Source organism: Oculatella sp. LEGE 06141 (assembly GCF_015207605.1).
Lineage (GTDB): Bacteria > Cyanobacteriota > Cyanobacteriia > Elainellales > Elainellaceae > Oculatella.
Genome location: NZ_JADEWO010000001.1, coordinates 229,379 through 287,049 on the forward strand (window position 1 = coordinate 229,379; position 57,671 = coordinate 287,049).

45 protein-coding genes are annotated in these 57,671 nt (G+C 50.7%); 21 read left to right on the forward strand and 24 right to left on the reverse strand.

The window, feature by feature from the left end:
- Positions 1-212: 212 nt before the first annotated feature.
- On the forward strand, positions 213-359 hold the full coding sequence (locus tag IQ268_RS32010; RefSeq protein WP_228034969.1) for a hypothetical protein: 147 nt from the start codon (positions 213-215) through the stop codon (positions 357-359).
- On the opposite strand, the gene IQ268_RS01090 is transcribed toward IQ268_RS32010, so the two are convergent.
- Entirely contained in the window at positions 356-931 is a 576-nt protein-coding gene (locus IQ268_RS01090) for a hypothetical protein (RefSeq protein ID WP_193874644.1), read from the reverse strand. The two genes, IQ268_RS32010 and IQ268_RS01090, sit on opposite strands and share 4 nt — an antisense overlap.
- Positions 932-1,043: 112 nt before the next feature.
- Between IQ268_RS01090 and acs the strand changes: the two genes are divergently transcribed.
- Positions 1,044-3,017 (forward strand): acetate--CoA ligase, encoded by a 1,974-nt coding sequence (acs, locus tag IQ268_RS01095; protein WP_193874646.1) that lies wholly within the window; start codon positions 1,044-1,046, stop codon positions 3,015-3,017.
- A gap of 238 nt (positions 3,018-3,255) precedes the next feature.
- Positions 3,256-3,633 carry a hypothetical protein gene (locus tag IQ268_RS01100; RefSeq protein WP_193874648.1) on the forward strand — a complete coding sequence of 126 codons (378 nt, stop codon included), beginning with the start codon at positions 3,256-3,258 and terminating at the stop codon, positions 3,631-3,633.
- A 65-nt stretch (positions 3,634-3,698) separates the two neighbouring features.
- On the opposite strand, the gene IQ268_RS01105 is transcribed toward IQ268_RS01100, so the two are convergent.
- The 4 genes from IQ268_RS01105 to IQ268_RS01120 form a co-directional block, all read right to left on the reverse strand.
- Entirely contained in the window at positions 3,699-3,968 is a 270-nt protein-coding gene (locus tag IQ268_RS01105) for a hypothetical protein (protein ID WP_228034970.1), read from the reverse strand.
- A gap of 459 nt (positions 3,969-4,427) precedes the next feature.
- Positions 4,428-5,186: a hypothetical protein gene (locus IQ268_RS01110; protein WP_193874650.1), complete on the reverse strand. Its 759-nt coding sequence runs from the start codon at positions 5,184-5,186 to the stop codon at positions 4,428-4,430.
- Between the two features lie 87 nt (positions 5,187-5,273).
- On the reverse strand, positions 5,274-7,043 hold the full coding sequence (locus IQ268_RS01115) for a hypothetical protein (RefSeq protein ID WP_193874652.1): 1,770 nt from the start codon (positions 7,041-7,043) through the stop codon (positions 5,274-5,276).
- A gap of 338 nt (positions 7,044-7,381) precedes the next feature.
- A complete protein-coding gene (locus IQ268_RS01120) occupies positions 7,382-9,283 on the reverse strand; it encodes a S9 family peptidase (RefSeq protein ID WP_193874654.1) in 1,902 nt (633 codons plus the stop codon).
- Between the two features lie 144 nt (positions 9,284-9,427).
- Here IQ268_RS01120 and IQ268_RS01125 point away from each other — a divergent pair, with 144 nt between their 5' ends.
- Complete coding sequence (locus IQ268_RS01125; RefSeq protein WP_193874655.1) at positions 9,428-10,195, forward strand: proteasome-type protease; 768 nt, start codon at positions 9,428-9,430, stop codon at positions 10,193-10,195.
- Positions 10,196-10,391: 196 nt separating this feature from the next.
- On the opposite strand, the gene ppc is transcribed toward IQ268_RS01125, so the two are convergent.
- Positions 10,392-13,541: a phosphoenolpyruvate carboxylase gene (gene ppc / locus IQ268_RS01130; RefSeq protein ID WP_193874657.1), complete on the reverse strand. Its 3,150-nt coding sequence runs from the start codon at positions 13,539-13,541 to the stop codon at positions 10,392-10,394.
- A gap of 304 nt (positions 13,542-13,845) precedes the next feature.
- Here ppc and IQ268_RS01135 point away from each other — a divergent pair, with 304 nt between their 5' ends.
- The gene (locus IQ268_RS01135; RefSeq protein WP_193874659.1) at positions 13,846-15,141 is read left to right on the forward strand and encodes a recombinase family protein; all 1,296 of its coding nucleotides are present in this window, start codon (positions 13,846-13,848) and stop codon (positions 15,139-15,141) included.
- 9 nt (positions 15,142-15,150) lie between these two features.
- On the opposite strand, the gene IQ268_RS01140 is transcribed toward IQ268_RS01135, so the two are convergent.
- From IQ268_RS01140 to IQ268_RS01150, 3 genes are all read right to left on the reverse strand, one after another.
- Complete coding sequence (locus IQ268_RS01140) at positions 15,151-17,502, reverse strand: CHASE2 domain-containing protein (protein ID WP_193874661.1); 2,352 nt, start codon at positions 17,500-17,502, stop codon at positions 15,151-15,153.
- Between the two features lie 328 nt (positions 17,503-17,830).
- Complete coding sequence (locus IQ268_RS01145) at positions 17,831-18,355, reverse strand: DUF2141 domain-containing protein (RefSeq protein WP_193874663.1); 525 nt, start codon at positions 18,353-18,355, stop codon at positions 17,831-17,833.
- An 11-nt stretch (positions 18,356-18,366) separates the two neighbouring features.
- The gene (locus IQ268_RS01150) at positions 18,367-18,945 is read right to left on the reverse strand and encodes a hypothetical protein (RefSeq protein ID WP_193874665.1); all 579 of its coding nucleotides are present in this window, start codon (positions 18,943-18,945) and stop codon (positions 18,367-18,369) included.
- 293 nt (positions 18,946-19,238) lie between these two features.
- On the opposite strand from IQ268_RS01150, the gene IQ268_RS01155 reads away from it, so the two are divergent.
- The 3 genes from IQ268_RS01155 (at position 19,239) to IQ268_RS01165 (ending at position 20,674) form a co-directional block, all read left to right on the forward strand.
- Positions 19,239-19,673 carry a thioesterase family protein gene (locus tag IQ268_RS01155; RefSeq protein ID WP_193874667.1) on the forward strand — a complete coding sequence of 145 codons (435 nt, stop codon included), beginning with the start codon at positions 19,239-19,241 and terminating at the stop codon, positions 19,671-19,673.
- Between the two features lie 135 nt (positions 19,674-19,808).
- The gene (locus IQ268_RS01160; RefSeq protein ID WP_193874669.1) at positions 19,809-19,949 is read left to right on the forward strand and encodes a hypothetical protein; all 141 of its coding nucleotides are present in this window, start codon (positions 19,809-19,811) and stop codon (positions 19,947-19,949) included.
- A gap of 2 nt (positions 19,950-19,951) precedes the next feature.
- Positions 19,952-20,674 carry a hypothetical protein gene (locus IQ268_RS01165; protein ID WP_228034971.1) on the forward strand — a complete coding sequence of 241 codons (723 nt, stop codon included), beginning with the start codon at positions 19,952-19,954 and terminating at the stop codon, positions 20,672-20,674.
- Positions 20,675-20,691: 17 nt separating this feature from the next.
- On the opposite strand, the gene IQ268_RS01170 is transcribed toward IQ268_RS01165, so the two are convergent.
- On the reverse strand, positions 20,692-22,194 hold the full coding sequence (locus IQ268_RS01170) for a glutamine synthetase (protein ID WP_193874671.1): 1,503 nt from the start codon (positions 22,192-22,194) through the stop codon (positions 20,692-20,694).
- A gap of 161 nt (positions 22,195-22,355) precedes the next feature.
- Between IQ268_RS01170 and IQ268_RS01175 the strand changes: the two genes are divergently transcribed.
- Positions 22,356-22,916: a GNAT family N-acetyltransferase gene (locus tag IQ268_RS01175; RefSeq protein ID WP_193874673.1), complete on the forward strand. Its 561-nt coding sequence runs from the start codon at positions 22,356-22,358 to the stop codon at positions 22,914-22,916.
- A gap of 49 nt (positions 22,917-22,965) precedes the next feature.
- Here IQ268_RS01175 and IQ268_RS01180 read toward each other — a convergent pair whose 3' ends face one another.
- The 3 genes from IQ268_RS01180 to IQ268_RS01190 form a co-directional block, all read right to left on the reverse strand.
- A complete protein-coding gene (locus IQ268_RS01180; RefSeq protein WP_193874675.1) occupies positions 22,966-23,673 on the reverse strand; it encodes an ABC transporter substrate-binding protein in 708 nt (235 codons plus the stop codon).
- Positions 23,674-23,718: 45 nt separating this feature from the next.
- Positions 23,719-24,636, reverse strand: a complete 918-nt coding sequence (locus IQ268_RS01185; RefSeq protein ID WP_193874677.1) for a lipid kinase — start codon at positions 24,634-24,636, stop codon at positions 23,719-23,721.
- A 196-nt stretch (positions 24,637-24,832) separates the two neighbouring features.
- Entirely contained in the window at positions 24,833-27,562 is a 2,730-nt protein-coding gene (locus IQ268_RS01190) for a cation-transporting P-type ATPase (protein WP_193874679.1), read from the reverse strand.
- A gap of 660 nt (positions 27,563-28,222) precedes the next feature.
- Between IQ268_RS01190 and IQ268_RS01195 the strand changes: the two genes are divergently transcribed.
- The 3 genes from IQ268_RS01195 (at position 28,223) to IQ268_RS01205 (ending at position 30,933) form a co-directional block, all read left to right on the forward strand.
- Positions 28,223-28,723, forward strand: a complete 501-nt coding sequence (locus tag IQ268_RS01195) for an Hsp20/alpha crystallin family protein (protein WP_193874681.1) — start codon at positions 28,223-28,225, stop codon at positions 28,721-28,723.
- Between the two features lie 391 nt (positions 28,724-29,114).
- Complete coding sequence (locus tag IQ268_RS01200) at positions 29,115-29,507, forward strand: response regulator (protein ID WP_193874683.1); 393 nt, start codon at positions 29,115-29,117, stop codon at positions 29,505-29,507.
- Positions 29,508-29,697: 190 nt separating this feature from the next.
- Entirely contained in the window at positions 29,698-30,933 is a 1,236-nt protein-coding gene (locus IQ268_RS01205) for an LL-diaminopimelate aminotransferase (protein WP_193874685.1), read from the forward strand.
- Between the two features lie 74 nt (positions 30,934-31,007).
- On the opposite strand, the gene IQ268_RS01210 is transcribed toward IQ268_RS01205, so the two are convergent.
- Both IQ268_RS01210 and IQ268_RS01215 read right to left on the reverse strand, forming a co-directional pair.
- The gene (locus tag IQ268_RS01210) at positions 31,008-32,330 is read right to left on the reverse strand and encodes a pitrilysin family protein (protein ID WP_193874687.1); all 1,323 of its coding nucleotides are present in this window, start codon (positions 32,328-32,330) and stop codon (positions 31,008-31,010) included.
- 55 nt (positions 32,331-32,385) lie between these two features.
- Entirely contained in the window at positions 32,386-33,636 is a 1,251-nt protein-coding gene (locus tag IQ268_RS01215; protein WP_193874851.1) for a pitrilysin family protein, read from the reverse strand.
- 242 nt (positions 33,637-33,878) lie between these two features.
- On the opposite strand from IQ268_RS01215, the gene IQ268_RS01220 reads away from it, so the two are divergent.
- The 6 genes from IQ268_RS01220 (at position 33,879) to IQ268_RS01245 (ending at position 41,044) form a co-directional block, all read left to right on the forward strand.
- A complete protein-coding gene (locus IQ268_RS01220; RefSeq protein ID WP_193874689.1) occupies positions 33,879-34,451 on the forward strand; it encodes a methyltransferase domain-containing protein in 573 nt (190 codons plus the stop codon).
- A 15-nt stretch (positions 34,452-34,466) separates the two neighbouring features.
- Entirely contained in the window at positions 34,467-35,909 is a 1,443-nt protein-coding gene (locus tag IQ268_RS01225; protein ID WP_193874690.1) for a tetratricopeptide repeat protein, read from the forward strand.
- 232 nt (positions 35,910-36,141) lie between these two features.
- A complete protein-coding gene (locus IQ268_RS01230; RefSeq protein ID WP_193874692.1) occupies positions 36,142-37,473 on the forward strand; it encodes a class I SAM-dependent methyltransferase in 1,332 nt (443 codons plus the stop codon).
- A gap of 117 nt (positions 37,474-37,590) precedes the next feature.
- A complete protein-coding gene (locus tag IQ268_RS32665; RefSeq protein ID WP_193874694.1) occupies positions 37,591-38,121 on the forward strand; it encodes a type IV pilin-like G/H family protein in 531 nt (176 codons plus the stop codon).
- A gap of 137 nt (positions 38,122-38,258) precedes the next feature.
- Complete coding sequence (locus tag IQ268_RS01240; RefSeq protein ID WP_193874696.1) at positions 38,259-40,481, forward strand: tetratricopeptide repeat protein; 2,223 nt, start codon at positions 38,259-38,261, stop codon at positions 40,479-40,481.
- A gap of 35 nt (positions 40,482-40,516) precedes the next feature.
- Positions 40,517-41,044: a methyltransferase domain-containing protein gene (locus IQ268_RS01245; RefSeq protein WP_193874698.1), complete on the forward strand. Its 528-nt coding sequence runs from the start codon at positions 40,517-40,519 to the stop codon at positions 41,042-41,044.
- 219 nt (positions 41,045-41,263) lie between these two features.
- On the opposite strand, the gene IQ268_RS32015 is transcribed toward IQ268_RS01245, so the two are convergent.
- The 3 genes from IQ268_RS32015 to IQ268_RS01270 all read right to left on the reverse strand — a co-directional run bounded on the left by IQ268_RS32015 (position 41,264) and on the right by IQ268_RS01270 (position 48,125).
- Positions 41,264-46,597 (reverse strand): TylF/MycF/NovP-related O-methyltransferase, encoded by a 5,334-nt coding sequence (locus IQ268_RS32015; protein ID WP_228034974.1) that lies wholly within the window; start codon positions 46,595-46,597, stop codon positions 41,264-41,266.
- 101 nt (positions 46,598-46,698) lie between these two features.
- Entirely contained in the window at positions 46,699-47,676 is a 978-nt protein-coding gene (locus tag IQ268_RS01265) for an FkbM family methyltransferase (protein ID WP_193874700.1), read from the reverse strand.
- Positions 47,677-47,738: 62 nt separating this feature from the next.
- Complete coding sequence (locus IQ268_RS01270) at positions 47,739-48,125, reverse strand: tetratricopeptide repeat protein (RefSeq protein ID WP_193874703.1); 387 nt, start codon at positions 48,123-48,125, stop codon at positions 47,739-47,741.
- A 189-nt stretch (positions 48,126-48,314) separates the two neighbouring features.
- On the opposite strand from IQ268_RS01270, the gene IQ268_RS01275 reads away from it, so the two are divergent.
- Positions 48,315-49,112: a hypothetical protein gene (locus IQ268_RS01275; protein WP_193874705.1), complete on the forward strand. Its 798-nt coding sequence runs from the start codon at positions 48,315-48,317 to the stop codon at positions 49,110-49,112.
- Here IQ268_RS01275 and IQ268_RS01280 read toward each other — a convergent pair.
- Together IQ268_RS01280 and IQ268_RS01285 are read right to left on the reverse strand one after the other, a co-directional pair.
- Positions 49,109-49,522, reverse strand: a complete 414-nt coding sequence (locus tag IQ268_RS01280) for a hypothetical protein (RefSeq protein WP_193874707.1) — start codon at positions 49,520-49,522, stop codon at positions 49,109-49,111. The genes IQ268_RS01275 and IQ268_RS01280 overlap by 4 nt on opposite strands.
- A 5-nt stretch (positions 49,523-49,527) precedes the next feature.
- Positions 49,528-50,343, reverse strand: coding sequence for an FAD-binding domain-containing protein (locus tag IQ268_RS01285; RefSeq protein ID WP_193874709.1), 816 nt, complete (start codon positions 50,341-50,343; stop codon positions 49,528-49,530).
- Positions 50,344-50,398: 55 nt separating this feature from the next.
- Between IQ268_RS01285 and IQ268_RS01290 the strand changes: the two genes are divergently transcribed.
- Both IQ268_RS01290 and ftsH3 read left to right on the forward strand, forming a co-directional pair.
- Positions 50,399-51,214 carry an aminotransferase class IV gene (locus IQ268_RS01290; RefSeq protein ID WP_193874711.1) on the forward strand — a complete coding sequence of 272 codons (816 nt, stop codon included), beginning with the start codon at positions 50,399-50,401 and terminating at the stop codon, positions 51,212-51,214.
- Positions 51,215-51,294: 80 nt separating this feature from the next.
- Positions 51,295-53,133, forward strand: coding sequence for an ATP-dependent zinc metalloprotease FtsH3 (ftsH3, locus tag IQ268_RS01295; RefSeq protein WP_193874713.1), 1,839 nt, complete (start codon positions 51,295-51,297; stop codon positions 53,131-53,133).
- A gap of 218 nt (positions 53,134-53,351) precedes the next feature.
- Here the strand turns inward: ftsH3 and IQ268_RS01300 are convergent, their stop codons facing one another.
- The 4 genes from IQ268_RS01300 to IQ268_RS01315 all read right to left on the reverse strand — a co-directional run bounded on the left by IQ268_RS01300 (position 53,352) and on the right by IQ268_RS01315 (position 57,632).
- On the reverse strand, positions 53,352-53,855 hold the full coding sequence (locus IQ268_RS01300; RefSeq protein ID WP_193874715.1) for a PRC-barrel domain-containing protein: 504 nt from the start codon (positions 53,853-53,855) through the stop codon (positions 53,352-53,354).
- Between the two features lie 166 nt (positions 53,856-54,021).
- Positions 54,022-55,089, reverse strand: a complete 1,068-nt coding sequence (locus tag IQ268_RS01305; RefSeq protein WP_193874717.1) for a DUF2382 domain-containing protein — start codon at positions 55,087-55,089, stop codon at positions 54,022-54,024.
- 78 nt (positions 55,090-55,167) lie between these two features.
- On the reverse strand, positions 55,168-56,421 hold the full coding sequence (locus IQ268_RS01310) for a DUF2382 domain-containing protein (RefSeq protein ID WP_193874719.1): 1,254 nt from the start codon (positions 56,419-56,421) through the stop codon (positions 55,168-55,170).
- A gap of 173 nt (positions 56,422-56,594) precedes the next feature.
- Positions 56,595-57,632 carry a DUF2382 domain-containing protein gene (locus IQ268_RS01315; RefSeq protein WP_193874721.1) on the reverse strand — a complete coding sequence of 346 codons (1,038 nt, stop codon included), beginning with the start codon at positions 57,630-57,632 and terminating at the stop codon, positions 56,595-56,597.
- Between the last annotated feature and the right edge of the window lie 39 nt (positions 57,633-57,671).

Consider the following 57,671-nt stretch of genomic DNA (forward strand, 5'->3'; position numbering starts at 1 on the left):
AAACAGAATTGATTCGGGAATCCCCCAATTTTGGGGGATTAGGGGGCGGTTCGAGTTGGAGCTTAGCACTTTTAAGACATCCTCTGAGGCGGAAGTAAGCGATACGATTTCTGCTCCGTCATTGGTCATTCGTCTAAGGAGTGTCCTTTGACCTACCAAAAACATCAGCGAGTTGAGTGTTTTCGCCGCAACGATCGCAATGATAGGAAATTTTGGTCACGACAACGCCATCCAGCAGGTTAGCAAGGTCAACCCGCTGGGTGTCCATTATTGGATTGGAACGGACGCTGTTTACGAAAGGTGACGTTGAGAAACGGATCGCCCATAAGCTGGGCGATCGTTTTGACGCTACGGCTTAGTTGCCCTCAACAATCCAGGGAGTTGCAGCACCACCCCAAACCGGGTGGCCTCCCATACTGCCTGCCTGGACGATTTGTTGTCTGGCTGTTTCGGCATGGGTTTGGGTCGGCAGGGCATGAACAAGCGAGATCACCCAGTCTTTCCTGGCTGGGGTTTGTTCCGAGTTGTATTCTAAATCTCGGCTACCTGCCCATGAACAACGGCTTTCCATCTGCCATCCCCGATTGGCCGCCAGTGACGCAATGTTGCTGTATTTGACACCTGGCATGTGGGGAATGGCGATCGCGTACTCCCCCGATGCTGGCCGAGCGCACGCCTGAGGCGGCAAAAAGCTGACAGTGAGCAACCCAACGATCGCCACTAGTAAGCCCAGAATGGTACCTCGCACGAGACGCGAGGACAACATCTTCGTCATGTCGCTGTGTTCTGCTTTAGAGTTCATTATTAGTCGTACCTCCTGATTGTTCAGTGTGGTGCAGGTCTGACCGTTTGACCTCTGCCACATGAGCGAAACCGGGGAACGGGCGATCGCCACTTGTGCCGCGAGACTAACCTGACGCAGAACAGGCAAAAGCTTAAAGAAACCCTAACTTAGGCAGGAAGGGGTGGGCAAAAAAAAGTATGGTTTGGAAAGAAGCGTATAGCAATCACATCGTTCCCACGTCAGGAACCCTAAACGTCTTATGGTCTCAGAAGCAACAATTGAATCTATTCTTCAAGAAAAGCGTTTATTCGATCCTCCGGCTGAGTTTTCGCAACAGGCTCATATTAAAAGTCAGGCAGAGTATGAGCAGCTTTTTGAACGTGCCAAGGCTGACCCAGAGAAGTTTTGGGCAGAACTGGCCGAGCAAGAACTGGATTGGTTTCAACCGTGGGATACAGTGCTGGATTGGCAACCCCCGTTTGCCCAGTGGTTCGTCAACGGCAAAATCAATATTTCCTATAACTGTCTCGATCGCCATCTCACCACCTGGCGACGCAACAAGGCGGCTCTGATCTGGGAAGGAGAACCCGGAGACTCGCGGACGCTAACCTATGCTCAGCTTCACCGTGAAGTGTGTCAGGCGGCTAATGTCCTGAAACAGTTGGGCGTGAAGAAAGGCGATGTCGTGGGGATTTATATGCCCATGATTCCAGAAGCAGCGATCGCCATGTTAGCCTGTGCCCGGATTGGTGCCCCGCATACGGTTGTCTTTGGTGGCTTTAGTGCCGAAGCGTTACGCGATCGCTTAGTGGATGGCAAAGCCAAACTGGTCATTACCGCAGATGGTGGCTGGCGGAAGGATGCGATCGTTCCCTTAAAAGAACAGGTAGATAAAGCGATCGCCAATGAGGCCGCTCCCAGTGTCGAGAATGTTCTGGTGGTTCGTCGGACGGCACAAGAAATTGCGATGCAGTCGGGGCGCGATCATTGGTGGCATGAGTGCTTAAAGCAGGCATCGGCGGATTGTCCGGCTGAGCCAATGGACAGTGAAGATATGCTGTTCATTCTGTACACCTCTGGCAGTACGGGCAAGCCCAAGGGTGTGGTTCACACCACAGGCGGTTACAACCTGTACACCCACATCACCACCAAGTGGGTGTTTGATTTGAGGGATACGGATGTTTACTGGTGTACGGCTGATGTGGGCTGGATTACAGGCCACAGCTACATCGTTTATGGGCCGCTATCCAATGGTGCCACTACGCTGATGTATGAAGGGGCACCCCGTCCGTCGAATCCGGGCTGCTTTTGGGATGTCATTGAAAAGTATGGTGTAACGGTTTTCTATACGGCACCTACGGCCATTCGAGCCTTTATCAAGATGGGAGATCAGTTGCCCAAGGCCAGAAATTTATCGTCGCTGCGGCTGTTGGGGACGGTGGGTGAGCCAATTAATCCGGAATCGTGGGTGTGGTATCAGCAGGTGATTGGGGGCGGACGGTGCCCGGTGGTGGATACCTGGTGGCAAACGGAAACGGGAGGCCACATGATTACACCGCTTCCGGGGGCAGTGCCGACCAAGCCCGGTTCGGCGACCCGTCCGTTTCCCGGTATTTTGGCCGATGTTGTGGATCTGGAGGGCAATGCGGTTGAAGACAATCAGGGTGGATATTTAGCGGTTCGCTATCCCTGGCCGGGAATGATGCGAACGGTGTTTGGCGACCCCGATCGCTTCCGCCGCACCTATTGGGAACACATTCCGCCCAAAGACGGAAAATATGTTTACTTCGCTGGAGATGGGGCACGCAAAGACAAGGAAGGCTATTTCTGGATTATGGGTCGGGTGGATGATGTGATCAATGTGGCTGGACATCGACTCGGCACGATGGAAATCGAGTCGGCGTTGGTGTCTCATCCGGCGGTTGCAGAAGCAGCGGTGGTGGGTAAACCGGATGAAGTGAAGGGCAGTGATGTGGTTGCTTTTGTCACATTAGAAGGCACTTACACGCCGAGTGATGACCTGATTAAGGAGTTGAAGAAGCACGTTTCACAGGAGATCGGCGCGATCGCCCGTCCGGGTGAAATTCGCTTCAGTGATGCGTTGCCTAAAACTCGTTCTGGCAAGATTATGCGGCGATTGTTGCGATCGCTGGCGGCTGGGGAGGAAGTAACGGGTGATACCTCAACGCTAGAAGACATGGGTGTGTTAGATAAACTGCGCCAGGGCGGTTGAGGTTAAGTCGCTTCGTTGAGTCCCATTCATTGACAGTGCCTTCATTAGATAGTGCATTTATCAGACGTGCAACCCTTTGGCAGAGACGCGATCGATCGCGTCTCTTTCTTTTTGGGTACTGACTGTTGACTCGTCACAACGTCTCAGGGAGGAGCAGGATGGCCTTTATATCGTCAGATTGATGTTGGGTTGTGGTTAACGTTGAACACTGTTGTCAGTGTTAATTAGAGGATTTGATATGAGTCGAGTTACTTCTTGGTTGCCAAAGATGCACCTGCGTCAACTCCTGGCTACTGTTTTGCTGGGACTTACATTGCTTACTGGCGTTGCCTTTGGGACGTTTGGCTATGGCTCACCAGCACACGCTACATCCCTAACGCCCGAAGCCCGGAGTTATCAGGTCAACCAGGGTGAAACTCCGTCTAGAACGGCGAAGGAGAGCGGCGAAGGCTTGGGCGAGTCGATTAAAGATGCGGCTGACAACGTGCGCGAGAAGCTCAATTTGGATCAACCGTTGCCCCACAGCACAAAGGCTTTCTTTAAGCAGGTTCAAGGTGAAGATGTGACGGTTGAAGAGGGAGCGCCATCCTGGAAAGGGGCAGACAAGGTAGATTAAGTAGCTATATGTTTTGCAGGGCGATCGCGTTTCGGCAATGAGACGCGATCGCCGTTTTTGGCAGGTTATGTCAGGCGAATCGATCGCATTAACAGGCTCATTACATCTCCTTCGTTGGGAGTCACAATAAGTTGCTGATTCGGAATAGTAATCAGCGGACTCCACAATCCGGCTTCGGCATAGCGCAGGTTATGCAAAAGGTGAATGGTTCTGCGAATGGCGATCGGGGAACCAATGAGCAGATGCTTCAGCGGTTCTCGGTGGTGGGGTGACGGTGGCAGGCAGTCGCCTTCAGGATCGTGGATGTCAACGGGCTGTAGTTGAACGGATGTCATGGGTTTTCACTCCGGTAATTGAAACGGCGAGGAAAACCCAAAAATTTAGCCACCCCGTTGCCAATGCTCACAGCAAATCGGGGTGGCCTGGAAGAGTTAAAATGCTTCCTTAGCCCACCAACTGCTGATTCCAGTTTGGCTGGGTTAGCGGCTCGGAGTTGCTGTCACAACTTCGGGTCGCGCCGACTAAATTTTCGGGTCGAACCATGAGCGTTATTCCGCAGAATAACGTCAATATCTGACGCTATCGCATCTGTTTGGGAGAGTCAATATCCTGAATTGAGAATTTAGGGGATGTTTGAGAAGCATCCAATGTCTCCTGTAAGGGCGTAGCATTCGGGCAATACTTCTGGGGCTATCACAAAGGCTGTCTGCCGAATGCTGCGCCCCTACGGGTGTCGGGTTACAAATTAGGCTTCTAAAACATCCTCTTAAGGGGGAAGCGATCGCCGCCAACAACTAGCGAGGCGACAGGCAGACATATCTCGAATCAACCGATGGGAGAGTGGCTCTAACGTTGGGGATGTGGCGTAAAATCAGTGCCTTTGCCGCATATCGGGTTTCATCCGGCAACGAAGCCAACCAGCGATCGATATCAATATGCATCCAGTGCTGATTGCCATCATGATAGGCTGCAAAGCTGAGAAACCGCTGCATCGCTTCCGCACCTACAATGGCGGCAACCTCCTTCATCATGAAATAAGTGGTGCCATAGAACGGCTCTTGGCCTTGCTGAAAATATTGCAACCAACCACTCCAATCCATGCCGTTTTGGGTAATGAGTTGCTCGGCAAACAGGGTTGATTGGCCTTCTACATAACAGTCGAAAAAGCGGGCATTGAGCAGATGCGAGATTTCGTGGGAAAGCTGCCCCCAAAAGGCAAAATCACTCGGTTGGCGGCTGAGGTAAATTGCGATTTGCCCCTGGCTGGCATCTTCCAGAGTTGTAAACGGTGAGGTTGCCGATCGCACAAACACGGTTCTCAACGGAAAGCGCGGCAGTCCATATTGGGCGATCGCAGCTTCCCGCCCCTCTTGAACAAACGCCTCTACTCCAGCGGCCTGGAACTCAGAAATAACAGCGATCGGTTCAACCGGCGGCAAGTGGGTGCTTGGAGGAGCCTGATTCACACAGCTAACGGCTAGCAGAATGCTAAAACAGCACAACACAATGGCTCTACGCAACCGATGCGGCAACATGCCTCGCCCTCTTAACATTGAGCATTAACCATATCGATTGCCCAATCTTATGAAGCCCAAGACATAACGAAAGCGATCGCCCAGGAACTCTGGCGACTAAAACCACTATCGAGCGCTTGATGAGTCAGGCGGCAGCGTATAGCGTTGGCTTGCAGGAACCCACTGCATCTGATCTTGATGGTTTTTAACCCAATTCCAAAGATCATCTTGCTCGGTATTAGTGCCCGTTGGAGCGCTAGAGAAAACCTCCGCGCGGATCTCCGGCGAAAAGAGCGGCAGTACCTTATTAATCCAATCGTCCTGCGTATAGTAACCAGAACTCATCCAGCTCACAAAACCGCTGACATCGCCTTGTTTCAGTTCTGTGATGGACTCTTTCTCCAGGTCGATCAACTCATACACTCTGCGTTCTGTTCTCCACCGCAGTTGGTTGCTAGAAACCCAGTACCGGAGTGTCTCTTGCTCTTCGTCTGTGCCGGTTGGAACAGTAGAAAAAGCGTCTTTAGCCCCCGGAAATAGTGGAAAAATATCTCCTAACCAGATCTCTGGTTCGTAATAGGAGGAATATGCCCAGTCCAGGTAGGAGTCCATCTTTCCTTCCCTCAGACGCCGGATGGATAGGTCCTGGCTCAGCGGCTCGTATTTAGCAATATCCGGGTTCCAAACTGCATCTTCAAGCTGCGAGTTTAACTGATCCTGCATATAGCGCTGATCCGCCTCGGTAATTGCATCATTTGGTTTTCTACCATCTTCGGTTGCAAAGCTTGGAAATAAAGGAAGAACTTCCTCAAGCCAGACGTTATACGGATAGTAGTAGCCGTAAGAATATTCAAAGAGATCCTTTGTTCCAGAGCGAAGAAGCGTAAGAGAAAAGTATTTCTGAATGTCCTGAAGTTTTTCTAAACTAAGCCTCACCGTTCGAGGTTGATTGGCTGATTTACTATCAGTCGCTTCTGATGCTTCTATTGCAGTATCTAAAATCTCTCTGGCTTTTTGTTGCTCTGAACTGGAAGCATCTTTCATCCCCGCTTTTATCAATTTCTTCACATCTTCCAGCGGTAACAATAATTCTTTATTTGCAATAGAACTGCTGTAGGACTCTTGCCACTGGTCGGGATTGAGCATGAAGAAAATGACAGCCGATGTAAACACATCTGGATTGGTACTGCCCAATGCATCGTGCATCATCTTGCTGGCAATGTCCTTATCCAGTTGGGTGTCAATATTTCTGGTGGCCAATGCCTGAACCATATTTTCCCAAAAGGGGCCTCGGTTCTCTTCTGGTTTAACCACTTCATTCAAAACCCGCAAAACGGTTTCTGAAGGGTACTGAAGCAGCGCTTCAAATGACTTGCTGCGTACTTCTGAAGTATGGGCTACACTTTTGCAGCTTTTGAACAGAACCTCTAGCAAACCTAGATCTCTAGTTCTAGCCGCATAGTCGATCGCCAGCAACCGTTCTTGTTTTACATCTGGAGTGTCGGGATCAATAAAACTGAGGAGCAATTGAGTGTACTTCTCGTTTTCTTCCCTCAGTTCCTGAATCGATCGCCTTGCCCAGGCACCTTCATCACCCTGGTTAGACACCTGGAGCAAAAAGAGGAGGTTATCATGGCGTGCCCGTTCTGAATCTTCTAATAGCGTTGGAATTTTCTCGGCAATTTCCTCTTCAATTCCTTTGGTAATTTCACTTTGAATCGTGTTTTGTAAGAAGAAGAAAATTCCTGAATTTAATACAATTGTTCCAACTGTAATGACTCCCAAAACCTTGCCGTACACATGTTCTTTGACATTCAGTTCTAATGCCTTGCGATACACATGCGGTTCAAATTTGTCTTCTGTAAATGCAATTTGCTGTGTTTCAATATCACTCAATCGCGTTCTCGTTCTCCGAGCCAGCCTCGTCAGTCTCCGCTGTAGCCTTGCAACATCGCTCGGTCGAGTTGGATGGCCTCTCATTGCCTTAAATACTTTGCCTACACTCTGTCTTAGTTCTTTAAGGGAGTTAGAGAGTTCGTTCATATTTACTTCCGAGGTAGGTATTTACTTTAAAAGTACCCACGGAGTCGTGTCAGTCAATTCAGGCTCCCTCCTTTGGGGGAGAGTTTTGCTAAATCTTTACACTCATTTAACGGGTTGCTTCAGTCTTGTTTCTACCTGGCAGAAAGGGAAGTGTGTTGACCACACACCTCCCTGGTTTGTGTCACTAATTGCTAGTTCAACACAGCCGAATGTCCGGCAATGTCGCCGACGGGTTCAGCCCGACCGCCAATGTACTTGGCGAGAAACTCTTCTGCGATCGCATAAAAATGCAGTCGGTTTTCAGGACGGGCAAATCCGTGGCCTTCATCGGTGTAAAGCGCATATTCAACGGGCTTACCTGCCTGTTTCATTGCCGCTACAATTTGGTCACTTTCGGCCTGCTTAACGCGCGGGTCGTTCGCTCCTTGACCAATCAACAACGGCTTTTGGATGCGATCGATGAAAAAGAGGGGCGATCGCGACTTCAAAAACTCTTCCTCGGTTTCGAGATGGCCCACCCGATGATAGAACTGCGCTTTTAGCGGCTCCCAGTACGGCGGAATGCTGTTGAGCAAGGTAATGATGTTGCTGGGGCCAACGATATCCACACCTGCCGCAAATACATCAGGCGTGAAGGTTAAACCTACCAGCGTGGCATATCCACCATAGGAACCTCCCATAATGGCCACCTTGCTTGGATCGGAAATACCTTTTTCTGTGAGCCAGTTAACGGCATCCAGCAGGTCATCGTGCATTTTAGCCGCCCATTCCCGATTTCCGGCATTCACAAACGCTTTGCCGTACCCTGTCGAGCCTCGGAAATTGACTTGCAGCACAGCATAGCCCCGGTTTGCCAACCATTGCGCTTCGGGATCGTAGCCCCAGGTGTCTCGTGCCCAGGGGCCACCGTGCACCAGCAAAACCGTCGGCAGGTTCTCAGCCGGAATGCCCACCGGAGTGGTTAAATAGCCGTGAATCGTCAACCCATCCCGCGCCGTGTAAGAGACAGGTTCCATTGAGGCCAGCGAAACGTTCTCCAATTCGGGTTGATTGCTAAAGAGGAGGGTGCTGTTTTTGGAGGTGCGATCGTAGACGTAGTAGTATACGGGGCCATCATCGGTGGTAAAAGCCACCAACCAGCGATCGTCTGCTAGCGTTCGTCCACCCACACCAAACTCACCGGGGCGAATATGGGCGATCGTCTCAAAATCGGCGGCAATGCTTTGATCTAGTACCTGCCACTCCAATTTGTCGCGGTAAAAGGCAACGGCTTGCGGCTCATCGGTGACGGGATGCGTCAAAATACTGCCGACATCATACTGGTCATCTTCCGCAACCAGCGTTTCTTGACGGGTGGCTAAATCGAGCGCCAGCAGCCGTTGTGCATTGGCATCATGGCTGCCAACGATGTAAAGCGTTTTGCCATCTTCAGAAAAACTGACGGCATAGCCTTCATCATCTGGCCCCCAATGGCGCAGCACTTCCCAGTCTTGCTCGGGCGTATCGCGGTAGAGCAGATCGGAACCACCGTCAGGCGTTGCAGCGATCGCCACCCGAATTTGAAAGGCTTGATCGGCTGTCCAGGCGACGATATTGCCGGGGTTCTCTGTATCAAACTCAACCGCACCGTTTTTGAGGTTAATGCGGTAAACATCAAACTTTTGCGGGTCGTTGAGGTTGAGCGCCACCAGCAACTCATCCGGGACATTAGGATCGAGGTCAATTGGCTCTGCTTTAACCCCCTGAAACGGGGTCAAATCGCGGACAATATTGGACTGAACATCAACCGAGTAGCAATGGAAATTCTCGTCTCCATCGGCATCCTGCATGTAAATTAAGTGACTGCCATCGTATGTCCAGAAATACATCCGAACGCCCCGCTTTTGGTCGGCGGTAATTTGGCGATCGTCTTCTGCTCCTACCGTTCGCAGCCAGACCTGTAATACATTTTTCTCGTCTGGCGCAATATAAGCTAAATACTTACCGTCTGGCGATAGCTGAGGCCGTGCCCGTTCTGGATTGCCAAATAGCACCTCGCGCGGAATCAGCGGCGGCAATTGGGCGATCGTAGGATTGGCAGTTTCCGTTTGCATAATGGCTTTAATTTCAATTTAGTCGTCTATTTGACACTTTAACGAATCTGCTCATTGAACCATCTAGACAGAGAGCGATAATCGTTGTACGGATTGCACAACCTTCGTTTCCTCCCGTCTCCTACTCCCTACTTCCTCTTGCCCATGACCTACTGCCTTGGCATTATGACGCGCGGCGGTCTTGTTGTTGCCGCTGATTCTCGCACCAATGCGGGTGTTGACTACATTTCGCGTTACCAAAAGTTGTTCGATTTTTCCCATCCGGGGCAGCGGGTCATTTTTCTATGTACGGCGGGTAATTTATCGATCACGCAAGCGGTGCTGTATTCGCTACGGCAGGATTTGAAGCTGAATGAAACTGCAAATCTGCACACCTTACCCACGCTGTATGATATTGCTCGCTACATTGGCGGCAAAGTGCGGCAAACCCAGGAGCAAGAACGACCCTGGCTGGAGCGCGATCGCATTGATTATGCCTGCACGTTGCTCTTGGGTGGGCAAGTGCAAGGAGAACTACCTGAACTGTATATGATTTACAGCCAGGGAAATTTTATTCAAGCAACCCCAGAAACGCCCTTTCTGCAAATTGGGGAAACGAAGTACGGTAAACCGATTCTCGATCGCACCCTCACGTTTGAAACGCCGTTAGACTCGGCAGCCAAATGTGCGCTGCTATCGATCGATTCCACAATGAAATCCAATATTTCAGTGGGGCCGCCCGTGGATCTAATGATGTATGAAGCCAACAGTTTTGTGGTGCGGCATCGTTTGCAGTTGCGATTGGGCGATCCCTATCTGGCAAAAATGCGAAAGCTCTGGGAAATCTCGCTACGGCAAGCGTTCGACCAAATGCCGGATCTGGAATGGCACCATCATCCAGAAGACACTCAGGATGAGATTTTGACCGATTGATTGGGCTGTCTCCAACGGCCTGCTTGACTGACAAACCTCAAAAACCCTCACCCAAACTCCTCTTTCAGCGCAGGGATGGGCAGGGCGTTGCTGAATTGTGAGTTTGTAGGGAGAGTGGATTGGAATGACATCCAGTGACCTGGCAGCAGGTTCAATCCCCGTCCCTACCTCCATTCAGCAACGCCGCACTACCCGATCAACCGGTATTCCGCATTCCGGCAGCAATACCGTTGATGGTGAGCAAGGCACCCCGCAACAGTTCGCCCCGGCTATAGCGCGATCGAATCACACCCGAAGCCGCATGGCTCTTATGTTGCCGCAACCGCTTTAACAGCGAGACTTGCAAAAAGCCCAATGGCACGATCGTGCCGTTGCGGAGTTGTACCGATCGCTGCAACTCTGGATCGCCATCCAATAAGCGCTTGTGGCCTGTAATCGTTAGCACCAAATCGCGGGTAAGGTAATACTCTTGAGCAATTTGCTCAAACACATGGTGGAAGCGTTCCCGATCCTCAGGTGAACCCAACTCGCGCACATAGTGGTGGGCAATCTGTAAATCGACCTTCGCCAGGGTCATCTCACACTTAGAGATCACCATTTTGAAGAAAGGCCACTTGTAGTAGAAATAGCGCAGCAGCTTCAGGTTCTCGTCTGGCTCTTGCTCCAGGAAGGCTTGAATTGCTGTGCCAACCCCATACCAGGAGGGCAACAGGAAGCGAGTTTGCGTCCAGCTAAAGACCCAGGGAATCGCCCGCAGGCTGGAAATATCCTTTTTGCCGCTCTGCCGTCGCGCCGGACGCGAACTGATTTGAAGCTGGCTGATCTCTTCGATCGGCGTAATCTGCATGAAAAAGTCGATGAAGTCCGGCTGTTCGTAGATTAGGGAGCGGTAGTGACTGCGCGATCGCGTCGCCAACTCTTCCATAATTTCGTGCCAGGGCTGAATATCATCAAACCCATTCCGCAGCAGGCTGGCTTGCAGCACTGCCGTGGTAATGGTTTCCAGGTTATACAGCGCCAGTTCTGGCAGGTTATATTTTGAGGCCAGCACCTCTCCCTGTTCCGTAATTTTGATGCGCCCATCGATGCTGCTTCCCGGTTGCGCCAAAATCGCCTCGTAGGCAGGCCCCCCCCCGCGCCCAACCGAACCGCCGCGCCCATGAAAAATGCGTAGCGCAATATTGTAGCGATCGGCCACCTGCTGTAACGCCTGCTGTGCCTTGTGAATTTCCCAATTACTGCTGAGGAAGCCAGAATCTTTGTTGCTATCGGAATAACCCAGCATCACTTCCTGCAACGACGGAGGCAGGGCGATCGGAGTTGGAGCAACACCCTCTGCAACGGCATTCGCTTCGGCTTGAGCCGTCTGAATTTGAGCATAGCCCCCCGCCAAATACGCTCGATAAAGCGGCAGATCAAACAGATGCGTCATCACCGGAGGAGCGCGCAACAAGTCTTCCACCGTTTCAAACAGCGGCACAACGTGAAGACTGCTAGTGCCAGTAGCCGGGTCATAGAGTCCAGCCTCTTTGGCCAAAAGCAACACTTCTAATAGGTCGCTGCCATGATGGCTCATGCTAATTACGTAGGTCTGGCAAATTTCTGCCCCAAACTCCTGGTGCAGCTTACGCACCATGCGAAAGGTTTGAATCGTTTCGCATGTCTTTTCAGAAAACGGCAGTTCCGTAGGCAGCAAGGGGCGACGAGTCTTCAGTTCAGTCAGCAGCCACTCTAATCGCTCTTCTTCCGACAGGTCGTTATAAGGACGCGGCAAAATTTGCAGATACTCTGCCACTTCATTGAGCGTGTCGGAGTGGCGGGAGCTTTCCTGCCGAATATCCAGATGCGCCAAATTAAAGCCGTAGATTTCCACCTGGCAAATCAAATTTTCCAGATCCAGACAGCTTAATCCTGTTTCTTTGAGATTGTGGTTGATTAACTGCAACTCTGCCAAAAATTCGGCACCCGACCGATAAATCGCGGCTGGGTTAATTTCGGGCACCTCGGTTTGCAGGTAATCGCCGTTATAGAGCTTGAGGCTGCGATCGCGCGTATTTTCCAACCGCTTCTGGATGTAGGCCAGCTTCAGGCGATACGGTTCCTGACGGTAGCGAATCGCTAGCTGCTCGTACACCTCTGGCAACTGCGTCTGATCTTGCTCTAGCGATTCCAGCAAGTCTGGCAGCACATCGCTCCAGTGCAGCGACAAACTCAGCAGATCGGTCAACCGCTTCACCGACTGCGTGTATTTCTTTAACACCAGATTGCGCTGATAGCAGGCGGTTTTCCAGGTAATTTGCGGTGTCACCGACGGATTACCATCGCGATCGGAACCGACCCAGGAGCCAAACTTGCAGAAGTTGTAACTGGGCGGACGCAGACGTGGAAACGTCGTTTGCAGCGCACGGCTCAGCCGATGATAGAGCTGTGGAATCACATCAAACAGCACTTCTTCAAAGTAGTGCAGGGTGTAGTCTACCTCGTCCAAAACGGTTGGTTTAAACTGATGCAGCTCATCGGTGCGCCACCAGAGCCGAATTTCTTCCGTTAGCTGGTCGCGCAGCCCTTCCGCTTCCCAGGATGAAGCCAGCCCGGTAGACTGCAACCCTTGCTCTACCAAATCCATTTGCAGCAAAATTTTGGCAATCCGGCGCTGCTTGTCGCGAATCGTGTGGCGCACAATCTCAGTCGGGTGAGCCGTAAACACTAGCCGCACGTCTAAATTATCAATCAGCTCTTGAACGTGCTTGGGCGGTACGTTGAGGTAATGCAGTTTAGGGAAAAGAGCATGAAAGGTATTGGCACCGCGTGGCGGCACGATGGTTTCATGCAGGCTTTTCTCTAACATATCCGCCTGAAGCCCAGCCCCTTGAGCTTCCAGGTCGGAAAACACAATCGAGGGCGTGTTGGCAAAGACCGAGTTAGCCTTGCCATGATCATCGTCCGAGCGACGTTCGTAGGCGGCTCGATATTGCTGCTGCTGCCCTCGCTGTTCATAGTGCTGTTCCACAATGTTGATTAGCTGAAAATAAAGGGCAAAGGCACGAGCCGCCCGAATCGCTTCATTGAGGTCTAGCTTTTCAACCACTCCAAGCACTCCAGCTTCAATTGACTCTGGAGCCTGGCCGTCTGGGGAAGACATCGATCGCAACTGCCGCAACAAATCGACGAGTTGCTGACCACACTCTTGCTGCAAGACAGATTCCCACAAGTCCTCCACAATGCGGAGACGGTGACGCAAAAATAAGTCAGAAGAAGCCGTGATAAGTTCGTCTTGAGGAGTTTTCGACTCTGTCACAGTACTAGAACGATAAGCGTCGTCCGGCGATTGGAGCGTTGAACTCATGGTCTGTCCTGGCAATAATATTTGACAATTTTATGGGTTTTACTAGGCCAATTCTAGTTTTTTGTGAGCTTCGGCAGATTATCGCCCTGTAGCAGGATGTTGCCGGAAGCCAAACGGGAAAGAAGGCATAAACAGAACGGTTGAGACATCTATAGAACGATAGATTAAGGTGTTAAAAGGGGTGAACGCAATCGGGCGGTAAACGAATGACTTTCAAGGGTTGCTTAGCCACGTTCAGCAGCACGCTGTTGGTTTATCCCGGTTGGAACGGACAACCAGATTTTGCCGTGGTCTTTTCGATCAGATGACGATCTTTGCTTACTCCTACAGCGATCCGCTGTTTGAAACTGTGCCGGATGCATCAGTCTGGGGCAGGGAAGTAGATCGGGTGTATCAGGACTTGGGCGATCGCCAGCAACTAGAGCAGTTGTTGCGCGATTGCCAGGATGGAAAACCCATCTATCTGCTGGTGAGACGGCTAGACGAATTGGGAGATTCGGTTCAGGCCGTGGGGGACTGTTTGGCAACCCTGGAATCGCTTGGGGTGCGGCTACTTGCCATCGACGAACAGGTTGGTGTAGACCATCAACCCTGGCCGCGATCGGACTTACTGCACCTGGTAAAAACGATTCAAACCAATCAGCATCAGCGTCAGATCAAACAAGGTCACGCTCGCAACCGCATCAAGGCCCTGCCGCCACCGGGTAAAGCGCCCTATGGCTATCGCCGTGGCAAAGACCGCTACACGGTCGATCGCAGTACCGCACCCGTGGTGAAGGACTTTTTTGAGAATTTTCTTCTCTACGGTTCCCTAAGAGGCAGTGTCCGCTATTTGCAGAAGAAATACAACAAGAAAATTTCAGTTTCAACCGGACGACGCTGGCTAACGAATCCAGTTTATCGGGGCGACTTAGCTTACCAAACTGGCGATATTGTGCAAGATACGCACAGCGCGATTATTTCCCGCGAGGAAGCGGCACAAGTCGATCGGCTGCTGCGTCGAAATCGCCGAATGACGCCCCGCACCGCCAGTGCGCCGCGATCGCTCTCTGGTTTGGTGATTTGTAGCGTTTGTCAATCTCCCATGACAATTAGCCGTGTAACGGCTCGCCGCAGCCAGCAGGAGTATCTGTATTTACGCCCCACCCACTGCCCTGCCCAACCAAAGTGTCGAGCTATTCCCTATGCCCACCTGTTGGAACGCACCATTCAACGCATTTGTGCAGCGTTGCCCAGTGCCGTTTCAGACCTGCCCATGCCAGATATCGACCAGGTTAAGCAAGACCTGATGGCGCAAATTGCAGCCAAACAAGCCGTACTAGACCAACTGCCTGCCCTCACAGCCAGCGATATTTTGGATACGGCAACCGCTGACCTGCGAGCCTATAACCTGAGAACCGAAATGGCGAGGCTACAAGCCCAACTGTCACAGCTACCGCCTGTCAACTTGAGGGCGATCGCGCAGGTCGTCTCTATTCCCCAATTTTGGCTGGATCTGTCTGAAGCAGAACGGCGATTTTATTTCCGCGAATTTATTCGGCAGATTCAGCTAACGCGGCAGGCGGGCGAGTGGGATGTGTCACTGCTGTTTATCTTTTAATCCCAACGGTCAGGACGGTATACAGGGATCTGCTTCCGGTAAAATCAGAGGCAGATGAACCGTAAAAGTGGTTTCACCCGTCTGGCTTGTGACCTGAATCGTCCCTCCCAAATATTCGGCAATCTTTTTAACGAGCGCCAGCCCTAGCCCGGTGCCCCCCTGTTTCCAGCGATCGCCGCTCGGCACGCGATAAAAGCGATCGAAAATGCGCGACAGTTCTTCTGCTGGAATTTCAATCCCTGAATTGGTGACGCTAAAGCACAGATGGGTAGGAGTGTCGGTTACTTCAACCGTCACCATTTCGTGAGGCGGCGTATATTTGCAGGCGTTGTTGATCAACTCCACCAGCAGCCGTTCCAGCCCCGACTCGTCAGACTGCAACGCAGGCAGGTGAATCGGCAGCTTCAGAATCAGCGTGAGTTGGCGAGCGTCAGCCCGCTCATGAAACGATTCCATCAAATGGGGCAACCATGCCTGCAAATCAATCGGCTCCAGCCGCATCGCCTTTGCCCCCGCTTCCAGCCGTTGCAGGTCTAGCAAATCATTAATTAAGCTGGTTTCGCGGGCACATTCATCCTGCAATACCTTGAGATAGCGATCGTGCTGTTCGGCAGAGCGAGCCGATCGCAGCATGTGAATCGCCATTTTCATGTTGGTCAACGGCGCTCGCAGCTCATGGGATACCGTGCTGATGAAATCGTCTTTTAAGACTGCCATTTCGTGCATTTCCTGCACCTGGCGGTTGAGGTTTTCCTCAATTTGCTTGCGGCTAGTAATGTCTTCCAACATCAGCAACAACCCGTCCGGTGAGCCAGCCAACGGCACCTGCTCAGGATGATAAATCAGGGGTTCTAGAATCAGGGCAAACCAGCGATCGCCCCATTGCAGTTCATTTGTGGCAACGTCTTGACCTTGGTACAGTGCTTCTAGACGGGCTTGCCATTGCTCTGCGCTCAGCCAGCCTGGAACCAGTGCTTTGCACAGGCGACTGCCCACCCGCACCTGCAACCAATCTGCCGCAACGGGGTTGCAAAACCAAATCAGGCCATCTCGATCGGCAGCAACCAGGCCAATGGAAAGGTTACGGGCGATCGCCGCCTGGGTAGAGTGAGAGCGGCCAAACTGCTCGGCCAATGCCGCCAGTTGAGCCACGCGCCGCAGGGGCACAGAGGGTTGCAGTAAGCGCTTGCCGTGCGCCTGAATTAACGGATCGGTGGTTTCATCCGTTCGCAGCACCAAATGCTGATGGTGAGCCTGCCACAGTCGGGCAATTTCTCGCTGCAACAGTTCATTTTCTTTCAACCGTTCGCTGAGGGCAACCGCTCCTCCCGTTAGAGTCAGGAGTGCGATCGGCGAAGCCATTGGCACCCAATATCCCAAATTGAATAGCAAAGCACTGAGGCAAAGCCATGCCAAACACAGGCCAGTTAACACTCCTAGCTGTTGCCGGGTACTGAGATAGGGCAGGAGCATCGCCAACCCTGGCCCCACCAGCAGCAAAATGAATAGAAACCAACCGTCTGGCAGCACCTGCAAAAAGTTTTGCTGAAGCAGGTTGTTTAGCACAGTAGCGTGCAGAAAGACGCTCGTTGCAGCCGGATTAGCATCAAACGGGGTTTGCAGCGGATCAAAGCCTGTCGCCGTAATGCCAACCATGACAATTTTGTCTTGAAAGGCAGCAGCGGGGATTTTGCCCTCAATCACATCAACAAACGAGTATTGCGGAATTTGGGAAACAGGGCCAGTCCAGTTGATATAAAGCGGTTGGTTAACGTCAACCGGAGGAACCGCTTCTCGCACCAAACTGTAGACCTGAGCCGTGACCAACCCCAGCGTCAGGACACCTTTAACATCGGGCGGCAGGGTACGGGTAATTCCGTCTGTGTCTTCTGATTTGTAAATTTGCCCCTGGGCGATCGCCACCTCGCGCAGAGCAGGCGTTGGATGTAAGGGAACGTTGGTATAGTCCCAGGCTTGAGCCAGCACCACACGGCCATACTGAACCATTGCATCGGCCAGCACTTCATCGTCTGGGCTGGACTCAGACAGCAAAATATCAAACGCGACAACGCTCGCTTCAGATTCAGACAGGACATTAATTAACGTGGCATAGCGTTGGCGCGACCAGGGAAACTGTCCCAATTGGCGAAGGCTGGGTTCGTCGATCGCCACCACTACAATTCGCTCATCCCAGGGTATAGAACCTCTGGTGCGAAACAGCGTTTTGTAGGCAACTTGCTCTAACGGCTGCAACACTCCCAGTTCAAACAAGACCAAAACAGCCAGTGCCGTCAGCGTACCTGGCAGCAGAGCAGACGCAACCTTAAGCAGGGACTGCCGTTTGTGGAACTGCCAACTCATAAACCTATCTGTTTGCTCAAAAATGTTGGCTCAAGGGAGTTGTATCAACACACATTGTCTAAAAAACAAGCTATCTAGGAACGTAGACAGCCTGGGACACAGACGCGATCGAATTCGGGCTACCAGGACTGGAGCTAGACATCGTAGCAGGCCGATAAACGTAGAGCCGATGCAGACTACAATTCTAAGCAAGCTACGAAAAAGTAGCCTAGAGAGTATAAAGCTTAAACAAGCAATTATCGGTCAAGTCATTGTGCTGTCCGGTTTCCACCTCCTTTGAAGACGGCTTTAAAGAAATTTACAGTAGAAGCCGTAACGGGATCGGCTTCTACTGCGGATACCGCATCTGAATCTGAATCGTTGGATTAGAACCGGCCACTAAAATGACCGCATCGGCATAGTTGGGCGGGCCTGTTTCAGCCGGTGCATCATTCGAAAACCCATACCCCTCTGATGGCATACCAAATGCGCCACGGTTGAGCTGTTCGTCGCGATTGCTGTCGTGGTAAATCGCCACCGCGTAAGTACCAAACTCCAGATCGTCAAAAGCGTAGGAAAACGGCTCGTCAGGCGTTTCGGGAAGGTGATCAGCAATCGGCACACAGCCTCGCTTAACCGCACTGTCGTTGTCATTGGGAAACCCACGACTGCCGTTGAAGAGTTTGAAACAGAAGTTGCCCTCCTGCCCCCGCAAACCCATCACCTCCACCGTAAGCCGACTCATTAACTGCGCCTGGGCAGTGCTAGACATGATGAGAAGGCTTCCCAAACTGGTCAACACTAAGCCACTGACTTTAAGCATCATGAAGCGTGATGGGGTAGACCAACAGGTATCTGCGCTACGGTGAGCCATAGGTAACCGAATCATTCAGTACGCTGTAGCCTATCCTGCTGAGCTTGGCGATCGCAATAGGCATTCACATCATTTACCAGGGGAGCTTCTTGATTGGTGGCCGTCAACATGGCATCGTAGGCCTGGCGGGCTGCTGCCTCATCGGATAGGCGGGTGGCGGCAGATAAGTCTCGAACCGCCTGACTTGTATCGGTATACATGGCAATGAAGCGTTGCCGAAACCCGTCTAACTGCTCATCCGATAAACTAATAATTTTCATTGCCGCAGAAGCACGGTCTGCAATGTTTGAAATTTGCAAAAACATTTCGATTTGAGCCGCTCCGTCCGTTTGAGTCACCGATTGCACTTCAGATACCGCCTGGTTGGACACTGTAATTAACCGATTGCATTCGATCGCCCGAAGCTGCTCGTCGGTCAACTCCTGTGCTTCTGGTTCATCTAATTCTGGTTCGGAGGTTGCTGCTGGCGGTTCAGGTACTCCATCCTGGGCGAACACTACTGGCGCAATGCCCACACTCAGTAGAAGGCTAGTGACAAGGGCAAAGTTCCAGGAGAGCCGCCTGGCAATGGCGTGAGCAGGGTTAAACATAGGAAAGAAACGATAACAGTAGCGAGATATAGCGTGCCAGAATAATAACCTGACAGTTTGTTGATGGCATTGGGTCGAATTCTGTTCCTAAGAGTATGTCTTAAAAGTGCTAAGCTCCAACTCGAACCGCCCCCTAATCCCCTAACCTTGGGGGACTTCCGAACCAGTTCTATTTCAAAGTTCCCCAGAATTGGAGAATTTAGGCGGCGGCTCGGGTGACATTCAGCACTGTTAAAACATCCTCTTAGGATGAGCCTTATCAGGCATTGAGTTAATACATTAATTTAGTTTGTATGCCATTTATCTACCAACGCACCATTTTTTTTCGAGACACAGATGCCGCTGGGGTGGTCTATTTTGCCAATGTTTTAGCCATGTGCCATGAAGCCTACGAGGCATCACTCGCTGCATCAGGAATCGAGATTAAACCTTTTTTTAGTCATCCCAATATTGCTATTCCAATTACCCATGCCAGCGTTGATTTCTTTCAGCCGATGTTTTGTGGCGATCGCTGCCAGATTCAGCTTAAACCAGAGTTAACGTCCAATCATCAATTTGAGATTCACTACGAGATTTATCCAGACAGTCGCACTGACAAACTGATAGGCAAAGCGTTAACCAAACACGTGGCGATCGATGCGGTAAAACGAGCCAGGGTTGACCTCCCATCAGACTTGATGCAGTGGTTACGCCAGTGGGCTGCTGACACCTCACCAGACAGTTTGTGACAGTTTCTTGAAATGCCTCAACGTTGTACTTCAACCAGCACAATCGTGCAGCTTAAATTTCAATTCTGAGTTTCAAAAACGGTTGAAAATAGTCGATAGTAATTCCTGGTTAAGTTGCGGTTGATCAATCCATCAATGTCTGCTTCTAAACAGTCTCAAGAGTGGCATAGTTTACTGGCCACCAGGGGGGGCGATCGCTATGCTGGAATTAGAAAAGAAATTATTCGCTTTGTATTGATCTCGGTCTACACCGAAGTGATGGATCAAGGAATTTAGATATGGTTAAGTCTACTCAACGGTTATTCGTGCTATCTCTGCTGTTGCTGGGGGGATGTGCTTTCTTCAACCCGACCTCAGATACATCTTTATCGGTAAAAACACCATCCCCAACCGCAGAATCGCCGGCTCAAGCTCCCACCGATACGGGAGATGAGACAAATGGGGCTGCGCTCTCAGATACGGTGGTGGTGCCCGGTGAACGAGTTGGCCCTATTACCCCAGATACCAGCCATGATGAGTTAGTTGAGCGATTTGGTGAAGATGTCCTTCAGGATGAGGAAGTTAGCATTGGTGAAGGCTTTACCAAGCCTGGAACCACGGTCAATTTAGGAGAAGCGCGATCGTTCAGCATCGTCTGGACCGATGAAAGCCGCACCCAGCCAGAGGAGATCCGTAATCTGGGATCAGCATGGAAAACACCGGAAGGGATTGGTGTGGGAACGTCCTTCAACGAACTAGAACAGCAACTAGGCGAGTTTGAACTGTACGGACTGGGGTGGGATTATGGCGGCACCGTTGCCCTGGAGGATAGCGACCTGTCGCAGTATCAGGATTTGTTAATTTTGCGGCTGCAACCGACTCCTGAGGCAGCTAAAAGCGATGCGTCTGCCTTCCAGGCCGTAACAGGCGATACGCTGTTTTCGTCGGATAACCCCAACTTTCAGCAGCTTGACCTCACCGTTGGCGAAATGATTGTGTATTTAAATCGACCAGAGCAATAGCGGTTAAGTTAACGACACTACGGCAAACAATCAATATAGTTCTCCACATCCCAATTGCTAGTGGTTGCCAGAAAGCGCTCCCATTCGTCTCGTTTGTACCAGTGATAGACCTGATACATTTCACCGGGAAGGGCTGATTTGATCACCTCATCGGCAGCAAGGCGATCGAGCGCTTCACCCAGGGACATAGGCAGTTTTTTCACCTGTTTACCCGCTTCCATTGCTTCATAAAGGTTGCGATGTTCGGGTTCACCTGGGTCAAGGTTGCGCTTAATGCCGTCATCAAACGCTTTGAGAATAGCACCCGCCATCAAATATGGGTTAACCATTGAGTCAACGGCGCGATATTCAAACCGACCCGGAGCAGACACGCGCAGGCCGCATGTCCGGTTTTGGAACCCCCAGTCGGCATACACGGGTGCCCACAGTCCGGTATCCCACAGGCGACGGTACGAGTTCACCGTAGAACAGCCGATCGCCGTCAATGCGCCTAAATGTTCGATCACACCGCCGATCGCATTCAGCCCAATTGGGCCGGGTTTGGTAGCCGAACGCTCTGGATCGGGGAGGAACGTGTTTTCGCCGCCCTTGGTGTAGCTGAACAGTTCGGTTGCTCCGGGCAGCGACTCCAGCCCAAAGGATTTTACCTGCGCCTCGCCCCCATACCAGAGCGACAGGTTATGGTGACAGCCATTGGCCGAAACGCCCATGAATGGTTTGGCCATAAAGCAGGCAATTAAGCCGAATTCGCGTCCAACCTGGGCACAAATTTGACGATAGGTGGCGAGGCGATCGCAGGTTTTGAGCGCATCGTCAAACATGAAGTTTAGCTCTAGCTGTCCGGGCGCGTCTTCGTGGTCGCCTTGAATCATGTCCAGCCCCATTGCTTGCGAATACTCAATCACACGCAGCACAACGGGACGCAATTCTTCAAACTGGTCAATGTGGTAACAGTTGGGCTTCGTTTTGCCGCCATCGGGCATCCCGTCTGCACCCTTTTTAAGCCACATCATTTCGGGTTCGCACCCGTGGCGCAGGTGCAGCCCGTTATGGTCTTGCTTAAACTGTTCGTGAATGCGGCGCAGATTGCCGCGACAATCTGAGGTGAGATACGCACCCGGATCGGTTGGCTCCTCGCGGTTACGAAAGCAGGTACAAAAGACTCGCGCTACTCGTTTATCCCAGGGCAGTTGGCAGAAAGTATCTGGGTCGGGAATGGCAACCAGTTCCGAGGCTTCAGGCCCGTAGCCAATGTAGTTGCGGTGGCGATCGAGGTAAAGGTTTGCTGTCGCCCCATAAACGAGCTGGATGCCCCGCTCGGCCATTGCTTCCCAGTGATCCGCCGGAACGCCTTTTCCCACCACGCGACCCGTGACTGAAATGAACTGGTAGTAAATGTATTTGATGCCAAGTTCATCAATTTTGGCGCGAACATGCTGTACTAGCTCGGCTCGTCCAGCTTGAGCAACATAAGCTTCCAGGTCTGTGAGGGTTTCGGCTTTAACAAGAGTTCCAGTCACGATTTACCGCTCCAACGGACGCAAGTATCTTTGTTTGTTAGTAAACCGAGCTTGTTATGACAACTCTGTATCGGCAGATACGTAAGGGATGATTGATGGGAATTTTTGTCTTATTGTTTGAGGAAGCGGGTTTATGGAATGGGGTGTAGGAGATAGATGAGATGAGCGAAACAGTTGAACAAAATCAGCGGATTGAGGTAACGCGGACGTATTTGCAAATGATGCATCCCAGTGAGCTAAAGCCAGCCAGGTTAGATTTTGAATCGGCTGGCGATCGCCTCCATGTTGAGCAGGTGATGTATTGTCCTACGTCGTTCTATCGCTATCTCTACAGTGAGGTAGGGCGCAACTATCAATGGCTCGATCGTCTGGCCTGGAGCGACGAACAGACCCGCGCCCATCTTGATCAACCGCAAATCTCAATTTGGGTGATGATGTGCAACGGCGCACCGGCTGGTTTTTTTGAGCTACAAGGTTATCCCGATAGCTCTGTTGAAATTGCCTACTTTGGGCTACTGCCAGATTTTATTGGTCGGGGCTTAGGAAAGCATTTTCTGACTGAGGCGATCGAACAAGCCTGGTCTACCAACACAACCCGCGTTTGGCTGCACACCTGCACCCTCGATCATCCCGTTGCCTTGACGAACTACATAAGAAGAGGGTTTGCACCGTTTAAGCAGGATACATACTGGATGGCGATCGCCACTGATTCAACGGTGTAGAGTACGGATTGCGACAGGTAAGGGCAGACTATCGCCACTACAAAAATGGTTAGAAAGGAAACGGCTTCCAGGGAATCCATTTTGCCCACAGGTCTGCTAGCGTACCGTCTGCGCTCATGGCTTCTAGCGTGGAGTCGATCGCCTGCCACAACTCAGGCTGGCCTTTTTGCACTCCAATGCCAAACGGCACTTGAGTCGGGACGGTGAACGCTACTTTCAAACCGGGGTCATCTTCAGCCGCAACGATCAGCACCAATTCGTCATCAATCAGTGCATCAATTTCTCCTTTCCGTAATGCCTCTAGCATTTCAGGTAGAACCCGATCGCTGCCGGGGTAGGGAACGGTTTCAACCTCTGCAAACGTGGCGGCTAGAGCCAAGTTAGTGCTATCTGCCAGGCCGCCCACTTTTAGTCCAGCGAGATCGGCTGAAGACCGAATTGAGCGATCGGCCTTAACTAACACCGCTTCATCAAACAAGCCGTAGGGACGGGTAAAATCAACCCACGCTTTGCGTTCTTCAGTGATGGCCTGGTTAAACCAAACGACATCATATGTCCCCGTTTGCAGGCTGGGGTAAAAGTCTGCCATCGGCAGGTTAGACCAAACTGGCTCTAAGCCCAGGTGGGTACAGAGAAGACGTGCCACATCCGGTTCATAGCCCAACCGTTCTGTTCCATCGACATAGCTCATTGGCCGCGCGTCAAAGTCGCTGGCGGCGATCGCCAATTGCCCTGGTTTAACCGTCACTACACCCACACCGTCACTCCTTCACTTCGTCAGTGCCGCTCAGCGTCAGCTATCTTAGTGAGTTGCGGAACTGACTAATGTATCAGCCGAAACATTGGCGGGAACTAGCACCCGGATTGCGTCAGGAACCAATCGAAATACAGCCGGAGTTTGGGTGGTTAATTCGCCATCGGTATTGATGGGATAGGGGCGATCGGTTTTTACTTCAAACTCTTGCCCCCGCAGCGATCGCACGTTGGGCAGTTCAATATGCCGCCCGCGCAACATGTCGGGCAATAGGGAGAGAAGTTGCCAACCCTGCTGGATTTCCAAACTGTAGAGGTCAAGCTGGTGGTCGTCGATCATCGCCTCTGCCGATACCTGCATACCGCCGCCGTAGTAGCGTCCGTTGCCGATCGCAATTTGGAGCGTTTTAACGGTAACGGTTTGCTGCGCGTAGCGAATTTCTGCCGAAAACGGTTGAGCTTGCCAGAGAGCGGGCAGGGCAGTGATGGCATAGGCCGCCATTCCCCATCGCTGCTTCTTCTGTTTGGTTAGCCGTTGCGTGATGTCTGCGCTTAACCCAAAGCTGGCGACGTTGAAGAAGTACTTGCCGTTGACCCATCCCAGGTCGATGGGGTGGAGTTGCCCAGTGGTAATCACCTGACAGGCCTGGCTGAGATCGTCGGGAATGGTAAGCGTCCGGGCAAGGTCGTTTGCCGTTCCCATTGGCAGAATCGCCAGGGGCAGGTGGGTATCCACCAGTCCAGCGGCGGCGGCGTTGAGTGTACCGTCACCGCCGCCAATGATGACGAGATCCACCCGGTTGTGGTACTGCCGAATGAGGTCGGGCAAGGATTCTGGCTTGGTAGAAGGCGCGTCAATTAGCTCGATGCCCGATTGGCGAAGCGAGGCGATCGCCTCAGATAATGACGCGTCACCCTGCTTTGCATTGCGGTTGGCAATGAGTAGTGCGGTTTTGAAGTGAGTCAAGGTGCGATCGTATGGTTAGAGTGCGGAGATACTGATACCTACGCTACTAAATCTAAATTCGTGAATTCCTCTCTCTCTTGGCGGACACCCCTATTGCCGTAGAAAACAGCAGGCGCTCCAAACTAGAGAAACAGGCGATCGCAGGAGCGTCGCTTCACCTCATCTGCACAGATTGGGTTTCGTACTTCCCGGCTCATTACCGCTTTGGATTGTGAACCAGTTTAACCAGTTGTCCAACTACCAGGGGAACAAGGCTCAGCCCAATAATCATCAGCCAGCCCTGGGTTCCTGGATCGACAGTTCGCAGCGGAGCCGCCAGAAACGGAACATAGACGGCCACTAGCAGCAGACCAGTACAAAGCAACAACGCGCCCCAAACAAAAGGATTGTGGGTGATTTCATTGTGGATTAGACCAGAGCCGCGATCGCGCATATTAAACACATGCCACAGTCGCGTAAAACCAAGGGTCATAAAAGAAGCGGTTACAGCCTGTTCCTGGTTGCCGCCTAGTCTGGCGATCGTCAGTACAAACGCGCCCACAATCACCGCCGCAATTACAATGCCGTAACCCAGCACCGCGAGCCAATGGCGGCGCGTCAAAATCTGCTCTCTGGAGTCGCGAGGCGGTTCCTTCATCAGCGATGGATGCCCTTCACCCAACCCCAGAGCCAGAGCCGGAAAGGCATCATTGACGACGTTAATATACAAAATTTGCAGCGGCAACAACGGCAACGGCGCTCCTAACAGCGAGGCACCGCCAACCGCAATAATTTCGCCCATATTGCCCGACAGCAAATAAAGCGTGAACTTACGAATGTTGTTAAAAATAGCGCGTCCCTGTTCCACTGCCGCCACAATCGACGCAAACGAATCATCTTGCAACACCATATCCGCCGCTTCTTTGGCAACCTGGGTGCCCCGTTGCCCCATCGCTACGCCAATATCAGCTTTACGCAGAGCAGGCGCATCGTTGACCCCGTCTCCTGTCATGGCCACAACGGCATGATTGCGTTGATGGAGCGTCACCAGGTTTAGTTTTTGCTCCGGACTCACCCGCGCCAAAATCGTGGCCTGTACGATGCGCTGACGCTCTTCTGGCGTTAGGTCATCTGGATCTTTGAGGTCACGCCCCTGAACGATATCTGCATTTGTGTCATCGGTTAAGCCAACGGCTAAGCCAATATTCTTTGCTGTTACTGGCTGATCGCCCGTCACCATTACTACGCGAATGCCTGCGTCCTTACATTCGGCGATCGCAGCACGAACATCGTCACGCGGCGGATCGAGTAAGCCAACCATCCCCAGAAAAACCAAATCTTCGTAAGGTGCTGTGTTGTCGTCTGGCACCGTTTTTTCGGCCAATGCCAGTGTTCGCAGTCCTTCACGGGCGAGTTTGTTGACCTGATCTTGCCAATGCTGTCGGGCTGAATCGGTTAATGCGATGTCGTCAGCAGTGGTGCGAATCCGCGTACAGGCTTTCAACACCGATTCAGGTGCGCCCTTCACGGCATAGCGATGTCCCTGTTCCGTCTTGTGGATCGTTGCCATCATCTTCAGGTCAGGGTCAAACGCTTCTTCCCGCACCTCTGGCATTTGCTCCAATAAAGCGTTTCGTTGCAATTGAGCCTTGGCTCCGGCAATTAGAAGCGCCACTTCCATTGGATCGCCCACCACCCGGCTTTCATTAGAGGCTTTGGGTTGCAGGGCAGCATTGTTGCAGAGAACAGCAACTTCCAAGGCTGCTCGCAGATCCTCAATCTCCAGTGGTTTAACGCGTTGATCGTTCAGGCTAAAGTCGCCTTTGTTGTCTAGATCTTCTCCGCTAATTCTGACCTCACCCGACTCTAGAATTAGATGCGTAACCGTCATGCGGTTTTCGGTCAGCGTTCCCGTTTTGTCGGTGCAAATGATGCTGGTGGCACCCAGGGTTTCCACCGCAGAGAGCTGGTTGATCAGCGCGTTTCGTTTTGCCATACGCCACATCCCTCGCGCCAGGGCAACGGTGGCAACAATCGGCAACCCTTCTGGAACGGCACCTACCGCCAGCGCGATCGCGGTTTCTACCATTTCGTAAATGTCTCTGCCGCCCAAAACGCCAACAATGGCGATCGCAATCACAATGGCAATGGTGGCCCACACCAACCGCCGACCCAGTTGATCTAAGCGTTCTTCCAGGGGGGTTTGCTCGTCTTGCCCTGCTGCTTCGGCTAAAGCAGAGATGTGGCCTAACTCGGTATCCATCCCGGTGGCTACCACCACGCCTTCGCCCGAACCGCGAGTAAGAGCCGTTCCTTTGTAAAGCATATTTTCTCGATCGGCCAGCGAGCAGTCTGCCTCCAGGGGGGTAATGGACTTTCCAACCGGAACCGATTCGCCCGTTAAGGACGATTCGTTCACCTGAATTCCGGCAGCTTCCATTAAGCGCAGGTCAGCAGCAATGACATCACCGCTTTCTAACAACACGATGTCACCGGGTACCAGTTCTTCTGCGGCTACTTCTTGAACGTGCCCTTGCCGACGCACTTTAGCAGTCGTGCTGCTGAGTTGCTGCAACGCTTCCATCGATCGCACCGCTCGTAGTTCGGTGAAGAAACCGATCACCGTATTGACCGCGATCGCAATTAAAACAGCAATGCCTTCAACCCATTCTCCAAAGGCAAACGAGAGAATGGCGGCGATCGCCAAGATCCCAATAATTAAACTCTTAAACTGAGCGATCAGAATTTGCAGCGCACTTTGACCTTTGGTGGCCTGGAGGCGGTTTTCCCCAAACTGCTGCCGCCGTTGTTCAACTTCTGGCTCTGTCAGTCCTTGAGGGGAGACATCGAGCTGCTGAATGATCTCTTCTGTTGGAACGGCCCACGGATGATTGGGAAGCTCGACCTTGCCTGATGTTGTAGGAGTACCTGAAACTGTTTTTGACACAACGACCTATCAACCAATAAAAAGGATAGAACGGTTGTAAAGGGAATGCTTTAGCAACGCATCTACAACAAGGCTGAAAGGTAGTGAAGGAAGAAAAATAAGAATTTTGTTTTCAAATCGTTAAGAAACTCTTGGGCAGCACCAACGCATTTGCACCGGTATCAGGTGTTTAATGTAAATGTTTCACTGCTTTTCAATTAACCAGATTAACTGCAACGAATGGTAGGGCTGGACAGATTTGGTTGCTAAAACCATCCTTTTGAAGCAGCTCAGCGCTTCTCTGCAACTTTGTTGTTTCGCGCAAAGAATAGATAAAAGAAACCCAACCTGCCAATCCAGGAACCAGTCAGTGCTTCATCTTTTTTAGCGATCGTTTTACAACGCTTTGCACCAATAGAGCAGGTACCATCTGGCTTTTTACAAGGTCGCCAGTGTAACACTTTGTGGGCATTACGGTAAGCCTAACATCGCTTTTACGGTTTACCCCACTGCTTCTATATTGAGGAATGAATACACTAATTGATGTGGATGAATGAGTGCAGTAACTATCAGAAACACATCAACTGCGTTTCATCGCCCACTAACATTATTTGTTTGTCAACTCACTCTATTTAGTCAGCAATTAGACAGCAAACTGTTTAATCAGGAGGTTAGGTCATCATGGCAATCATGCGTTGGGATCCGTTCCGTGAAATGGACATACTTCGTCGTCAGATGAATCGACTTTTTTACGATTTGGAAGCAACAAACCGCGACTCTTCTGATGTCACTCAAGGCATCGATACCGCCTGGGTTCCTGCGGTTGAGTTGCAAGACACGGGCAGTGAACTCATCTTGCGAGCTGAAGTTCCTGGCATTGATGCTAAAAACCTGGATGTTCAGGTCATGCGTGATGCAGTAGCGATCGCGGGTGAGCATCGTTCTGAAAAGCGCACAGAATCTGAAGGTCACTTCCGGTCAGAGTTCCGTTATGGCAGTTTCCGCCGCGTCATTCCGTTACCAATGCAAGTCCAAAACGATCAGGTTAAGGCTGATCTAAAGGACGGTATTTTGACGCTAGCGTTACCCAAAGTTGAAGCAGAACGCAACCGCGTCTTTAAGGTGAGTTTGACGGGTACTCAACCAGAAGCGATCGAAGCGGAACAGTCAACGAATGGATAAGTCTGCATCGGCACATCCAATCCGGTAACTTGTAACGGGACTGCTAACCCCAAGAACCCAGCCGGGTTAGGCAATGAGCCAGGCTCACCAAATTGACCCACACCATGCGGCATAGCAACTGAAACTGTTCAGTTGCTATGCCTTTTCTGGATCGTAATGGTTGAACTGTGCGGCTGTGCCACTTGGTGAACCGCTGGTTAGCACTGAATACCCCAAAGTTTGCCCACTAAAGATAGGACAACCTGACAAAATCCCTGTCTGGAGTTAGATGCATCACTATAAACCACAGAGAACCATAGATGAAGGCTGTGTTAGTCGTTACCGTTTCTCCATAGCGCTACGATACTAGATTAGTTAGATAGGATTAGATACATAGGACTTTTTTATACTTGTGGCTCCTGCTGATCAATGCCGAATTTTAGTCGTTGATGATGTTCCCGACAATATATTTCTGCTTCAAGCCATTCTGGAGGTTGAGGGGTACAACGTCGATACGGCTGACTGTGGAAGTGCAGCTCTAACGCAAATTCAAGCGTCACTTCCCGACCTGGTATTACTTGACATTATGATGCCTGATCTGGATGGATACGAGGTGACGCGACAAATTCGGCAAAATCAAACAGCCTCGCATCTGCCCATTATTTTGATTACGGCGTATGAACAGAGCAACCGCAACGAGGGAATTGCGGCGGGTGCCAATGAGTTTATCTGCAAACCGATCGATTTTGAAGAGTTGCTGGCGGTCATTCAACGGTATTGCTCAACGCCACCTCACCCTGCCTGAAGGTTGGCTCTGGTGCGATCGCCTTCGATCAGAATTGCCTGGTACAGACTAGACTGCTGATAAGAGTCGATCGTTGCTTCTCAACATCGGCTGTGGCAATTCAGCCTGCTATGCTGTTTCGTCTAACCTTCCCGTTTTGGAACGAGACAGTTGGCAGTAAGCTATTCTACGGCGTACGTAGCAATTCACAATGGCAACCATTAACGACAATTACCTCAAACTCAAAGCGGGTTATCTGTTTCCTGAAATTGCCCGACGGGTGACTGCCTTTGCGGAGGCAAACCCTGAGGCGCAAATCATCAAACTGGGAATTGGTGACGTGACCGAACCGTTGCCAGACGCGTGCCGCGCCGCAATGATTCAGGCAGTAGAAGATATGGGCGATCGCGCTACTTTTAAGGGCTATGGGCCAGAACAAGGCTATGCCTGGTTGCGCGAAAAAATTGCAGCCCACGATTTCCAGTCGCGCGGGTGTGACGTAGATGCCGCTGAAATTTTTGTCTCCGACGGGTCGAAGTGCGACACGGGCAATATTCTTGACATCTTTGGTCACAACAACACGATCGCCGTTACCGATCCGGTTTATCCCGTTTATGTGGATACCAACGTCATGGCAGGACACACCGGATCTGCCTCCGACCAGGGTGAGTTTGAAGGCTTGATCTACCTGCCAATTACCGCTGATAACCACTTTACGGCTCAAATTCCGGCACAAAAAGCCGATCTGATCTACCTGTGCTTTCCCAACAATCCGACCGGGGCAACGGCTACAAAGGCTCACTTGCAAGAATGGGTCGATTACGCCAGAGAAAATGGCTCGATTATCTTTTTTGATGCCGCTTACGAAGCATTTATTACCGATCCAGACTTGCCCCATTCCATTTATGAAATTGAAGGGGCACGGGAGTGTGCGATCGAATTTCGCTCTTTCTCTAAAAATGCTGGTTTTACCGGAACCCGTTGCGCCTTTACGGTTGTACCCAGATCCCTCACAGCCAAAGCAGCCGATGGTTCTGAAGTAGACCTGTGGAAGTTATGGAACCGTCGTCAGTCCACCAAATTCAACGGCGTGTCCTACATTGTGCAAAAAGGGGCAGAAGCGGTCTACTCGGAAGAGGGACAGGCACAAACCAAAGCGCTGGTTAACTTCTACCTTGAGAACGCCAAAATTATTCGCGAAAAGCTCACCGCGGCGGGCATTCAGGTGTATGGCGGTGTGAACGCGCCTTATGTCTGGGTACAAACGCCCAACCAACTCTCTAGCTGGGATTTTTTCGACAAATTGCTGCACACCTGTAATGTGGTTGGCACGCCGGGGTCTGGTTTTGGAGCTGCCGGTGAGGGCTACTTCCGAATTTCGGCGTTTAACAGTCGCGACAACGTCGAAGAGGCAATGCGACGCATCACAGAAAACGTTAGCGTGTGAGGGCGATCGCACCCACCACAAACTTGAGCCAGCCGGGTAGTAAGCTGGCTCAGTTTGATCCACTGTATATGAAATTAACTGGACGCTGGCATGGCGAGGATCTCATTGACACTGGCTGGCCCCACCAGCGAGATGTACGGTTTCGTGAAATACTGACAGGCTACCTGTTGCAACCTCTCCGCCGTTGCCGCTGCCGCTGCCTTTTGAAACTGCTGATCAAATTCCACTCCCAACCCCAACGTTTCATACCAGCCATAAGTTTGGGCAATTTGAGCGTTGGTTTGCTTACCCAGGGCATATTGCCCCAGTAGCTTATTCTGGGCAGCCTGCAACTCTTCTAGCGCTAACGGACTGTGGCACAGTCGATCCACTTCTTGCTGCAACCCCGTCAAGGCGATCGCGGCGTTGGTTGGGGCAGTACCCATGTAAACAACAAATTGTGAGACATCCAGCCGGGTTGGATAAAATGCCGAAACCTCGTAAGCCAACCCTCGCTTTTCGCGCAGTTCAACAAATAGCCGACTGGAGAGACCGTTGCCCAAATAGGTATTCAGCAGTTTAAGCGCCACATAGTCCTCCGTATGAACCGGAGCCGCCAGGTAGCCCAACATTACAATGGCTTGCTGGGTATCTTGAATGGTCACCATCTGCTGCGGTACCGTAGCAATCGGCGACAGTTTTGGCATCGGTAACGGTAATGGTCGATCGCCATCGGGCTGTTTGGGAGCCTGCCAATCGCCAAACAGGTGATCGACCAGCGCGATCGATTCCTCAGCGCTGATTCGTCCGGCAATACTAATAATCAAGTTGTCTGGACGAAAGTAAGTCTGGTGGTAGCGCTGCAAATCGTCTCGGTTCAGTTGCGAAACGCTAGCTTCGGTTCCCAGAACAGGCAGAGCATAGGGATGATTACCATACATCGCCTGCCGCAGTTGGCGATTGGCAACTGAAAAGGGCTGCTCTTGCATCGAACGAATTCCCTGTAAGGCAATTCGGCGTTCTAGCTCAACTTCTGATTCAGGAAAACTGGGCGATCGCAACAAATCTGCGGCCAGAGCCAAAATTTCTGCAAAGTCAGCCGATACCGTTTTTAGGCTTAAGAGGCAATAGTCGGCAACGGCATCCGCCCCTAAACTGGCTCCCACCGATTCCACTCGTTCCGCAATATCCTGAGCAGAAAGGTGATGGGTTCCTTTCGTTAAAACAGCAGAAAGCAAGTGTGAAATGCCAGCCTGCTCCGCAGACTCGTAACGGCTACCCGCCCGAGTAAACAGACGGGCAGACACAATATCAGCAGCCGGGTTTTCCGTTGCCAAAATCACCAGACCGTTGTCTAGCACGATCCGATGCACATTTAAATTTTGTAGCAGGTAGGCTACAGTCGAGTTAACGGACATGAGAATCCTATAAACGTTTGAAAAGTGGAGTGCTGAGAGAGAACAAGGCTACCCATCAGGCGGGTTTAAGCACCGTGGCGGCATAGCGGACAGGTGAGAGATACCGACTGGCAAGATGCTGAAGTTCTTCAGCCTGCAAGCTCTGGATCTGCTGCGGGTAGTTCACCGAAAGCTTGGCTTGAGCGATCGTGTTGTAATAGCCATATAGACCCGCTAGCTGGCTAGATGTTTCAGTTGAAAACGCATAGTCGTTACACAGTAGCCGTTGATACCGTTTCAATTCGGCTTCACTGATGGGAGTGGCGGCTAATTCGGCAAGGCGATCGCCAATAATTGCTTCCACCGCACCCAAATGGTCTGGCTCCAGCCATGCCGCAATGGTAAACAAACTGGAGTCCCGCTGAAGCGAAAAGCTGCTGGCAATATCCTGCACCAGTTGTCGCTCTTCGCGCAATTCCCGTACCAGTCGAGAGGTGCGCCCACCCGCCAGCACGACCGCCAGCAAGTCTAACCCGTAGGCATCATGCAACTGCTCAACTCCTGGCCCTACCCAGGCCATCAGCAAGCGAGACTGTTCCAATCGGGGCAAATACAGCTCCTGGTGCCGAATATCGGTCATTGGCGGTTCTGCTTCCGCTTGCACCAGCGGAAACTGAGGCGGAGTCACAAAGCGGCTAAAGGCTCGGTTGACCAGCTCCAGCGTTGGCTCCAGCGCCACATCACCCACGACAACGACGGTCATCTTGTCGGGCTGATAGTGAGCCTGATGAAAGTGCCGCATTTCGTCGGGGGTTTGCAACATCAGCCCCACGGCATCTCCCAGCACCGGACGACCATAGGGATGGCATTGATAAACCGCTTCCATCAGCGACTGAAAGCCCAGGCAATCTGGATCGTCCTGAGACTGGCGAATTTCTTCCAGCACCACATCCCGTTCGCGCTCAAACTCATCGTCTGGAATGGCAGCATACAGCAATAAGTCTGATAAACACGGCAGCGTGTCAACTAATCGGGATGCGGTAGTGTTGATAAAGTAGTGGGCATAATCATGGCTAGTAGCCGCATTGGTGGCTCCGCCCTGGTTTTCAATAATTTGATCGAACAAACCGGGTGGCATCCAATCGGTGCCCTTGAAAATCATATGCTCCAAGAAGTGAGCCATGCCAGACCAGGGTTCCGGTTCAGCGATCGCCCCCGCTTTAACCCACACATCTACGGTCACCGTCGATGCGGCTGGAACCTGTTGATGAATTACCGTTAGCCCATTGTCCAATTGGCACAGATGAGCCGGAAATTCACCCGTCATCGAACATGCAGACAACTCGCCCAATTGCGTTTCCAAAATATAGTTCAACGATTAAACTATCCTAGCGCTTTTTGAATCGGTTCTAGGATGGCAACTCTTTACCCACAAACCAGAAAATGGGCAATGAAGTTGGGAGGGTTTGTAAGCAATTGACGACCACTATAGATGGTTACAGATGGCTTACCGTTAACTGAAGCAACCGATTTGAAATAGCTCGATTAAGTGTTTATTTGACCTGTGCAATGTGTAACGAACTTAAACTGAATTTGGGCTGCGGTCAAAATCCGCTCATCGGCTATGTCAATGTCGATAAATTCGGTACTCCAGATGTACGTTGTGACTTGGAAGTATTTCCCTGGATCTGGGATGATAACAGCGTTGATGAAGTTGTCTTACATCACGTCCTGGAACACCTTGGAGAAACGCGAGATACGTATCTCGGCATTCTAAAAGAGCTTTATCGCGTCTGCAAAGCAAATGCCACCATTCAAATTACGGTGCCGCATCCCCGTCATGACGATTTTCTGAACGATCCGACTCACGTTCGAGCGGTGACCCCAGACAGCCTGTCGCTGTTTTCGAAAACGAACAATCGTCAATGGGCTGAGCTAAATGCGGCCAATTCGCCGCTGGGTCTTTATTTGAATGTTGATTTTGACCTGATTCATACCAATTATTTGTTAGATGAACCCTGGCTATCTCAATATCAAGCAGGCGAAATTGATGAAGCGGATATTTGGCAAATTGGCCGACAATTCAATAACGTCTTCAAGCAAATTGAAATGACCCTGAAGGTGATTAAAGACGGGGTCTAGTCATCGGGTAACCCTATGGATGTTTCTCAAACGATCGCCATTGCTCTACAGCATCACCAGGCGGGCAATCTTCTGCAAGCCGAGCAGCTTTATCGCAGCATTCTTGAGCAGGAACCTGAGCAGGTTAGGGCGCTGCACTTGTTAGGAGTGATTGCGTTTCAAACCCATCATCCAGACGATGCGATCGCGCTCTATCAGCAGGTGATTGCCATTGAACCGGATTATGTTTGGGTATACAACGACCTGGGTACAGCGTTGCGGCAGCAGGGTGATATTGAGACGGCGATCGCAGCCTACCAAGAGGCGATCGCGCTTCAACCCGACTTTGTCCATGCTCACTACAATTTGGGCAATGCCTTTCGTGAACAAGGCGATATGGCAGCCGCAATCACGGCTTACCAGCAGGCGATCGCTCTAAATCCAGAGTTCACGGAAGCCTACTATAACCTGGGTGGTGTGCTGCACGATCAGGGCAACCTTGAGGAGGCGATCGCTTGCTACCATACGATTCTGACGTTCAATCCTGGTTATGTGAATGCCCACTGGAATTTGGCGATCGCATCGTTACTGTTGGGTGATTTAACGACTGGCCTTGCGGAGTTTGAGTGGCGGTGGCAGCTTCCAGAACAACCGCCTCGCGCCTTCAAAGAACCGCTCTGGGATGGCTCATTCTGGCAAGGACAACGGCTTCTGCTCCATGCAGAACAAGGCTTTGGCGATACCATTCAATTTAGTCGCTATGTGCCGCTGGTGGCGCAACGAGCAGCGCAACAGGGGGGACAGGTGATCGTTGAATGCCAGCCCGCTCTGATGCGGCTGTTAGCAGCAATGGATGGTATTGATCACCTCGTTCCGCGTGATGCACCGTTGCCCGACTTCGATGTGCAGGCACCCTTGATGAGTTTGCCCTGGCTATTTGGAACGACGCTAGACACAATTCCGGCTGATATTCCCTATCTGACGGCTCCTTCATCCCCTCTGTTACAGCGATCGCCCCAGGCTCGATTCCATGTGGGGCTAGTGTGGGCAGGAAATCCGGAGCGCCAGTCTGATGGCGATCGCTCCTGTCCACTCCGCTACGTTCAACCGATTCTGGATATTTCGGGTGTGGCCGTTTATAGTCTCCAGAAAGGAGAGGCCGCGGCAGAGTTGAAGCACCTGGGGATAGAAAGTAAACTCCTGGATCTAAGTAGCCAACTGCATGACTTTGCCGATACGGCTGCCATCATCACCCAACTCGATTTAGTGATTACAGTAGACACGGCGGTTGCTCACTTGGCGGGTGCATTAGGTCATCCGGTGTGGGTACTTTTGTCCCATTTACCCGACTGGCGCTGGTTGCTGGAGCGAAACGATAGCCCCTGGTATCCGGGAATGCGGCTATTCCGACAACCTTCTCCTGGAGATTGGCAGGGCGTATTTGAGCAAGTTAAAGAAGCGTTGCAGAGCGTGGAGTAACACAACATTAGCGTTGTTGACGCAGACAGGACATGACCATTACACACCATGTCTCGATCGGGCGTTGGCTTTAACGCACCTGAAAACCGCTACCAGTAGAATTACGGCTGTTTTGGCAAGTACCTGCGATCGCTTCATCCAACGTTGAACTAAATTTAGTGGAAAAGACTGAAGCAGAATTGGGCACTCTTAAGATCAACCCAATTCTCAAAAGCCGCTATAGCCGTAAACTATGAATCCTCAAGCCTCTGAACTGATTGAGAAAATTCGCCAGCAGTTTGATTTTGGTCCCTATCCTAGAATTCCTCTAGAGAAATCGCCCAAGGACGATGCCAATTCACTGTTTGTTCATAATTTGGTGACTCCTTACTATCGTCGTTACCGACGAGTCATCGATACTAAAGACAAACTGATTTTGGATGCGGGATGCGGAACGGGCTACAAGTCATTATGTTTGGCGATCGCCAACCCTGGAGCCAAAGTGGTGGGGGTTGATATTTCTGAAGAATCAGTTAAATTGGCACGCCAGCGGCTGCAACATCACGGCTTTAACAATGCTGAATTCCATGCGATCGACATTGAGAATTTACCAGCGCTCGGTCTGCAATTTGACTACATCAATTGCGATGAGGTGCTGTACCTGTTTCCAGATATCACCGTTGGCTTGCGGGCAATGAAGGCTGTCCTCAACCCTCAAGGCATCATTCGGAGCAACCTGCACAGCTACATGCAGCGAATGATTTACTTTCGGGCACAAAAGGTTTGCAAGCTTATGGGGTTAATGGACGACAACCCCACCGATATGGAGATGGAAATTGTCACAGAAACAATGCGATCGCTCAAGGATGGGGTCGATCTCAAGGCGAGAGGCTGGAATCCTGCCTTTGAAGGAGAAGACAGCAAGGAACAGATCTTAATGAATTACCTGTTTCAGGGAGACAAAGGCTTTACGATTCCTGATTTGTTCAATCTCTTGAGACAGGCTGATCTGGAGTTCTTTAGCATGGTGAATTGGCGACATTGGGATATCACCGATTTATTTAAAGATTCGGACGATTTACCCGTGTTTTGGGCAATGGGCTTGTCGGAAACCTCCATTGAAACCCGACTGCACCTGTTTGAATTGCTGCACCCAGTGCATCGCTTGCTCGACTTTTGGTGTACTCACTCAAACCAACCAGAGCCACCCACCGCTGTGGATGACTGGGAGGAAGCAGATTGGCGGAACGCGCAAGTCTCGTTACATCCCCAGCTTAGAACGGCGAAGTTCAAGCAAGATTTGATTGACGGCCTGACGAACCACAAGCCCTTTGAAATTAGCAGCTACATCATGGCTCCGGCACTAGCCCCTGTTTTTATAGGTCATACGATCGCAGCCTGCATTCTAAAACTCTGGGAAGCACCCCAGACAGTGATGGCGTTGGTGCAACACTGGTTGCAGATCCAGCCCATCAACCCCATCACGCTGGCACCTTTGACGGAAGCGGATGCCCTGCACGAGGTGAGCCAGTTTGTTAACCAGCTAGAAGCGTTTCTCTACGTTCTACCGGAGCCTTCCCATTGAATAGAAATTCAGAGCTAAAACCTTTTTTTTGGAGGGTGATATGAAACTGATCAGAGGTGGGCAAGTTATATCCAGGAGTTAGAAATCCACATCCCGCACCTCAAGGAGTAACCTCTCATGAAATCTGAATTCAAAACCAAGTTCCTACAGCACCTGCTTCAAAAGAAAGAGAACAAAGGCTTCACGCTGATTGAACTTCTCGTTGTTATCATCATCATCGGTATTCTATCTGCTATTGCTCTGCCTTCCTTCCTCAACCAGGCCAACAAAGCAAAGCAGTCTGAAGCGAAAACCTACGTTGGCTCCATCAACAAAGGCCAGCAAGCATACTTCGCTGAAAAGTCAAAATTCGGCACTGACATTCTAGACCTGGGTGTTGGTATCGCTACTGAAACCAACAACTACACCTATGCAACCAGTTCTAGTGGTACTGGCACTTCGGTTACAGCAATCACCAAGTCTGCATTGACCACCAACGTAACCGGCTTGAGAAATTACTCCGGTATGGTTAGCTTGCAAAAAGGTGGCGCAACCAGCGACCTCACCAGCGTTGCTGTTCTTTGCGAACAGAAAGAGCCTGGTGTTGTGGCTGCTAACCCCACCAACGGTACTGCATGTTCTGCAACTCAGCAGCTAGTGGGTAGCTAGGTCAAGTATAGTCACTTGATTGAATGGAACTCAAGAATTGCTTGATTCTCCAACCTTAATCTAGTCGATACGTATAGTGGAGAGTTCTACCTCTCCACTATTTTTTTTAGTCCTTCAAATTGCCCCTTACCTCTGCCATGACTTTTACAACCGTGTCTGCCAACGATTTGCAACAACAGGCTTTTCAACATCTCAACAACGGTGATTATGAGCAAGCGGCTCACCTCTATGAGCAGGCGATCGAGCAAGAACCCGAAAACAAGTCGCATGTTTGGCATCTAGGGCTGGCGCTGTTGTTGCAGGGTCAAGAAGCTGAAGCGCAGACAGCCTGGTGGTTGGGGATGGCAGACGGTGAACCAGAACAAATTGACCAGTGGACAACAGACTTGTTGCAGGTGTTGCAAACTGAAGCCGAACGACGAGAGCAATTACCAGATCACCCGGTTGCTTGGGCAATTCGGCAACACATGCGAGAGATCGCCCCTCAAACCATCAATAATTTGCTGAAGATAGTGCAACTTAGCCTGACATTGACGACCTTCTCAGATGAGATGTTCGACGAGCTTGAGCTAATTGAACTCCTGCAAGCTAAGGATGCTGTAGTTGATCCAGAGCTACTGTTACAGACTCTGCAAACCCTATTGGAACATGCAGCACACTCCCCCAGCACGTTAGCCTTAGGCGAAGCCAGCATTGAACATGCTCATAATCGAGCCAGGTTTGTTGATGCGATTCTCCGTACCGCTATTGAAGCAGCTCATGGTTATCTGAATCCCGACCTGGCGTGTCTACTGGGAGAATTGTGTTTGCGCTTTGAGGTATTTGAAGTAGAGGTGATGAGACACTTATCCACTTTTTACCAAAACGCTCACCAATACACTAAGGCAATTGAAACAGCTCAAGCTTGCTATGAATTAACCGAAACGCTGGCTGACCGAGTGTACGCTAATCACTTAGTGTTGAAATGCTTGATGGGTGCGTCTGGATATTTGGCAGAAAGTCGCGTTGCCATTGAACGACAGGAAGAGTTGGTGCGATCGCTCCTGAAGTCGGCTCCTGATGATATTGATGCTGTTTCAGCCTGCCGCCTGTTCATTTCAACCTTCTTCTTCCCTTATTTCAAGGATGACCCGGCAACGTCTCGCCCCATCCAGAATCAGCTTAGTAGTCTATGCCAGAGTAATATTCAACGCATTCAGGCCGAAACAACACCAGAGCTATTGCAGCGATCGCCCGCGAAATCAAATCAGTTTAGCCCCACAAAGAAGCTTAAAATTGGCTATCTTTCTCATTGTCTCAAGCGCCATTCGGTCGGTTGGATTTCTCGTTGGCTGTTTCAGCACCACAACCGGGAACGGTTCCAAATCCATACATATCTGATTAATCAACCTACCATTAGTGCTTTCACTCAGCAGTGGTTTGTCGATCAATCCGATCACACCTATGGGTTTATGGGATGCAACAATACGATTCTGGAACGAATTCACCAGGACGAGATTGATATCCTGATTGATCTGGATAGCGTCACGTTAGACGGCATGTGTGAACTTCTGTCTGCAAAAGTCGCTCCAATTCAGGCCACCTGGTTGGGTTGGGATGCCTCTGGGCTGCCTGCGGTGGATTACTTCATTGCTGATCCCTATGTTTTGCCAGAGGCAGCACAAGACTACTACTCGGAGACGATCTGGCGGTTGCCTCAAACCTATGTAGCAGTTGATGGGTTTGAAGTGGGCATTCCTAACCTGCGACGAGAACAATTGAACATTCCGTCGGATGCCATTATTTATCTGGTAGTTCAGGGAGGCTACAAACGCCATCCTGAAAATGTGCGTCTCCAAATGAAGATTCTGCGAGATGTGCCCAATAGCTATCTTCTAATCAAAGGAGGAGCCGACCAGGAGTCATCTAAAAGGTTTTACGAGCAGATCGCTGAAGAGGAAGGCGTTGCGAGCGATCGCCTCCGCTTCTTATCATGGGCCGTTGATGAGGCAGTTCATCGAGCCAACTTGGGCATTGCAGATGTTGTTCTCGACACGTTTCCCTACAACGGAGCGACCACTACATTAGAAACGTTGTGGATGGGCGTTCCACTGGTAACGCAGGTTGGACAACAGTTTGCCGCTCGTAATAGTTACACCATGATGATGAACGTGGGCGTAACGGAAGGAATTGCCTGGAGCAGTGACGAGTATGTGGAATGGGGTATTCGCTTGGGGCAAGATGCAACTTTACGGCAGCAAATTTCCTGGAAGCTGCGTCAGTCTCGCCAAACTTCGCCGTTGTGGAATACAAAGCAATTTGCTCATGAGATGGAAGCAGCCTATGAGCAAATGTGGCTCAAGTTTATTGAAAGCAAATAAACCACCGGATTCAACACAGGAAACAACATTTAGGTATGTCAATGATCCAACTTCACATTGGTGGCAAAGAACCACATCCAGACTGGAAGATTTTAGATATTGAAGCACGTCCAGAAGTTGACTTTGTAGGAGATGCAGCCTGCCTGGAACAGTTTGAGGATAATTCCATCGCAGCCATTTATGCCAGCCATGTGTTGGAACACTTCTACTATCAACTGGATGATGAGTTACTTCGGACGCTCACTGAATGGCATAGAGTGTTACAACCCGGCGGTAAGCTGTACATTAGTGTCCCCGACTTAAAGAAGCTGTGCTGGTTGTATCTGCATCCTAGATTAATGCCCATCGAACGCCATCACATTATGCGAATCATGTTTGGTGGACAAACGAATCAATATGATGTTCATAAGGTTGGTTTTGACTTCGAAACTCTGGCTCTGTACCTGGAGGAAGTCGGTTTTCGTGCCTATGAGCAAATTGCAGAATTTGGCTTATTCGAAGACTGTAGTAATCTGCGTTTGCTAGAAACTCTCATTAGCCTGAATGTTGTAGTCACAAAATAAGTCACAAAACAGAAGATAAGTCAGTCTGGCCGCACGATTCTTGGCGATCGCACCATCTGTCAAATAACCACCCATAACCTGTAGAGACTGAAAACCGCGTCTTTATGGGTTATTGAGTTAGGCCATCCACGCCATCGCCAGTGTCTTGGGCTGGGCAGAGCCAAAGCCTACGCATGCGAAGAATCTAGCGTTTGAGCAGGGTTGAAGGGATCAGAAATTTCAAGAACTGAGCTGTTCTAGAGAGTAAATCGTAAGGGATTCTGTACCAGCGGTAGCGATCGCCTCTGAATTTTCCGGCTCTAAACTAATGCGCCCTTGAAGCAAAGAAGTGAGCGTCTTCCAATCCAATCGGCTGAGTTCTCCAACCAAAGCAAGTTCTGGCCCTTCGGATAGATCGACCTCTTCTTCTATTAAAAGATGCATCGCAATGCTAGAAAGTGCCAGGTCTGCCTCTTCATCTGCGATTCCTGTGGTATCTATCAGTAGCGTTGTTTCATCCCTCTGGATGGAATGGGCAAGGATTTTGATCGTTGAAATGAGGCTTTGAACAAGCAACTCTTCCGACTGGTGCCAAGCTGGAAAAACAATGAAATTAATTGTTTGCAATCTAAAGTTTTTGATGAATTCGTCAGATTGATAGGTGTGAAAGAGCTGTTGAAACAGATTGCCGAGTTGACAGGAATAGTCTTGGCTATCTAAGAATCTGGGATTTGCTTGCATCGCTTGCCTGATTCGTTGGCTGAGTTGCGATCGCCATTCTGGAGATGTAGCGAGCTTAGTGGCTACTTCGATATAAGCTGTTTCATCACAAGTTATCAACTCGGGAAGTTGTAGTTCCTTGAGATAAGCCGCTGCATGTTTGGCACGCAAGGCATTGCCTTCTATCACCACCGTTGGTAAGTTGACTTCTAAAGCATCAACCAGCGAATGACCACCCGAGTGCCTGAAGGAATCAAGGTAAATGTCAGCCAGCTTCAGGTATGCCTTCACATCTTCGCGGGTAGGCAATGTATCCAATATCATTAAACGATTTGAAGCAACACCATAGCGCTCTAAAACCTGGTGCATTTGTTGAAGCCACAATGCCGATGGATACGAAGAATTCCAGCTAGGAGAAAATGGATACAACATGAGGACTGAATCGGGTATAGCAGCCAAAAGCTTGCCCCATGCTTCTCTCAATTCAGGGACAATTTTGTAGAAATTAGCCCCAGACACCAATACAGTAGTGTTCTCATCAATGCCTAAACTGCTTCGGCTCGGTTGAGCAGCAGGAGATTGATTGGCCACAGTGTAGTTGAAACAATATCCAGTGCCATCAACCGTCACTAGCCTTTCTCGATAGGAATCTTGGGCACCCTGTTCCAGTTCTGAAAGATTACCAGAGACGAAGTAATCTATGTTTCTGATTCCTGTCGAAACTGGAGCAGAACCAAATGCAAGCTGTACTCTAGCTAAGCGATGGGTTGCCAGGAGGGTAACCGAGTTGGTTGAAACCGTGACATTGGTACCGATGAGTAGAAGATCCAAATCATCCGCTCGAATCGTTTGGACTGACTCAGCGATATCATGCTCGGAAAGCTGAACAACCCGATCTGCTTTAGAGTGGCAGTATTGTTCTAGTGGATGATGGTTAATGTGCAGTGAGTACAAGACAATTTCAAACCGATTCCGATCCAGATGTTCAAAGACAGGAAGTGTCTGAAACGTATCCGTTTGTGGGCTGAAATGAGTATTGAGAATACCTAAACGGATTTTCTCTCGATCGCTCCCCCGCCCGGAAAATTGATAATCAATCTGATGTCCATGATGGTGTAATACCAGTTCCAGGATATCTGAGCGTTTGGCATAGAGATCGTTTAAGTTGGCTTCGCTAAAGTAAAGGGGAATGCAATTTGTGCTTTGAATAAATTGGAGAGCAACCTCTTGCCACAGCTCTGATTCTGGCTGGCTAGAAAGGTTGTGATACAAGTAATCAACCCATTGCTGCATATGGCGGTAGTAGCGATCGACCTCTCCCACCTGGCTAAACAGAGGTTGAGCTGCTGCCACAAACAGAACATAGTTGTGAATCAACCACTCTGGTAAGCGATCGAGTTCATGCTGCCAGGTCAATTCATGCGCCTGACAGTAGAGCATTGCGACGAGAAGGCCAGGAATGTAGCGATCGTTGCTTACTCCTGCCGCGATTGCAGCCGTCGTTTCTTGAATTAACTGTTGTTCTGCTGCCGTTAAAGGTAAATGCTTTAATGCATTGCCTCCATTACGTTCAAGCCCATGAAGCAGAGCATGGGCTTGCCCTAACGCAGTTTGAGACATAGCCTGTAGCTGGTTTTCTGGTAGTTCTAGCCATTTCTGAGCGATGTCCCAGCGAATTTGTCTTAATTGCTCAATCCGTGCAGCATCACTGGGGGCTTGTTGGTAGTATCGGATAATTTTTTCAAGCTCTTCAATGGAGGGAAAGCCAGTGAGACTGAGCGTCGCAAATACTTCCTTTTCTTTGGCAGCAGACTGGAAGCGCGACAACATTTCCTCTGCCAAATAGAATGCTGGCATGAGCTTGAGAACAGCGTGAAGGTATTGTTCTGCCTGCTCTAAGTGTCCTAGCTTCTCTAAAGTCTGCGCCAACTGCCAAATCATCTGCCAGTAGTTACAGCTTGGGACAACAGCGTCTGTTTTGCGGAACCACACGCCCGTATCGTCAATGCGTCGAAGGGGAAATAATGTAGCGTGCAGTCGTTCAAAATCATGAATCGCTTTCCTGCATCCTTCCCAAAAGCCATAATCATCGACCTGAATGAACCCATCAGGCATGACATTGCCATATAGCGTTTTGAAAATGTCCATTGTTGACTCGTACCAGTCTGCATCGGCATGTAGAAACGCAATACTGCCGATCACTGGTTTAAGTTGGGGCAATGTTTGTTCAAACAGCCCTGGAACAGGAACAACTATGTTGCCAACGCCAAGTGCCTGACAAACAACGTTTAAGTTTTCCATGATTGGAGCAGCCAGTGTACCTGCTCCTAATCCTGTTGCATTGGCTGGAACACCGTTGTGTCGATCCACCTCAATGGGGTCTGGCATGCCAGCAAACGTGTCGAAGGCATATAGCAGACGAGGCCGCAGACTGTATCGCTGAATCACTGCTGCCAGCAGTGCTGCTGATCCACCCTTACAAGTACCACATTCAACGAAATTACCAGGAATATCATCCAGGCAAACTTGTTTTGCTAATGAGTAAAGAGAAAACAGCCGCTCCTGGCTCAGCAATGTGTATGGTCGGATAATGGTCAGGATAGACTGGAATTCATCATCCTGATCCAACTGATGAATAGGGTTAGTAGCATGTGCTAAGGCATGATGCTGTAGGCTTTGCTGAAGATCTCCCTGATGCCAATACAGAGCAGTTAAATGATGATGGGCGATCGCAGACCCAGGATGCAAGTGTATAACGTCGTTAAAGACAGCGATCGCCTGGTCTATCTCACCCTTCAGATACCTTTCTTTCCCTTGTGAGTGCAGTTTGGCGAGCTGAGTTCTGGCATTGAGATCAAGGTGTATTTGTTGAGGAGCAGGTATTTTCAACTGCTGAACCCATCTGCCTAGCTTCGCCAGAACGGGGTTAGCTTGCTCCAAGTTCAACTCGGCATCGTCTTGTGTGGCACCGCTGACAGGATGTTGCTGTAAATGTACAGGCAATTGCCAAATAATGTTTGGATCGGGTTGGTGTTGCACGGGTTGTACATTACCTCGCCATGCCACACCCATAATTTGCATGGTTTGATAAACCAGCGTATTCCAGCCCTGCTGCTTGAGGTAATCTAGCCCTTGCGCGACATCGGGAGATGCCAGGTCATGGAATACGATGATGGCATCAGGTTCAGCCAGTTTCTCACAGGCGATCGCATCTTTTAACGGCCCTGGCGCATCGTGATCACCATCAATGAAAATGAGTGACCATTTGCGTTGCTGTTGTGCGGCCACCTCTTCTACTTTTTGGGGGCTAAAACCAGGAATCAGAGTAACAGAATTTTGCACTCCTGCTGCATGTAAGGATTCGCTGACGCTCTGATAAAACTCAGTGCGCTCCAGCAACGGATCAATAACATCCAGTTCTACCCCTGCCAAAGCCAGGTGGCAAGCAGACCAACCCAGCCAACAGCCCACTTCTAACGCTTTTTTATCTTTGAATTGAAGAGCTGTGTTGTAGAGGATGTGAGCTTCATCACGGCTGAGAAACCCTACCATCTGCGCCCGTTCATCGACATACCAGTTATGGGCAATCCCTCGTCGTAAATATTGCCATGCACAGGTATCTGTATTGCCCACAATCATATGTGGGAAAGCAGCATCCGGACGAACAACGGCAAACCCCGGAGAAACATAGTCTCCAGAGGGAAGCAAGGCACGTTCAACAACAGCCATAGTTTGCTGCACCATCCGCTCTTCTGTAAACAGTTGCTCGGCGCGCTGTTGAGCGGCCAACCCTTGAGATTGACGCAAGGACGGGTTCTCTACCCAGATTGTGACGGTTGACACTAATTCGGTAATGGTTGATTCAGGGTCAAGCTTGGGATCGGTCAGTAGTTGCCCCGTCTCTCCTAGCTCTTCTGGAATGCCACTCACCGCTGAAGCAATAACAGGAAGCCCCTTAGCCATCGCTTCCATAATCGCTAACGGCATTCCTTCCCATTCTGAAGACAATACAAAAATGTCGGATGCATCCAGCCAATCGGCAATATCCCAACGTTGTCCCAATAGCTTGACGTGATCAGCAACATCCCACTGCTGAATGATACTGTTTATCTCGTCTTTGAGGCTGCCATTGCCTGCCCAAACAAAATAGAGGTTGTGCCAAATTGAAGACTGTTGAAGTTGGGCGATCGCATCTAACTGGTACTGCCATCCCTTTACTGTCTCCAGACGGGCGGCTGTGAAACACACAATGCCCTCTGGGGGAATTGCCCATTCTTGACGGAGGCGATCGCGCACGTCTGGGTTAGGGGGTGCAAAATACTGCTTTGGTCGTCCATAGTGAATGACCTGTCCCTGCTCTTTGGGCAATTTGAACTGAGAATGCAACCAGTCGAGATTGTCTTGGGAAACCGCTATGACTGCCTGTGCCTTTGCATATTGATGGGATAGCGGATCGAGGTGGTTGGCAAACCGCTCTGATAGATACGGAGCAACAAATCCAATAACAACAATGTAGGGAATATTGGATGCTAATGCTGCCTGTTTTGCCGCGAAGTTAGACAGTGGGCTGCAATCGCTGAAGATAATTAGATCGGGCTGACATTCAGTAAAGATAGATAACGCATCGTCAGAATTGGTTAACGTCCGACCAAAGTCCTTTGCACTATCAAAGTTTAACCACCGATGCTGAATTCCCAACGCCCGCTGTTGATTAACCAATGGGCTATCGCTCTGGCTCTGCACGACGGTTACTTGATGCTCGCGGGCGGCCAGAGCTACAAGCAGCGTGTGATTATATTGAGCAACACCACCCAGATCTGGATCGTCGGTGTACAGAAGAATGTGTTTGTTCATAGTGCTTCTCTGGGGGGTAAGAGACGTTTGCGGGAGCGATCGCTATCGTTCCTTGCTGTAACGTAGCCACCATCAGCATACCCATCTGCTATCAGTTGGCATCAGATCATGCCTGGACTGATGTAGCTGCGGATGTTGGCAATGACGGGTAGGGCATTCAGGTTGTGCATCAGATCGGGAAACGCAGATAGCCCTTCAACAATGTTGTCGGCAAAGTTGAAATTGGGATTACTGCCGTAGTTGAGGGTCAAGTACTCCAGCAGTTCCAGCGCATAATCTGAGAATTCCATGACATCAGCAATGCAGGCCAGTTTAAAAAGCTGTTCGGGCGTTTTAACGCGAACCGTCTCGGATGGCTGAAGCAAATCATAGAAGTAGAAAGCATCACCCCAGAGAATTTGCCCTGGATTCGTTTTAGAGACAATGGGCGATCGCGCTCTGCTGCCGTAACCCGCCTCCAGGTTAAATAGGGCAAAGTTCCTGGCTCGCAAATAGTTATCCACATCGGCAAACAGAGGTTGGTTGAGGTATAAGGGCGAAAATTCAACTTCAATTTGTATCGCCAAAATCTTATCCTTCAGAAGCGTTGCGGCTCCTTCTAGCACCTGAAGATCGGCACCCTGAACATCCACCTGCAAGAAATCAATCTCGCCAATTTCTGCTTGCTGACAAAAATCATCCAGGGTGGTGAGTTCTACCTCTACAGTGAAGTCCAGATTCATTACATCTGGTAGCCCATTGAAACGGGACAGGAACGGTTCGTTAGGCGGATACAGGGAACTACACATTGGATCTTGTGCCACATACAGCGTTGCTTCCCGATTGGTATCGCCGATCGCCAGTGGAATATGCTGCTCTGTCCAGTTCACCTGACGATTTTCAATATCAGCATTGGCTGCATTGCAGGCATCGGCATCGGCATCAAAGCCATAGATGGTAAGATTGGGCGCAAAAATATTCCAACCCAGGCTGGCGTAGTCATTCTCAGCGCCCAACTTGCGAGAACCAACATTACAAACAGTCAGGTGGGTTTGATCCAAATGACCACTTTTCTTGAGGCTAGAAAGAAACACTGGCATGGGGCGATTCTCTACGTTTAGGTGAACTATTGGTTTAGGGGGGGCAGTGATATCTGAAACGGCTAACGATCGCCCGTTTCTTGCTTTAGTTCATCCAACGCAGACTGGTAATCGGCGCGATCGGGATAGAGGTTTACTAACGTTTCGAGAGGGGCGATCGCTCCCTGGCTATTGTCCATTGCCAATCGCGTATTGACCAACCCTTCTAATGCCGTCTGGTTCATTGGCTCTCGGCTCAGAATCGATTCATATCCCGTCTCTTGGGCCTGCAACTTTTGCAGCATTTCTGCTTCCGATTCAACCACTTCTGGTTGGTTCACTTTTGTAGCACTGCTGAAGAGATTCACAGTGGAAGCGCCAAGCGGAACCAGCAAGAACAGTGACGAAATGAGCGTAAAGAGCTGAACTAATCGTCGTTTAGACGCACCCTGGGTGTTTTTGAGAGCCATACCGGATATCCTATGTGTGCTGCCATATGCGTGCTGCCAGTGATCAGAGTACCCATCCTGTTTGGGGTGCCATCAGGGATTGCGGGTGTGCTTATAGCCAGAGTGGGCGATCGCCGCTGTTTCCTTAACGGAAGCAGTTGGGTAGCATCTTTAAAATAACGATACTAACCCTGTGTAGAGGCTGAGAAAATGGCATCCCGGTTTAGCCTTCAGTTGAATCAAGCGGTTGCTGCTGTTTGCGTGGCTATCATTTGTGTTGTGGCGATCGGTGCAATGCAGATTCCTCGGTTGAATGAGCTGCGCCGCACCTCTGCTGTGATGGATACACAAACGCTAAATCAGCAGGTTGAAGCCGATAGAGTTCAGTTGAGTTTTTTGAATAAAGCGCCGACCTTTGGCTTCAACAATCTGCTGGCAGACTGGCTCTTCCTCGACTTTTTGCAATACTACGGAGACGACGAGGCGCGAGCTAAGACGGGCTACGGGCTGAGTCCAGACTATTTTGAAGTTATTCTAGGCCGTGATCCTTACTTTTTAGAGGCGTACACTTTTTTATCGACCAGTTCCACCATTTATGCCGGAATGCCAGAGCGTTCAGTGGCTATTATGGAGCGGAGTTTGAAAGCGATGAAGCCCAATGTACCGCCCGGTTCCTATTTTGCATGGCGACAAAAAGGAATTGATGAACTCTTATTTTTGGGAGACGCTGAGGCGGCACGACGCTCATTTGAGACTGCCGCTGAATGGGCCAGCCAGTCGTCGCTAGAGGGCAGCGATCGCGTTGCTGAGATGTCTCGGCAGACGGCTGATTTCTTAGCCAAAAATCCGAACAGCAAGTCGGCTCAAATCGGTGCCTGGATCATGGTTTATACCACCACTCCAGATGAGTTGACGCGCCAGGTCGCTGTGCAGCGAATTGAAGCGCTAGGTGGGCAAATTGTTGAAGCAGACGGTGGTTTTAGCGTGCAAATGCCAGAACAAGATTAAGGCGTTAACCAGGCGCGATCGTGCTGGTGCCAATAGCGCGAGAACCGCCTTGGCGATGAATGGTCATTTACCGGGTAGACCTCCGGATAGGCTACCAGGTTGGCGTAGGATTGCAGATCGTGCTGCCACGCTTTGATGATGTGGTTGGGCGTTTCAGTCGTCACAATTTCTGTTGCCTGGTGCTGCTCTAACAACTGACGCAGGAGTGGAACGGTATTCCCCTGATAAATTTGGATATCCGCGATTTCCAGCAGTGATTCGTAGATGAACTGAATCCGGTGCTTGGAAATTTGCCACTGCTGTAGATAGGGCCGATCAAAAATGTAAATCCGGGGTGCGGTTGGATAGTCTTGCACCATTGGATGCGCCGGATTAAGGCCATCTTCGTTAAACCAGATGAGTGCTGTCATAGTGTTTAGCGGTAGTTGCCAGACGCGCGGCTTGATGCTGGAGTGTAGTCGTTGCCAAACAGGCGATCGGCCAGTTCCTCATAGGAGTAATTGAACGGATCATCTTTGCGAGGATCGCCCGGTAAAACAGAGCCAGCATACCGCTCTAAATTTTCGCGGTTAAAAATATAAGGCTTGTGGGAGAAAGTGGACGCAACCCACTGCCAGGACAGATGATTGCTGGCCAGATCGCCGTCAATGAGCAGGGCATACATCCAGTCGGCACCCGTGCGCCAGTGAACCTGGCGAAAGTGGACAATGTAGCTGGCAAGATACATGCGGGCATGGTTGTGGAGATACCCTGTCTCTTTCAACATTCGAATGAACGTATCCATTGAAGGAATACCTGTTTCCCCCCGGTCGATATCGTCTGGCAGCGTGGTTTGATGTTGCCGCATGGGAACTTTAGGCGGTTCTAGATCTTGGAGAATGCGATCGCCCTCGTCCTGATAAACCAGATGAAAAAAGGCACGCCACGCCAACTCCGAAACAAACTTCTCAACGGAGTGAGATGCCTGGTGCTGCAACGCCCACTGCCGCACCTCCTCCAGCGTGATACAGCCTCGGCTCAGGTAAGGCGATAGCTGGCTGACAGCACCATCCAAAAAGTTACGCTGTCTGGCATATTTTTCAAGCGGGAAATGCTGTAATCGCTCCAATCCGGCCTTTCTACCGCCCACATGCGGGGATAGACACCCCGTATTCTCAAGAAACGGAAACTCGGTTTGGATATAATCGGCGATCGCGTTGCGGCTCTCCAAATTGGTGCGTAGGGGCTGCATTGTTAAGTTTTGTATCTACATCTCATGATTCTAACGCATGCAGCGAGGAGAACCGATGTCATCCCTTAGCCACTGGTATAACGGCCAGATGTGTCACTCTGGGACAGTAGAATTAGCGATCGACGATCCGGGACTGCTCTACGGAGCAACGCTGTTTACAACGATGCGGATCTATCAGCGATCGCTAGAGCATCCGTTGACGGCGTGGCAAGCCCACTGCGATCGCCTCCAGCAAAGCTTAAGCGCCTTTGGCTGGCAGCCTCCAGACTGGCAACGGGTGCAGCACGGTGCCGCGCAACTGGGTTTGCAGTATCCGGTGTTGCGAATCACACTCTTTGCCGATGGGCGAGAGTGGATTACAGGACGACACTTACCGGATGGGTTAGCACAGCGCCAAAAAAAAGGCATTGCTGCGTGGCTGGCTGATGGTTCTGAATTCCATCGCCCCCTTGCCTCTCATAAAACAGGGAACTATCTCTCAACCTGGTTGGCTCGTCAGGCGGCAGCACAGCACGCAGGGATGGAGGCTATTTTGACCAATCCTGCGGGAGATTGGCTGGAAACGGCTACTGGAAACCTTTGGGGATGGCGGGATGGCGGTTGGTGGACTCCACCGATTTCTGAGCCGATATTAAGCGGGATCGCCCGATCGCAACTCATTTCCTGGCTGAAGTGGCAGAATGAAGGTATCACGGAAGAGCCTTGGGATGAGGAGTTGGTGTTAGGGTTTGAGGCGATCGCTTATAGCAACTGTGTGGTGCAACTTATTCCAATCCACACGGTTTTGAGGCCGTCAAAGTCCCTAACTTACAATGCAACGCACGCAGGATTACAGCGATTGTGTGGACTATTCCATTCGGTATCGCATTGAAATCCTAATATGCGTTACATTAGTTAACAATAAGAAATTCTGAATGTGCTCGCATAGAAGACGTAGGAGGAACAACCTCGGTGAATAAGCGCTGGAGAAATGCGGGATTGTACGCCCTTTTAGTGGTGGTGGTTATCTTTTTGGCAACCGCCCTGCTCGATCGACAGCCCCAGGATGTCGAATCCTGGCGTTACAGTCGGTTTATTGATGAAGTTCAACAAAACCGTGTTGAGAGAGTCAGCGTCAGCGCTGACCGGACTCGGGCGGTTGCGACCACAGACGATGGTCAGAAAGTGGCCGTTAACTTGCCCAACGATCCTGAGCTGCTCACAATTCTGACTCAAAATGGGGTAGACATTGCGGTTTCGCCTCAAGCAGAGGATAACGTTTGGGCACGGGTGCTGAGCACGCTTCTGATTCCGTTCTTGTTATTGGTCGTTCTGTTCTTTGTGCTGCGTCGAGCGCAGAATGGTCCCGGTAGTCAGGCGATGAACTTTGGAAAGTCTAAAGCCCGAGTACAGATGGAACCTCAAACCCAGGTGACTTTTGGGGATGTCGCTGGCATTGAACAGGCCAAGCTGGAACTGAGCGAGGTGGTTGATTTCCTCAAGAATGCCGATCGCTTTACGGCGGTGGGAGCCAAAATTCCTAAGGGTGTGCTGCTCGTAGGTCCTCCAGGAACGGGTAAAACGCTATTGGCGAAAGCTGTGGCGGGTGAGGCGGGCGTTCCCTTCTTCTCCATCTCCGGTTCGGAGTTTGTAGAGATGTTTGTTGGGGTTGGTGCCTCCCGTGTCCGTGACTTGTTTGAACAGGCGAAAGCAAACGCCCCTTGTATCGTCTTTATCGATGAGATTGACGCTGTTGGTCGCCAACGGGGTGCTGGCCTGGGTGGCGGGAACGACGAGCGAGAGCAGACTCTCAACCAGCTCTTGACGGAGATGGATGGCTTTGAGGGCAATACTGGCATCATCATTATTGCAGCTACCAACCGACCAGACGTATTGGATGCAGCATTATTGCGGCCTGGTCGTTTCGATCGCCAGGTTGTGGTCGATCGCCCCGATTATGCCGGACGGTTGGAAATTTTGAATGTCCATGCTCGCGGTAAGACCCTGTCGAAGGATGTTGATCTGGAGAAGATTGCTCGTCGGACTCCCGGATTCACGGGTGCGGACTTGGCAAACTTGCTCAACGAAGCGGCGATTTTGGCGGCTCGTCGTAACTTAACCGAGATTTCGATGGACGAAGTCAACGATGCGATCGATCGCGTTTTGGCTGGCCCTGAGAAGAAAGATCGGGTTATGAGCGAAAAGCGAAAGCAGTTAGTGGCTTACCACGAAGCAGGACACGCGCTGGTGGGTGCCCTGATGCCGGATTATGACCCCGTTCAGAAGATCAGCATCATTCCGCGCGGTCGTGCTGGTGGTTTAACCTGGTTCACCCCTAGCGAAGATCGGATGGATTCGGGGTTGTACTCTCGTTCTTACCTACAAAACCAGATGGCCGTAGCGCTGGGTGGTCGAATCGCTGAAGAGGTCATCTTTGGCGAAGAGGAAGTAACTACGGGTGCTTCCAACGACTTACAGCAGGTGGCGCGGGTGGCGCGTCAGATGGTAACTCGCTTTGGGATGAGCGATCGCCTGGGGCCTGTAGCGCTGGGTCGTCAGCAAGGCAACATGTTCTTGGGACGAGATATCGCAGCAGAGCGAGACTTTTCGGAAGAAACGGCAGCCGCGATCGACGATGAAGTTCGCAATTTAGTAGAGCAGGCTTATCGTCGCGCCAAGATGGTTTTGCAGGAGAACCGTAACGTGCTTGACCAACTTGCACAAATGCTAATCGAGCGTGAAACGGTTGACTCTGAAGAGTTGCAAGAACTGTTGGCAACTAACGACGTAAAAGTGGCTTCCATTGCCTAGAGAGTGGAACGAAGGTTAGCTTAAAGGGGCGCTGTCATAGCGCCCCTTTTCGTTTTCACGATATGGTTATCTGCGGATTGAAATTAGGTTTGCTCAATGATGGGTTTTAATGATGCGTTGAGTTAACCGTAGATGCATTTGTATGAGCAAGCGACAGTAAAAACAGATGGTTTAAGGTTAATGAACGCTGTTTAAAGTCTTGATTTGAGTTGCGGCGATCACTGACCCCGATGGGAGGTGAGCTGTTGTTCGCATTGTTCTAACCGCTGTTTGTCTGGCCCGGCCAGCGTATACAGGGCAGAGTCCTGCTCGTATTGGTAAGTGTTGCGATCGAACAGGGTGTTTCCTGGTTGCGACCCACGCCGAATCACCATTGGACGAAATACTTTTCGTACCATTTCCTCGTAATCCTGGCTGATGGCAGACTGGTTTTTGTATTCGGGCAAGGTGTCAATTTGCTGTTGTTTTAACCCATCTACATAGATACGATGCGAGTCGTAATCGAAGCGAACAACGCCCATTGGAATAAGAATGCATTTACCAGCATCCACAATCAAGTAGCGAATACAGCCTGCCTGTTCATCCATCAGGACATCTTGAACCGCGCCAACGCGATCGCCAACGCCTGTGTAAACCTCAAATGACTCGAACACAATCTTGCTATCTTCATCAGCAAACTGCTCGTAATGTGGATAGCGCTGCTTCAACTGAAGAAGTGCCATAACTTACCTCCCGGACTGAGTGTCTATCATTTATAGGCTAGGAGCCTGACCACAATCGCTCATCTTTCAGACGAGTGACCTTGCCGAGCTTGCTACAGTCAAAAGAGGTAAAAAAAAGGCGTTGCCGGAAGCAACGTCTTGACCCAAAACCGCTCACTTGAAGCCGTTACGGCTTACGGTATTTGTTGAACCATTCTTGATAGGTCTGCTGCACATCCCAACTGTCCAGCAGAACCTCAATGTTGACCTGAGTACAGCGATGATCCATGCTTTTGGCGATCGCCTCTAAAACATGGCTACCCACTCGCGGTGACGTAAACTCCATGTGAGTCTTTTGGGTGTCCCAATAGCGCAGGAAAACGTCCACCTTAATGAGCTTACAGCGATGGCGAATAGTACCTGCGATCGCCTCCAAGATGGAACGAGCTGCTTCTAGCGAAACGAACTCTCCTGTCACGCTGGGATGATGGGCGGCATCCCTGGGCTGCACCAGTTCAACGCCAAGCACCGCACCTTGCCCTAAATCGACCTCTGCCAGTTGTTTGTGTTCGTCGCCGACTTGCTCAATCACTAGCTTTTCCCAGCGCACGGGAACTTCTACAATCCGCGTTTCAACCGTTTTGCGAATTACAACTTCACCCGCCTTCCGCTTTTTGTGGGTTATGTCTAGCTTCTCTTCGAGCAAGCGAATCACTTGTTCTCGAACCGTTTTGGGTAAGGATGAGGTGTCGCCTAGCAGGTCACCCTCAATCGGTTCAGGCTCCGTAGCTGGAGCGGTGGTTATTGCCGAGGGTTGCAAGGGGGCGATCGCCATAGCCTGATTGGGAAAATCAGAAGGGGGCTCAATCTGAGCCGAAACAGACTCAGCCGTTGCTGGGGTGTTAATCAGGTCACCGCTTTCGTTTAGTTGCAGCTCATGATACGAACTGCGAACGCCGTTAACCTTGGCAAACAGAACTCGATTGGGAATGTCAATGCGATGGAGCGATCGACTGCTCAGGGTAAAGGCATGATCCGGTGTGGTTGAATCTACCTGGGACACCACCAAGGTAAAGTAGCCATCGGCATCAGACGGATCAAGGATCAGATCTTGAACAGTACCAACAACTTGACCCTGGCTATCCTGGACTAAAAACCCTTGCAACCGCCGTTTCAGCCTGTCAAGCAACACCTTGGCATACTGTGCGTTTGGAATGACGGCTCCCGGTTGTTTTGTAGTGACTGAACTATTCATGGGGCAGGTTCACTAAATCGATTGAATGATCATGAAAGGTTAGACAGGCTGAGTTAAGTCGGCCAGAGTCGCGATCGGTTACTTCCAGTCTACGGCTGGATTTCCTTCTGTCTTAATTTCTAGCTCTTCACGTCGTAATGATTCCTCCGTGCTGACGGTTTCCCGCGATACTTCTTTACGGATTCGGATCTCTTCTCGCACTATAGGCCGTTTGCGAACTTCAACGGTTTCTTCGTAGAGTTCAATTCGAGCAATAATCTGAGTTCGGAAATCGTCGGAGGAGAGAGCAACATCCTGACCGGAATGACCTGAAGGATTCCGTTCGATAATCAGCCGCTCTTTTTCGACGGGAACCGAAACGCGAGCCAGTTCCGTTTCAACCCGCTTGCCGATCGCCACCTCTCCTGCTTTTTGACGATGCTTATCGGCCACTAATCGCTCTTCGTAGGCTGGAATAATCTGCTGGTCGCTGGGTGACGGGTCGCCAGCAGCCTCGGAAACGGCGATCGCCTGTTCGTGGGATGCGACCGAAACGGGTGCGATCGCCGATGTTGGGTTGGGATTGGCTAAAGGCCGATTGAAGGTTTCGTGCAGCAGCAGGTTATCGCTGGTCGTTGCCTCAGTTGTGGAGGTGGGAGGATTCGCTGCCGGGGCGATCGTCTCACTTACAGCGAGATCTTCGCTCAGCGCAACAGCTTCGCTTGCAGTAGCAGTTTCGCTTGCAGTAGCAGTTTCACTCACAGCGTCATCTTTACTATCCACGCTGATGGTATGCAAACCGTTAGGACGAACAGCAGAGACTAGCGGTTCTGCAACAGCAGTGCCCACTATCAGGCCTTCATTAGTGCTGGCGGTAGAAACCGCCGTTGGTTGTTCAGGGGAATCCATGCGGGTTGTGGCAAAGGCGCTGTCTGCTTCGGCCTCTTCGTAAGAAAAAATTTCTGCTTCTGGCGCAACCTCAGCGGTGGAAGCGCGATCGTCCTCAAGCAGGTCTGCGTCTGCATCGGAGTACAACAACTCAGCGGTTGTTTCGTCGTCGTAAGTAGGTAATACTTTCGCTTCCTGTTTAGTAAGACCCGTCAGATAAAGGCATTGCTGGTCGGGGCTACTCTGGAACTGACCCACCGGTAACAGCACCCTTTTGCCAAAGATCCAGAAGCCTGTATCCATTACTAAATAGCGAAGATGACCTTCTCGATCTACTAAAGCGCCACTCGTTGTGCCCACTTTGTCGCCCTCTTCGGTGTAAACGGGCAATCCTTTGATGTCGTCACCACCAAACAGTTCATCCTGGTAGTCTGGGTAAAAGTCTTCAAGCTTGTAGAGGGTCATAGCATTTCCTCAAGCAGCTAGCGCCTTGCAAATATTGCAAATAGTATGACGGATTCAACTAAATTACTATCTATTAAGTCGTGCAGGTAGATAAAACTCCACCTGCACGACTTCAGTTATTGCTAGTTTAGTTCAAACCGCTGCTGACATTGAGGTAAGAGGTCAGCGCTAACTTAGCGGTTTGGCCGTTTGATAGAAGGGTTGCCTTCGGTGTTGATGTCCAGTTCTTCGCGTCGCAGTTTCTCTTCGGCACTAACGACATCGCGATCGACTTCTTTATGGATATCAACCTCTTCACGTACAACCGCTTGCTTTTGGATGTTCGCCTGTTCTTCGTATACGTCCATTTTGGCAACTTCGTTACTACCAAAGTTGTGGTTTGTTGCCGGTGTTGTTTGCCCGGGCGCATTCCGTTCGATGACAACTCGCTCGCGCTCGACCGGGACAGATGCTTGTGCTGTTTCCGTCTCGACGCGCTTGTTGACGGCAACTTCACCTACTTTAGCTCGCTGCTTTTGAGCAATTAGACGCTCTTCATACAGGCGCAGGCGCTGATTTTCTCGCTCGTTCAGGGCATACAAACCGGGTTCCCGGTCATAATCGTAAGCACTGGCAGAACGGCGATCGCTTAAATTCTGGTTAGCAGCACCCGTCGGAGCAACAGCAGGATTGACGTTTCCGCGAGTAGCGGCATCGCGACGATCAATGTTGTCATTTGTCGGGTTGGTTTTTCCGGTCATGCTAGCAGCACCCGCCATACCAACACCCGTCATGCCAGCAGTACCCGCTGTGCCTGTACCAGGTGCGTAGGATTGCCCCAAGAACTGAGCGTCACGACGCTGGGAGGCAAGCGGACGGTAATGGCCTCGAACCTGCTCTTCGTAATCGGAATCGATCGCCATGTCGTCACTGAACTCTGGCAAATTCTCGACCTGCTCTTTCGTGAGGCCATTGACGTAAACCCGTTCGGCATCGTAATCGAAGTGAGCCAAGCCAATGGGAAGTAACACCGTTTTGCCAAAGACCCAAAATCCGGTGTCAACGATGAGATAGCGGAAACGACCTGTCTGCTCGTCCACTAACGCATCTTTTACAGAACCGACTTTATCGTCGCCTTGAGCGTAAACGCTGAAGGAGTCAAAATTAACATTGCCTTCAGTTGATGTGTCGTTATCGCCTTGATAGTAATGTTTAGATTTGATAAGTGCCATAGTTTTTCTTAAGTGTTCGACAAGTACGCCCATCTTAGA

Coding starts and splice junctions, on each gene's coding strand:
- acs (WP_193874646.1), top strand. CDS start 1,044: ATGGTCTCAGAAGCAACAATTGAATCTATTCTTCAAGAAAAGCGTTTA.
- IQ268_RS01100 (WP_193874648.1), top strand. CDS start 3,256: ATGAGTCGAGTTACTTCTTGGTTGCCAAAGATGCACCTGCGTCAACTC.
- IQ268_RS01105 (WP_228034970.1), bottom strand. CDS start 3,968: ATGACATCCGTTCAACTACAGCCCGTTGACATCCACGATCCTGAAGGC.
- IQ268_RS01110 (WP_193874650.1), bottom strand. CDS start 5,186: ATGTTAAGAGGGCGAGGCATGTTGCCGCATCGGTTGCGTAGAGCCATT.
- IQ268_RS01120 (WP_193874654.1), bottom strand. CDS start 9,283: ATGCAAACGGAAACTGCCAATCCTACGATCGCCCAATTGCCGCCGCTG.
- IQ268_RS01125 (WP_193874655.1), top strand. CDS start 9,428: ATGACCTACTGCCTTGGCATTATGACGCGCGGCGGTCTTGTTGTTGCC.
- ppc (WP_193874657.1), bottom strand. CDS start 13,541: ATGAGTTCAACGCTCCAATCGCCGGACGACGCTTATCGTTCTAGTACT.
- IQ268_RS01135 (WP_193874659.1), top strand. CDS start 13,846: ATGACGATCTTTGCTTACTCCTACAGCGATCCGCTGTTTGAAACTGTG.
- IQ268_RS01140 (WP_193874661.1), bottom strand. CDS start 17,502: ATGAGTTGGCAGTTCCACAAACGGCAGTCCCTGCTTAAGGTTGCGTCT.
- IQ268_RS01145 (WP_193874663.1), bottom strand. CDS start 18,355: ATGGCTCACCGTAGCGCAGATACCTGTTGGTCTACCCCATCACGCTTC.
- IQ268_RS01150 (WP_193874665.1), bottom strand. CDS start 18,945: ATGTTTAACCCTGCTCACGCCATTGCCAGGCGGCTCTCCTGGAACTTT.
- IQ268_RS01155 (WP_193874667.1), top strand. CDS start 19,239: ATGCCATTTATCTACCAACGCACCATTTTTTTTCGAGACACAGATGCC.
- IQ268_RS01160 (WP_193874669.1), top strand. CDS start 19,809: ATGTCTGCTTCTAAACAGTCTCAAGAGTGGCATAGTTTACTGGCCACC.
- IQ268_RS01165 (WP_228034971.1), top strand. CDS start 19,952: ATGGTTAAGTCTACTCAACGGTTATTCGTGCTATCTCTGCTGTTGCTG.
- IQ268_RS01175 (WP_193874673.1), top strand. CDS start 22,356: ATGAGCGAAACAGTTGAACAAAATCAGCGGATTGAGGTAACGCGGACG.
- IQ268_RS01195 (WP_193874681.1), top strand. CDS start 28,223: ATGGCAATCATGCGTTGGGATCCGTTCCGTGAAATGGACATACTTCGT.
- IQ268_RS01205 (WP_193874685.1), top strand. CDS start 29,698: ATGGCAACCATTAACGACAATTACCTCAAACTCAAAGCGGGTTATCTG.
- IQ268_RS01210 (WP_193874687.1), bottom strand. CDS start 32,330: ATGTCCGTTAACTCGACTGTAGCCTACCTGCTACAAAATTTAAATGTG.
- IQ268_RS01215 (WP_193874851.1), bottom strand. CDS start 33,636: ATGACGGGTGAATTTCCGGCTCATCTGTGCCAATTGGACAATGGGCTA.
- IQ268_RS01220 (WP_193874689.1), top strand. CDS start 33,879: ATGTGTAACGAACTTAAACTGAATTTGGGCTGCGGTCAAAATCCGCTC.
- IQ268_RS01225 (WP_193874690.1), top strand. CDS start 34,467: ATGGATGTTTCTCAAACGATCGCCATTGCTCTACAGCATCACCAGGCG.
- IQ268_RS01230 (WP_193874692.1), top strand. CDS start 36,142: ATGAATCCTCAAGCCTCTGAACTGATTGAGAAAATTCGCCAGCAGTTT.
- IQ268_RS32665 (WP_193874694.1), top strand. CDS start 37,591: ATGAAATCTGAATTCAAAACCAAGTTCCTACAGCACCTGCTTCAAAAG.
- IQ268_RS01240 (WP_193874696.1), top strand. CDS start 38,259: ATGACTTTTACAACCGTGTCTGCCAACGATTTGCAACAACAGGCTTTT.
- IQ268_RS01245 (WP_193874698.1), top strand. CDS start 40,517: ATGTCAATGATCCAACTTCACATTGGTGGCAAAGAACCACATCCAGAC.
- IQ268_RS32015 (WP_228034974.1), bottom strand. CDS start 46,597: ATGAACAAACACATTCTTCTGTACACCGACGATCCAGATCTGGGTGGT.
- IQ268_RS01265 (WP_193874700.1), bottom strand. CDS start 47,676: ATGCCAGTGTTTCTTTCTAGCCTCAAGAAAAGTGGTCATTTGGATCAA.
- IQ268_RS01270 (WP_193874703.1), bottom strand. CDS start 48,125: ATGGCTCTCAAAAACACCCAGGGTGCGTCTAAACGACGATTAGTTCAG.
- IQ268_RS01275 (WP_193874705.1), top strand. CDS start 48,315: ATGGCATCCCGGTTTAGCCTTCAGTTGAATCAAGCGGTTGCTGCTGTT.
- IQ268_RS01280 (WP_193874707.1), bottom strand. CDS start 49,522: ATGACAGCACTCATCTGGTTTAACGAAGATGGCCTTAATCCGGCGCAT.
- IQ268_RS01285 (WP_193874709.1), bottom strand. CDS start 50,343: ATGCAGCCCCTACGCACCAATTTGGAGAGCCGCAACGCGATCGCCGAT.
- IQ268_RS01290 (WP_193874711.1), top strand. CDS start 50,399: ATGTCATCCCTTAGCCACTGGTATAACGGCCAGATGTGTCACTCTGGG.
- IQ268_RS01300 (WP_193874715.1), bottom strand. CDS start 53,855: ATGGCACTTCTTCAGTTGAAGCAGCGCTATCCACATTACGAGCAGTTT.
- IQ268_RS01305 (WP_193874717.1), bottom strand. CDS start 55,089: ATGAATAGTTCAGTCACTACAAAACAACCGGGAGCCGTCATTCCAAAC.
- IQ268_RS01310 (WP_193874719.1), bottom strand. CDS start 56,421: ATGACCCTCTACAAGCTTGAAGACTTTTACCCAGACTACCAGGATGAA.
- IQ268_RS01315 (WP_193874721.1), bottom strand. CDS start 57,632: ATGGCACTTATCAAATCTAAACATTACTATCAAGGCGATAACGACACA.